Raw genomic sequence first — 57,671 nt, 5'->3', positions numbered from 1 at the left:
TGCTGTTGTTAATAACTTTGGTCATCCGAGTATTCCAGTTGATTCACATAAAAAAGAGAGATAACAATGAAAAATAAAAACATGCACGCCACGCTAATTCCCCTTTTAATCGGGGCAGCCAGTCAAACCGCGCTGGCACAAGAACCCGCTCAAGTACAAGAAAGTGAAATAGAGAAAATAGCGATTATTGGTAGTCGAGTTGCTGGCCGTTCTGCTGAAGAATTACCAGTACCAGTAGATATTTTATCCGCAGAAGCATTAGCCAATACCGGCCAAACAGAAGTGGGTCGTATGCTTCAAGCTATTGCGCCATCATTTAACTTCTCTAGCTCTTCCATCAGTGATGGTAGCGATGCATTACGTCCAGCGACACTACGAGGCCTAGGACCAGATCAAACCTTAGTATTGATCAATGGTCGTCGTCGTCACCAAGCCAGTTTAATTCATATAAATACCTCTGTTGGCCGCGGTACTGCAGGAACAGATATGAATGCTATCCCGGCGGCATCGATTAAGCGCATTGAAGTATTGCGAGATGGGGCTGCCGCTCAATATGGCTCTGACGCTATAGCGGGCGTGATTAATATTGTACTTAACGATGCCAGTGAAGGCGGTAAAGTTGCAGTATCTTATGGTGAATACTCAGAAGGTGATGGTGAAACAACCAATGTAGACCTTACTAAGGGCTTTAACTTAGGAGACAACGGTTACTTAAATACCACCTTAAACTTTAGAGACCGTGGCCTTACTAACCGCGCGGGTTTACATGGTTCATGCCAATTCTCCGGATGTACCGAGTTAGCTAATGGTCATTTATTATTAAGCGACCCAAGAGAAGCAACAGCTAGCAGATCCACTTTTAGAATTGGTGATGCAGACTCTAGCCAGTTTGGTTTAACCATTAATACTGGTTATGAATTAGGTGATGGTGAATTATACGGCTTCCTTACTTACTCAAATCGCGATAATGAATCTGCCGCATTTTTTCGCCACAACAATAATACCGGCGGTAATGCCCTGCTGCAAGATGGTGATGCGACTATTCCTAACGGATTTTTACCTAAAATTAATACTGAAATAAAAGATTTTTCTTATAATATCGGCTATCAAACAGGGTTTTCTGATGGCTCATCTTTAGACTTTTCTTATACCTATGGTCAAAACAATATAGATTATGTTACCAGTGATACCATCAACTCTTCTTATGCTAACTCATTACGCTATAGCTCAAGTTTAACGGCGGATGAAATTCGATCTTCTATTCCGCGCGAAGCTTCAGCATACGGATTAGAGTTATCACTGCAAACCTTAAACCTTGACTATACCCAAGACTATGAGTTGTTTTCATTAGCTATGGGAGCAGAAATTAGAACTGATCAGTTTATAGTCACGGCGGGAGATGAATATTCCTATCGCGATTATGACACTGATAATAAAGGCAACAGCTTATACATAGATGACCGTTCTGCCGGTACGCAAGGGTTTGGTGGTACCGCGCCGATGCAAGCGGTAGATGAAACTCGTGATGTTATCTCTTTTTATATCGATGTTGAAACTGAAGTAACGGAAGACTTAATTGTCAGTGCTGCAGCCCGTTATGATGATTACCAAGGTTTTGGTGATAGTACTAATTTTAAATTAGCCGCAAATTGGTCAATAACTGAGACTATCGCCATTCGAGGTGCGATGAGTACGGGTTTCCGAGCTCCGTCAATGCAGCAACTTTATACCGACAATATTAGTACCCAGTTTCAAAACGATCCAAATAACCCCGATGGCGATCAAATTGCTGTACAGGTTGGTACTTTTCGTAATGACTCAAACCTTGCCAAAGCGATCGGTATTCCTGAGTTAAAAGAAGAAGAAGCAACCAATTTTAGTTTAGGTACGGTAATTAATCTTAGCGATGAAATTAACTTAACTGTTGATTGGTACTCAATTGATATTGATGATCGTATTGTGCTGAGTAATTCATTAGGTCAAGGTTTATCACCAGCTCTAGATGCAGCATTAATTGCCTCTGGCGCGGGTGCTGGACAGTTTTTCCTTAATGGTGCTGACACTGAAACCAAAGGTATTGATATCATTGCTACTTGGAATACTGAGCTCTTAGGTGGTGACTTTAACTTAACCGCAGCCGCTAACTTTACTGAGACTGATGTAGTCAGTATCTATACGCCAAAAAACAGTGCGCTAGGAGGGGTAAACCCAGGTAATGTTTTTTCAGAACAAGATATTTCTATTATTGAAGAGTGGCAACCACAAGACCGTATTAGCTTAAGTAGTTTATATACTGTCGATAATGTCAGTATCAATTTGTCCTTTAACCGTTATGGCGAATACACAGTGACCGATGGCGGTAGTCAAACCTACGGCGCTGAAGTATTAACTGATTTACGCATCAACTATCATGTCACTGATGACTTGTCATTTAACATTGGTGGTAATAATTTGTTTGATGTTTATCCAGATAAAAATACCATAGGTAATTCACGCTCAGGCACCATAGAAGATGCAAGTGGTAATATTGTCGTCAGTAGCCCAGGAGTATTTACTTATTCACGTCGCTCAGCACCTTTTGGATTTAACGGCGCATTTTATTATGCGGGCGCTGAATTTAAATTCTAAGCTTATTGACTAGAAGGTAAAGCCAAGCGCAGAATCATCTGCGCTTTTTATTGCCGTCTTTTTAAATCAACTTGGTATTACCTTCATCATTAGACCTGAAAGAATAAAACCATTGCAATGTCGGTCTATTGCTAAACCCATAACTCATCTTTGGCATAAAGCTGATAAAGACCTTCCGCTTTATTCACTAGCAGTTTTGCATATTCAACTTGTTCCTCAACATCACTTTTTAACAAACTATCAGCTTGTACTTGCCATTTAAAAGTAAAGTGGCGTAATACGTTACGAGCCGGCTCATTTTGTTCCAAAACTAAATGGTCTGTGGGTAAATCGCCACTGATCACCCAGACCTTGGTTTTATCTAACAAGTTAATTTTCCATACCGCCATTAAAGGGATCAAATAACGACTTTCAGTGTCGGCAACACTTTCTGTTACTAAGCCTTTCTCTGCAAGATATTTAGTTGCTTTTAAGTACTGCTCTCGGATCCAAGCTTGTTGTTGTTCTTGAGTCATTGCTAATTTATCTGTCATGTTTAGGTTCTTTTTATTAATAAGTTAATAACGGGAAGTTTGTATGGATTAATTCACAGCAAAGTTCAAATTCATTTATAGCTTCACTAGCGAAGCATTTACCTAAATGGTATTGTGCGCAGCGAATTATTACAACCCTAGTTGAAGTAAAATTAATACTTGAACTATTTCTAAGATCAATGGAGATTTCGATAGTGGCCGTTTTTGATTTGGTAGATTTTGATAACCATGAACAAGTCGTTTATTGCAGTGACGAAGCATCAGGGCTAAAAGCCATTATAGCCGTTCATAGCACAGCCTTAGGGCCAGCAGCTGGCGGTTGTCGTTTTTGGGATTATGCAAGTGATGAAGCCGCACTTAAAGATGTATTACGTTTATCTAAAGGCATGACTTATAAAAATGCCATGGCCGGTTTAAAACTAGGCGGTGGCAAAGGCGTTATTATTGGTGACGCTAAAACATTAAAATCAACCGCGTTGTTTAAGGCCTATGGCCAAGCGGTTAATAATTTAAATGGTCGCTACTATACCGCTGAAGATATTAATATCACTACCGGCGACATGGCAATCGTTAACCAAAGCACCGCTTTTGTTTCTGGTCTTGAAGGTAAAAGCGGCAACCCTGCACCATTCACCGCATTAGGTACTTTTTTAGGCATTAAAGCCGCCGTTAAATTTAAGTTAGATAAAGATGACTTAACCGGTATCAAAGTGGCAGTACAAGGCTTAGGCAGTGTGGGTTATTCACTTTGTGAAAAATTACATGCCGCTGGCGCTGAGTTAATTGTCACTGATATTAATCAGCTTGCACTCGATAAAGCGGTTGCAAAACTAAATGCAACTGTTGTGGGTTTAGACGAGATTTATAGTCAAGATGTTGATGTATACTCGCCCTGTGCACTAGGTGCTTCGATTAATGATGACACGATAAAGCAATTAAAAGCTACGATAGTGGCCGGTTGTGCTAATAATCAATTAGCCGAGTCTCGCCATGATCAAATGCTATCAGAAAAAGGCATTTTGTATGTCCCTGATTATGTCATTAACGCTGGTGGTATTATTAATGTTGCTTTAGAAATTTATCCAGAACCTTATTGTGCTGACAGTGCGACAAGGTTAGTAGAAAATATTTACCACACCTTGATGACTGTTTTCGAAACAGCGGCGGCGAATAACATGCCAACGGGCTTTATTGCCGATGAAATGGCACGTAATATTATCGCTAATGGTGCGAAATAGCTTTAACATTAATCGGCTAGATTGCTAAATTAATAGCTATTAGTACTTAAGCTATTAGCTTTCAGTCTTCAGCTATCAGCATAAAGTTAGTCTAGACAATAAAAGCACCGAGAGGTGCTTTTATTGTCTATAAAGTATAGCGATATTTAAGTTGATTTTGTCAACACTTAGCCAAATAGGTTAGGTGTTTATGCTAAAAATAAGCTACAAGGTGTTTAATAAAGCCTGCACTGGATGCAAGGTTAGCTTGTTATCTAAACGCTTTATTTGACTACGACAAGAGTAGCCAGTAACCAATATTTGCTCAGTAGCCAAGTCTGCTACTTTATTATGCCAGCTCATTTTATAAAGTGTTTTAGAATTATCTAAATTAACTTTTTCATGGCCGTAGGTACCTGCCATACCACAACAGCCCACCGACACACTGGATAATGACAAACCAAAATGTTGGAATATATGCTGCCACTGCCCTTCACTACCTGCTAACGCGGTTTTTTCGGTACAATGAGCAAAGAGCTTATAATCTACAGAATTTTCGCTCTTAAGCACTTTATCAATCACCCTGCTACTTGGTGACTTGATAATCGCTATTAGCCATTCGTGCGCTAATTTGACCTCAAAATCACCACGATTATTACCTAACACTTGGTTATATTCGTCTCTAAAGCATAAGGCTAGTGATGCGTCTAAACCCACCATGGGTATGTCAAGTTGATGAATTTGATTTAGAAAATCTGCTGTTGATTTAGCCGTTTTGGCAAACTTAGCTAAAAAACCTTTTACGTGTTGCGGCTTACCATTAGGTTTAAATGGTAATAATATCGGTTCAAAACCAAGCTTTTTCACCAACAACATAAAGTCTTCAACCACTTTGGCATCATAAAACGACGTAAATGGGTCTTGAACAATTAACAATGTCTTCGCACGTTTATCAGCAGACAGGCTTTTAAGTGCTGATAAATCAAAGCTGGTAAATTTATGCTTCGCAATTCTTTGCGCTAATGTCGGAGTCGACAATAGTGGCGTGTCAACATAGCCGATAGTCACTTGCGAGAATTTATCATAAATATTAGACGCTAAAACACTGTTAATTATTTTTGGTGCTTTAGCCATTATTGGCGTCATAGATTCTACATTCGCCACTAAGTGATCTTTTAGCGGTCTAAAATATCGTGAGTGGTAAAGATTAATAAATCGTGCTCTAAAATCAGGTACGTCAACTTTGATCGGACACTGACTCGCGCAAGCTTTACAGGCTAAACACCCCTGCATAGCTTCCATTACTTCATGAGAAAAGTCATCGTTCTCAACGCCTTTAAACTGACTATTAAAACGGTTTTTTACCTTGTCTAATAATCTTTTTACTGACCAATGTTGTATATTTTGCTCTAACGCTAACACATCAACACCTTTAGATTCGACTAAACGCAACCACTCACGCATTAAGCCAGCTCTACCTTTTGGCGAATGCCTACGATCTCGTGTGACCTTGCTTGAAGGACACATCGGGCTGTCTACATCATAATTAAAGCATAAGCCATTACCATTACAGTCAAGCGCAGAACTGAAGGAGTCTTTTACCGTAATAGGTATTTGTCTATCGTAAAAGCCACGCTTGGTGTCATCAACGGACACTAGCTTTTCAGTGGAAAGGTAAGGCGTACAAATTTTACCTGGATTCATCTTATTTAACGGGTCAAAAGCCGCTTTAATCTTTCTTAATTCGGTAAATAAAGTCTCACCAAAAAATTCAGGGCCATATTCGCTGCGATAACCTTTACCATGCTCGCCCCACATTAAACCGCCATATTTAGCGGTTAATGCCACCACTTGATCTGAAATTTCTCTCAGTAAAAGTTCTTGCTCTGGGTCGCACATATCCAATGCCGGCCGAACATGTAAAACGCCTGCATCAACATGACCAAACATACCGTAGTGCAAACCATGGCTATCAAGTAGCTGTCTAAACTCAACAATATAATCAGCTAAATTTTCTGGTGGTACAGCGGTGTCCTCGGCAAAGGCTAGCGGCTTTTGGCTACCTTTAGTATTACCCAATAAGCCAACCGCTTTTTTACGCATAGCGTATAACTTGCCAATACTGGCTAGATTGGAGGTCACTTGATAACCAATAACACCGGTTTTATTAGCTATATCTTTATCAAGCTCGAGACATAACGCGCTAACTTGCTCGGCAAGGCCTTCAACACTCTCGCCGTTATATTCCACCATATTGATGCCATCCATTACGGCGCCATCAACATCTTGCAACATATCACTTACCAGTTGCCAAACAATATCTTGTTTAGCTAGATTCAATACTTTACTGTCAATGGTTTCCACTGACGTCGCTTTAGCTTGCACTAATCGCGGTGAATGGCGCAGCGCCGAGTCAAAACTGTCATATTTAATGTTAATGAGTGTTTTAGCTTTAGCGATCGGTGTTAAATTTAGTTTGGCTTCACAAACAAAAGCTAACGAGCCTTCAGAGCCAGTAATAATACGGCTTAAATCCACTACTGATAAGTCGTCATTAAAAACGTGTTCTAAATCATAACCAGTGAGGAATCGGTTCAAACGGGGAAATTTTTCTAAAATTAAGGCGCGATTTTCACCACAAGACTTAAGGACTTGTTGCATTAGTTTTGCTTCACTGCTGTCTTGCTGAGCTAATGCCTGTGCTTGAGCAATGGTTTGAGGTTTTGTGTTTAAAAATTCGCCATTAACTAATACGCTTTCAAGTGCTAAAACGTGATTAGAGGTTTTACCATAAACCAGTGAGCCTTGACCTGAAGCATCGGTGTTAATCATACCACCAATAGTGGCTCTGCTGCTGGTGGATAAATCAGGAGAAAAGAAAAAACCATAGGGTTTAAGATAATCATTTAATTGGTCTTTAATCACTCCAGCTTCGACTCGAACCCAATTCTCTTCGACATTGATCTCTAAAATACGATTCATATATTTTGATAAATCAAGCACGATACCTGGCGTTAAACTTTGGCCATTAGTACCAGTGCCGCCGCCGCGAGCACTAAACTTTATCGCGTTAAATTGCTCTTCACTGCCTAGTAGCGTTACTATTTGAATATCTTGCTTACAGCGTGGATGCAGCACTAATTGTGGCAATTGTTGATAAATACTATTGTCGGTTGCGTGCGCTAAACGTGCGCTATATTGAAAGTGTATATCACCGGTAAAATGTTTAGTCGCCAAGATTTTGGCAAACTCTTGATATAAAGGAGAAACTAACTCTTGAGGACTTAAGCGAGGTAACATAGGTGAAAAGTCTATTAACAATATTATGTGGCTGATATTATATCACGCCATATTGTCAATTTGATCAGTTAACAAAAAAAGCCTAAGAACTTTTTTATCATCGTCATGATAAAAAGCACCTAGGCGTGGTTTAATGAAAAAGTAATGTATAATTAATGTAAACCCGCGCCACTTCAACTTAACTTTAACTTAACTTCAAGTAGCAGATTTGTGCGGGATTAAACCGTTATTTACTTTTTATTGTGCTGTTCCGCTAAATATAACCAAGTGGGTAATACCGTATCAGGGTTCAGTGATAAACTTTCAATGCCCTTTTCGACTAACCATGCCGCAAAATCAGGATGATCTGACGGTCCTTGACCGCAAATACCGACATATTTCCCACGCGCCTTACAGGCTTTAATCGCCATTTCTAACAAAATTTTAATCGCAGGATCTCGCTCATCAAATAGGTGAGCAACTAAACCAGAGTCACGATCCAAGCCTAAGGTTAATTGCGTTAAATCATTAGAGCCAATAGAGAAACCATCAAAGTAGTCTAAAAACTGATCGGCTAATAAAGCATTAGAGGGTAATTCACACATCATAATAATACGCAGTCCATTTTCACCACGTTTTAAACCATGCTCTGCTAGAATATCAATAACCGCTGCAGCTTCGCCAAGGGTGCGAATAAATGGGATCATAATCTCAACATGGGTCATGTCCATGTCGTTACGTACGCGTTTAATCGCCTCACATTCCAGCGCAAAACAATCTCTAAAATCTTTCGAGATATAACGTGAAGCACCCCGGTAACCTATCATTGGGTTTTCTTCTTCCGGCTCAAAGCCTTCACCACCGACTAAGTTTGCATATTCGTTTGATTTAAAATCAGACATACGCACAATCACTTTTTCTGGTGCGTAGGCGGCAGCTAAGGTAGAAATACCTTCAGTTAACTTAGCAATATAAAACTCAACGGGGTTGTCATAACCAGCAATAATCTCGCGAATTTCCTCTTGAAGTTCTGCTGATTGCTCATCAAAATTCAATAACGCTTTCGGATGCACACCAATCATTTTGTTAATAATAAACTCCAAACGCGCCAAACCAATGCCAGCATGTGGCAAACGAGCAAAAGCAAAAGCACGATCGGGGTTGCCGACATTCATCATTATTTTCAATGGTAAATCTGGCATTGAATCAACTTCTGAAGTGGTAACGGTAAAGTCTAATTGGCCTTGATAAATAAAGCCCGTATCACCTTCAGCACAAGAAACTGTTACTTCATCACCTGTCGATATTTTACTAGTCGCGTTACCACAACCAACAACCGCTGGAATCCCCATTTCACGAGCAATAATCGCGGCATGACAGGTTCTGCCGCCACGATTAGTGACAATAGCAGAAGCACGTTTCATGATAGGCTCCCAATCTGGATCCGTCATATCGGTAACTAACACATCACCCGGTAAAATTTTATCCATTTCAGCCAGTGAAGATAATACCTTAGCTTTACCACTACCTATTTTATGACCAATCGAGCGACCTTCACAAATAATGTTGGCGGTGGCTTGTAATTGAAATTGCTCCATCACATTAGCATTTTCACGGCTTTTAACCGTTTCTGGTCGCGCTTGTACAATGTACAACTTACCGTCTAGACCGTCTTTAGCCCATTCAATGTCCATGGCACGACCGTAATGTTTTTCAATTACTACCGCTTGTTTGGCTAATTCTTCAACTTCTTGATCGGTAAGAGAGAAAGTATCTGATTGTGCTTGGTCAATACCAACAATTTCAACTTGTTTACCGTGCTCTGGATTATCAGCATAAATCATTTTAATGGCTTTACTACCAATATTGCGGCGTACAACCGCAGGTTTACCTTTTGCTAATGTTGGCTTATGAACATAAAATTCATCTGGATTAACCGCACCTTGCACCACCATTTCGCCTAAACCATAGCTTGAAGTAATAAAAACGACATCTTCAAAACCTGATTCAGTATCAATTGAAAACATCACGCCACTAGCAGAAATATCACTGCGTACCATGCGCTGAATGCCGGCAGAAAGCGCAACACCACGATGATCATAACCTTGATGTACACGGTAAGAAATAGCGCGGTCATTAAAAAGTGAAGCAAATACGTGTTTAATCGCGATCATTACCGCGTCTAAACCGCGAACATTGAGGAAAGTTTCTTGTTGGCCGGCAAACGAAGCGTCGGGCATATCTTCGGCGGTTGCTGACGAACGTACGGCAAATGAAGCGTCATCGGCAAAGCCACCGGCAAGTTTTGCGTAAGCTTTTTCAATATCTTGCTGCATGTCGGGTAAAAAAGGCGTGTCGATAACCCATTGACGAATTTTAGCACCACACTCGGCTAAGGCATTAATATCACCGACATCTAAATCATCTAACAGCTGATAAATTTTATCGTTCAGACCGCTTTGTTCTAGAAATTCATTAAAAGCAAATGAGGTGGTGGCAAAGCCCCCTGGCACTTGTACACCAACATTTGAAAGATTTGAAATCATTTCACCCAATGATGCATTTTTACCGCCTACGCGATCAACATCATTCATTCCTAAATTTTCATACCAAAGCACATATTCTTGCACGACAACATCTCCACTGAAAATAATAAAATTTAAGAAAGCTATTTTAAAAGAATCTATTAACCGATAAACAGAAAATAGCCCAAAAATAGCTTTCTTAACGCCTTTATCAAAGTATGTTTGATTAAATGGTGTATTTCACGCTACAGACATTTTACACTGCTAACCTTGAAACTAAAGCACTATTTGTAAGTTTTCACCAGGGACTATTGCATTATCCCCTATTCATCACGGCATAATATATAGGATTAACTATGCGAGCAGCTTTTTATATTTCTGACGGTACAGCGATCACTTCTGAAGTTTTTGGTCATGCCTTATTATCACTTTTTCCTATGGAATTTGAGCACGACACCATTCCTTTTGTCGAAACAAAAGAAAAAGCACTTGAGGCTTGTAAGCGGATAAATAAAGCAGCGAAGCGAACTGGCTTACCGCCACTGGTCTTTCATACCTTCGTCAATCCAGACATTAGAGAAATTATCGACGCTTGTGACGGCGTTATTTATAATTTTCTTGAACACTTTGTTGCGCCTCTTGAGCAAGAGCTTGGTATTGAAGCTAAGCCTAAAGCCCATAGAACACATAGTATTCATGAGAATAGTTATGACTATCGCATCGAAGCGGTTAATTACTCTATGGCAAACGATGACGGTTCAAATGTCACTAACTATGAGCATGCTGACGTAATACTGGTCGGTGTTTCTCGCTCAGGTAAAACACCAACAGCACTTTACTTAGCCCTGCAATATGGTATTAAAGCGGCAAACTACCCATTTACTGATGATGATATGGAAGAACTACAAATACCTACTTTTTTAAAAATGCATAAAAAGAAAATATTTGGTTTAACCATAGATGCAGAACGTTTAGTTGATATTCGCGATGGCAGAATGGCCAATACTAAATACTCATCAGCACGCCAGTGTCGCATGGAAGTACGAGAAGTAGAAAAATTATATAAACAAGAAAAAATTCCGTTCCTCAATACCACTAAGCTTTCTATTGAAGAAATAACGGCGAAAATATTGTCAGAAACAGGTCTTCAGCGCTACAAATATTAGCTTAAGAGCATTTAGTTATATAATAAAGTTAGAAAGCGGTTCACTTAACCAACTATTTTCGTTATGTTAGCGCGATATTATTATTGCGCTGCATATCTATATGCAGGCTAACAAGTATTTGATAGCCCATGACCATAAAAACTGATGAATTTAGAACCACATTAATTGACAATTTAGTTTCTCCTGCTGAACTTGCTCAGCAGATCCCACTTGACGATGAAACCGCGAATTTTATTATCAATAGCCGCAAGGATATTGAGGCCATTATTAAGGGTGATGATAAACGCCTACTGGTCATTATTGGCCCTTGTTCTATTCATGATACTGATGCCGCAATAGACTACGCTAAAAAATTAAAAGTCTTGCAAGAAAAATATGCTGATGAATTATTGATTGTCATGCGAGTGTATTTTGAAAAACCTCGCACAACCGTAGGTTGGAAAGGTTTAATTAGTGACCCTGATTTAGATAAATCATTTCAGGTCGCTAAAGGACTCAACCTAGCGCGTAATTTGCTACTGCAAATCAATAAATTAGGCTTAGCTGCCGGCACTGAATTTTTAGATATGGTCACTGGTCAATATATTTCTGATTTGATCAGTTGGGGCGCTATTGGCGCACGTACCACAGAGAGCCAAGTACATAGAGAACTGGCTTCTGCACTTTCTTGCCCGGTTGGTTTTAAAAACGGTACCGATGGCAATATTCAAATTGCGGTTGACGCCATTAAAGCGGCCAGTGTGCCACATGTACTTTATTCGCCAAATAAAAGTGGTCAAATGTGTATTTATCAAACCCATGGCAACCCTTTTGCTCACGTTATTTTACGCGGTGGTAAAACACCGAACTATCAACAAGAGTATATCAAGGCTACTGGTGAAACATTGACTAAATCTGCATTAGCAGAGAAAGTAATGATCGATTGTAGTCATGGGAACAGCTATAAAGATCATAATAAACAAATGGATGTAGCACAATCACTAGCTGAGCAAATACAAGCTGGCAACCAATCTATCTTTGGTATTATGATTGAAAGTTTTATTGTGGCAGGTAATCAAAAAGTAGTCGCCGAGCAGCCTTTGGTTTATGGACAAAGTATTACTGATGCTTGTATTGACTTAGATACTAGTGAAGAGATTCTCAGTGTTTTAGCAAATGCGATTAAAATAAGAATGTTATAAGTAATCTGTTATCAGGTAACTGAATTTAGAAAATAATACAGCCTGGGGTGCATCGACGTACAAGGGTGCACTAATGCCATGGAGCCATGGATGGTTAGGAACAGCCATGCACCCGCGATATTGCCGACATGGATCTTGGTACTAGTTTTTGTCTGGAACTAAAAAACTGACCGTACATCCTGTACATAAAAAAGCCAGTGATCAAAATGATCACTGGCTTTTTTTATACTAACTTTCTAAACTATTTCTGAACTATTTTTAAAGCTACTCTGCTGATTAAAAGAAGTTAGCTTTAAATTCAACACCCCAAAAGCGCGGTTCATTAACATAGCCGGTTAAATTGTTGAAATCGATAGCACCGGTAAGTTTTTCTTCATCGGTAATATTACGACCAAAAACTGCCACTTCGTATTCTGCATTATCTGTATACCATTCGTAACCAACACGAACACCACCTTCTAATAACGCATCACCAGTAAACTCTGTTGACTCGTATAAGAAGAAGTTAACTTCGCTACGGTAAGACCAATCAGTGTAAACATAAAGTTGACCTTCACCCATTTCTTTCGTCCAACGGGCCGCTAAGTTTGAAATCCACTCAGGCGATTGTGGTAATGAGTTACCATCAATCAAGGCTAAACCGTCACTATTTAATGGTGACGTTACCGTACAACCACCGCCACAACCCGGCACAGCAACATTGCTATCTTGCAATTCTGTGTGGTTATAACTTAGGCTCGCTGTTAATGCTAGGTTGGGGGTAACAAAGTATTCTGAGTCAAGCTCAAAACCATAACCCACTGATTTATCTGCGTTGAGTAGGCTTGCTACGTTACCCGAACCACCAACAGCCGTTAGCTGCTGATCATTAACAACGTAGTAATATACTGAGCCATCAACACGCGCGGTGTTTTCTAAAAATACCGATTTAAAACCTGTTTCTACAGAATCTACTGTTTCAGAATCTGCTGTTGTTGAATTTGCCGAGAATAATAAACTACGACCTTGAATACTTGGCGCACGGTAACCGCGAGCTAAACGTGCATAAACGTTAGTTTCATCGTTTAATACATAAGTAGCACTTAAATCACCGCTCACTTGTGAGTCTTGCACATTATTACTTTCAGAAAAACTTGGCGCACCAAATGGTGACTGAACTAATTCTCCATCCCAGTCACGTTTATCATCTGAATAGCGTAAACCACCGTTAATGCTTAACTTATTAGAGACTTCATAATCGAGTGACGCAAAAACTGCCCAGGCTGAAGTTTTCATTTGTTGTATCGCAATACCGTCTTGTACTCCGCCGCCTAAGGTATTAAAACTTAAATTATTAATCGTTAAGTCTTCATCAAATAAGAAATAACCGAATTGATAATCTAACTTACCTAAGTCGTTACTCGCGATACGTATTTCTTGAGTAAGTTGCTTATGATCTGGCATTCTAGCGCCAGTTTCAGAAGGGAAAGGAATAAAACCAGGTCCCATGTAATCATCTAAGAATGCAGCACCGTAACCACCATCAATATCGCCTACTGAAAACATTTCAGCTGACTCATAACCGGTTACAGATGTTAAGGTATGATTACCCATATTGTATTCGATTTTTAAACTAGCGCCTTTCATATCAACCGTTTGGTTATTACGAACAGCAGCATCTTGAAATACAGTTTCGCGGTCAAAGTTATCAATTAAGTCATTGGTGCCAGGTTTAATGATATTGGCTCTGAAAACGCGTGAATCGGCTTGGGCATCGCGATAATGGTAATTAAACAACGCAGAAAAATCGTCACTTGGTTCCCACAATAGTTGCAAACGGCCTGCGGTTTCAGCGTAACCGCCTAATTGATCTTTTTGCTCAAAGCCAGGTGCTTTGTTGTCAATCCAATCGTCACGGTCTTGTTGTAATAATGCGATGCGTGCTGACAAAGTGTCTGTTAAGCCACCACCAACAGCAACACGAAAATCAGTGCTACCAAAACTACCATACGAGCCAGAAATATTGGCGTCAAAGTCTTGTGTTGGCTTTTTCGATTCTACTTTAACAATGCCCGCTGGCGTATTACGGCCAAATAATGTGCCTTGAGGACCACGCAAAACTTCTACACGTTCAATGTCAAACATTGGCATACCTTTAGTTAAGGCATTTTCTAACACAACATCATCATAAATCAATGAAACGGGTTGTGATGCTAGCAAGTCAAAATCTGTATTACCTAAACCACGAATGTAAAAACGTGGAAACGTTCGACCAAAAGAAGACTCGATTAATAAACTTGGTACTTTTGCAGACAGTGATCTAACATCCATACCTGAAGAACCTAATACTTCAAGTTTTTTAGCCGTAAGTGCTGATACTGAAATAGGCACATCTTTTATATTTTCAGTACGCTTACGCGCAGTTACTTCAATAACTTCAACGCCGACAACATCGGTTTTATTAGCATTTTCTTGTGCTAAAGCAGCTGTAGATACACCTGCACCACACGCAAAAATAGCCGCATTGACGCAAAGCGCGAGCGACGTTTTTTGAAAAACATTCATTAAGTACTCTCCCAAGAACTGTTTATGTTTTGTTTAAATTTTTTTATTAGCCTTGCATTTTATGCGAGTGCCAAGTTATTAGTGTTGTTTCATAGCTCAAGATCAGACAAAAAGCTTGTACCATAGGGCATTTTATCTAATTTAAATAATTCTGCGATAGTTTGACCAATATCGGCAAAAGTACTACGTTCGCCAATATTAACAGATCGTATCTGTTTGTGGAATGCAATAACAGGTACATATTCTCGCGTATGGTCGTTACCATGCCAAGTTGGGTCACAACCATGATCGGCGGTTAAAAAAAGCACATCATCTTCATTCATAGCCGCCATCACTTCGGGTAAACGCTGATCAAAATTTTCTAATGCCAAAGCGTAGCCTATCGGATCACGGCGATGACCGTAGTCTTGGTCAAAATTGACTAAATTAGTAAATATCAGACTATTATCTTGTGCTGTATTGATATGCGAAATAGTTGCATCTAATAAGGCATCAATACCCGTGGCTTTAGTTTTTTCGCTGATACCTTGATGCGCATAAATGTCAGCAATTTTACCGACACTGATGACATAACCACCGGCTTGAGTGAAAGTGTCTAACACCGTGGGTGCTGGCGGTAAAATAGAATAGTCGCGTCGATTACCCGTACGGGTAAAATCTTCAGGGCTACTGCCAACAAAAGGTCTGGCGATAACACGGCCAACATTTCTGTCAGCAAGTAACTCACGCACTGTTTCACAATATTTATAGAGGTTATCCAAGCCAAAGTGTTCTTCATGAGCCGCCACCTGAAACACACTATCAGCAGAGGTATAGCAAATAGGCAATCCAGTTTTAATATGCGTTTGCCCAAGTTGGTTAATAATATCGGTACCTGATGCGTGGCAATCGCCTAAAATACCTTCAAAGCCAGTTGCTTGGTTGATTTTTTCAATCAAATCAGCGGGGAAAGCGTTACCTTCTTTTGGAAAGTAGTCCCAATCAAATAATACCGGTACCCCCATCATTTCCCAATGGCCACTTGGCGTATCTTTACCTGTGCTGATCTCAGCCGCATAACCATAGGCACCTTGCACAGGCGCTTGCTTTGCCACAGGAAAACTAGCTTTTCCAGCTTCAAAAGCGGCTTGAACCAAGCCCATTTTTGCTAAATTAGTTAATTTGATTTCACGTTTTTCGTGCTGATTGAAATATCGTGCTAAATTAGCAAAAGTATTGGCACTGATATCACCAAAGTCTGCCGCATCGGGTGCATGCCCAATACCAAAACCGTCGATTACTAAAACTATTGCTCTTGCCATTTTAATTTCCCGTTATTAGATTGTTGCATTTTAAAAATTTTAAAAATTCATCCTTGTTTATAGCGATAAATTTCATGACCAAATGGTCAACATGTGATACTTTACCAAGCAATAAATTATAGACAATAGATATTTTATAAATATTTAAGGCACGAAGTCCCCTTTTGCCTAAATTTTAATGAATCTCAGCATAATTAGTTCATAATACGAGTGCGTTGACTTGTCGACAACAACATCGTTATAAATAATAACTTAACCCTTTTTTAACCCTATTTTTAAGGCTCTCTGTTTTGCAAACTAATAAACCGACGATTATTGCGGTAACCGGTGCTTCGGCATCTGGAAAGTCACTTTTTGCTCAAACTATTTACGATGAACTGTTACCTGAGCTAGGGTCGAGCGGTATTGCTATTATCAAAGAAGATTCTTACTACAAGTCTCAATCTCATCTCTCGATGGCAGAACGTATAAAAACAAATTATGATCACCCTAACGCCTTTGAACATAGTTTGCTATCGCAACATTTAAGTCAGTTAAGTGCAAATAAAAGTGTCGATATACCCACCTATTGTTATAAAACACATACCCGATTAGATGAAACTCAACATTTAGCACCGACACCGATAATTTTAATTGAAGGTATTCTTTTATTTGCCGATGAAGAATTGCGAGACAAATTTAATATTAAAATATATATTGATACCCCGCTCGATATTTGTCTAGTGCGCAGAATAAAGCGAGATACGCTTGAACGTTCTCGCAGCATAGCGTCAATCACCGAACAATACTTAACCACTGTTCGTCCTATGTACCACCAGCATATACAGCCAAATAAACCCTTTGCCGATGTTGTGGTGACTCGTGGCGGTAAAAATAGAATGGCAATAGAAATGCTAAAAGCAAAAATTCGTCAACTGATGCAGAGACGTCTTTAATTTTTACCAACAATAGAATTAAAAATTGATGTAATTAAAGTAAATATAATAATGATAACAAAACAATTTATGAGGTAATTATGGAATTAGGTGCACTTAGAGGCGTCATTGGCATTTTCGCGTTATTGGCAGTGGCGGTTTTTTTCTCTAAAGATCGCAGCGCAATTAACTGGCGAACCGTAGGTTTTGCCTTTGCATTACAGATATTACTCGGTGCATTTGTACTTTATGTGCCTTTTGGTAAAGATATTTTGGGTTCAATAACCAATGGTGTTCAACAGGTTATTAACAGTGCACAGGCCGGCATAAACTTCTTGTTTGGCGGTTTAGGCACTGATGCCATGTATGATAACGGTGTGGGCTTTGTTTTTGCTATTCGTGTGCTGCCCGTTATTATCTTCTTTTCATCACTTATCGCGGTACTTTACTACCTTAATATTATGCAATGGGTAGTAAAAATTATTGGCGGTAGTTTACAAAAGCTATTAAAAACCTCAAAACCTGAGTCACTGTCTGCCACGGCTAATATTTTTGTTGGCCAAACAGAAGCTCCTTTAGTTATTCGCCCCTATATCGCGAAAATGAGTCAATCAGAGCTTTTCGCCATTATGGTTGGTGGTTTAGCCTCGGTCGCAGGTTCAATATTAGCCGGCTATGCTGGCTTAGGCGTTAAACTTGAATACTTAATTGCCGCATCATTTATGGCAGCACCTGGTGGCTTGCTGATGGCAAAACTACTGATGCCTGAAACAGAAGTCATTGATAATGATTATAGCGATGTTGAATTGGCCGAAGCAGACGCTAAACCCGTTAATGTTATCGATGCCGCAGCCACAGGTGCCGCCTCAGGCTTGAAGCTTGCGGTTAACGTAGGCGCAATGTTGTTGGCCTTTATTGCCATTATCGCCTTACTTAATGCTATGGTCTCAGGCTTTGGCAACTTATTAGGCTTTGAAGGCATAACCATTGAATGGTTACTGGGCTATATTTTTGCCCCATTTGCCTACCTTATTGGTGTGCCATTTGAAGAGATGCTGCAAGCAGGTAGTTTTATTGGCCAAAAAATTGTCGTCAATGAATTCTTTGCCTACGTAAATTTTATTGAAATTAAAGATACGCTATCTCCAGCAACTCAAGCGATAGTGACCTTTGCTTTATGTGGCTTTGCTAACTTATCTTCTATTGCCATTTTATTAGGTGGCATTGGGTCAATGGCACCTAATCGTCGCCCTGACATTGCACGATTAGGTATGAAAGCCATGCTAGCAGCGACCATGGCTAACTTAATGAGTGCCGCGATTGCTGGGGTTTTTGTTAGCTTATAACGGTTAGGGATTAGAGATTAGCTCTCACTTTTAAGCTCTCAGTTATTTAAGATTAATTGTCGATTATTAGTGATAAATTTTGCTTTTGAGGTGAATATGAGTACTATTGAAGCATACGCACAGCGTGCACTTAACATGATGGATCTAACCAGTTTAACTGACGCTGAAAGTGCTGATGATATTATTCAGCTCTGCCAAAAGGCTAAATCACCTTGTGGTAACACCGCTGCTATCTGTATCTTTCCGCGTTTTGTGCCATTAGCAAAGAAAACCTTAGCGGCACAAGGTACGCCTGAGATAAAAGTTGCCACGGTAACTAATTTTCCTCACGGTAACGATGACATTGATATTGCCGTAGCTGAAACTAGAGCCGCTGTTGCCTATGGCGCAGATGAAGTCGATGTTGTCTTTCCCTACAAAGCCTTAATAAACGGTAATGACAGCCTGGGGTTCGAGCTTGTAAAAGCCTGTAAACAAGCTTGTGGCAATAACACTAAACTGAAAGTTATAATTGAAACCGGTGAGCTTAAAACTGACCAGCTTATTACTCAAGCGAGTGAAATTTGTATTGCTGCAGGTGCTGACTTTATTAAAACCTCAACCGGTAAAGTTGCGGTAAATGCCACGCCTAGGTCAGCTGAGCTGATGCTAAACGTCATTAAAGCTAAAAATACTCAGATAGGTTTTAAACCTGCTGGCGGCGTAAAAAACGCTGAAGATGCCGCAATTTATCTTGATTTAGCTGAAAATATTTTAGGCGCAGATTGGGCGACTAAAGCGCACTTTAGATTTGGCGCCAGCAGCCTATTAACCAATTTACTTAATACCTTAGGGGCGAGTAAACAAACGGCTGAGCCAACAAGCTATTAATCACATTGCACCTGACCGATTAAATACCCCCCAACAACCATAATTAGGATCTCAATATAGCGATGGCGCAATTATATTTTTATTATTCAACCATGAATGCCGGTAAGTCGACCCATTTATTGCAGTCTTCGTATAATTATCGTGAACGTGGTTTAGCAACATTGCTGTTCACCGCAAAAATTGACGATAGGTTTGCCAAGGGCAAAGTATCATCAAGATTAGGTATCGATGCCGATGCTTTATTATTTGATGATAAATCAGACATCTTCGAGCAAGTGAAGCGCCAAATGAATAGTGGTAACGTTGCTTGTATATTAATTGATGAAGCCCAGTTTTTAACTACTTCGCAAGTAAGGCAATTAACCGATATTGTCGATGAATTAAAAGTTCCTGTTTTAGCCTATGGTATTCGCACTGATTTTCTTGGTGAAACCTTTGTTGGTAGTGCCGCACTTCTTGCTTGGGCTGATAAATTAGTCGAATTAAAAACCATTTGTCATTGTGGTAAAAAAGCGAATTTTGTCATGCGCTGTGATGAACATGGCAATGCAGTTAAAGGTGGCAAACAGATAGAAGTGGGGGGTAATGAGCGTTACGAGTCTTTATGTCGTCGGCATTTTAAAGCCCTCGTTTGGCATTAACTAAGCGACTACCCTATTTAATATTTAACATAACTAATAACAAGGAATGCCATGGCATTCCTTGTTATTTTACTTATTTCAATAATGCTCATTTATTAACACTAGGTTGATTAACCCTACGTTTATTAACCTTAAGCGGAAATAGTTTGATAAATAACCGGTTGTTGCTCCGCTTGCTTGTCATCAATAACTAAAGCCCCTTGATACTGTAAACTGGCTAATAGTGCAGAGCTTTCATCTCTAGCATGTACTCGGGCCACCACATCGCCACGGTTAACTAAGGTACCAATGGGCAATACTCGGTCAAAACCAACACTATGATCAATTTTCTGACCATTTGCTGTCCGTCCACCTTTTAAGCCCACTACAGCCAAGCCAATATCACGGGTTTGCATACCATTAATGTAACCATGATCTAATGCAATAACATCTTTAATACATGCGGCGCGTTGCATTGAACGCCAAGGATCTTCCATAAAGTCACTTGGGCCACCTAAGGCGTGAATCATTTTACTAAATACTTCAGCTGCAGCGCCAGAAGCTAACACACTATTAATTTTTGCCAATGCGGCCTCTTCAGTGTCTACAACTTTTGCACTCACTAACATCGCTTTAGCTAATGCTACGACCACGGCATGTAAGCGAGGTTCACGCAGCGTGCCAGTTAAATATTTAACCGTTTCGGCCATTTCCAAGCTATTACCTGCTGTTGCACCTAATACTTGGTTCATATCTGTGATAATAGCTTGCGTCGGTACACCAGCACCATTAGCCACATTAACAATACTTTGCGCTAGCGCTTTAGCATCATCAATATTTGACATCATTGCACCGTTACCAACTTTAACGTCCATAACCAAAGTATCAAGCCCTGCCGCCAATTTTTTCGACAATATAGACGCCGTAATCAACGGAATAGATTCCACCGTGGCAGTAATATCACGGATACCATATAAGCGTTTATCGGCAGGCGCTAAATTATCAGTTTGAGAGATAATCGCCATACCTAAATCTTTTACAATAGTTTTAAATTCGGCGATACTAGGTTGGACATTAAAGCCAGCAATGCTTTCTAGTTTATCTGCTGTTCCACCGGTGTGGCCCAAGCCACGGCCTGCAATCATCGGGACATAAGCACCACAGGCTGCGACAATAGCGGCCAACATAAAGCTGACCTTATCGCCAACACCACCGGTTGAATGTTTATCAACTACTGGGCCGTCTAATTCTGGCCATGACAATACGTCACCTGAATTTTTCATCGCCATGGTAAAATCGATAATTTCACGGGTTTGCATGCCTTTTTGAAAAATCGCCATTGCCATTGAGCCGGCTTGAGCATCATTAAAATCTGATGTGACTAGGCCATCAACAAAGCTTTGAATTTGTGCTTGGGAGAGTGAACCACCATCACGTTTGGTACGAATTATTTCTTGCGGTAATAACATGAACTAAAATCCTTATTTTTCAAGTAAATCTTTGGGCGTAAAAGCATCCGGTAATAATTCATTAACTGTCCATTGCTTTTTATCATTGTTGTGATTAACCGCCATAACAAGTGCGTCGGGCGCTAAAAATTCAACAATGACTTGTCGACAAGCACCACAAGGTGGCGTTAATTTTTCCTGATTGGTATAAATAACCATGGCTGAAAATGCTTGTTCACCTGAAATAACCCCTTGTGCTAAACAATTACGCTCAGCACAAACCGTTAGCCCATAAGAGGCATTCTCTACGTTACAGCCTTTAACTATTTTACCGCTAGCCGTTAACGCTGCGGCACCAACATGAAAGTTACTATAAGGTGCATAGGCGTTTTCAAAGCCTACTTTTGCTGCATTAACCAGCGTTGATATTACATTATCTTCAATATTTGACATTATAGGAGCCTTTATCTGACCATGTGGTCAACTTATACTCTATCCTAGTAAATCAGGAATAGAAAAGCAACAGAAAAAAAACGTTAAATAAAATCTATTAAAGTGTATTGCCATTAGCTTATTTTTAGATCGTTATTTAATGATAAATTTAAAGATAAAAAAAAAGCCAACATTACTGCTGGCTTTGTTAACAAGGTTTAAAAATGATTAGAAAGTATATTTAACACCAATCTTCATAGACCACGTAGACTCACGGTCTTTAAATCGAGCAGGAGTCTCTCCTTCAGAAATGTTTGCACTTTCATAGACGTATTGACCGGCATCGTTAATGCTGTAATCGAGTAATTCTGTTGCCGATTGACCAAATGGCAATTGGTAAACACGTGCAGCACCTTCATCAAAAATAGCTAATGCGTTTTTAATATCAACATAGAACAAACCTTTATGGCCTGCTAAGAAACCTGGGATTTCTTGTTCAAAGCGTAAATCCATAGTCGTTGTCCAAGGTGCTGTATAAGCATTCTTGTCAAGATAACCACCATCAGAGCTAATACCAGCAGTTGCTAGCTCGGCCATAATATCGTCGTAGCTTAAGCCATTATCGAAATCAACCGCACCATCACTGGCACTGGTTGGAATATAAGGTAAATTAGCGGTAGTAAGATCTAAGTTTCCTGATAAACCGTCGCGGTTGTTATAGCCTAACAAGTAACTAAATGGTCTACCTGATTTACGTTCCCAAAACATATGCATACCGGTGTTATAACCTTCAAACATTTCAGTATTGTATGAAAGGTTAAACGTTAAACGATGTTTAACTTGATATGCCGATGTACCTACACCAGGGTTTTCAGGGTCAACTACTGGATTATAGTTATATGCAGTGTTTGACGAAGTGCCCGTAGCATCTACACGGTTACGAATAGTTGAATGGGTATATGAAAAGTTAGCTTTAACACCACTCTGCCAATTTTTTGCGATGCTCAGTGTTTCAATTAACGTATGGCCACCAGAGGTATTAGTTAATGATACATCACGATCATCTCTATTAGGATTGGCAAAAGTATAAATTGGACGACCTTCAACGGTTAAACCATTATTACCCTTTGAGGTATCTAATGTACGCGAAAGATCAGACCAAGCCATATCTTTTTGAATGTCTTTGTAAAGCACTTCACCACTGATGCGCCAATCGTCTCCTAAACCTATGTTACTTAGGTTAGCAACATAATCTGCAGCTAAACTATATTGCCACGTGGTAGGTATTTCAAAGTTTGGATCGATTGCATCTATGTTAGAGTTTGGTCCACCTAACTCAGACTGAGCAATTTGATCTTGTGCGTGCTGAGGAATACCGCTTGGGTCTGCATCTTGTAAAAATGTATTCGCTGCGATGTCATCACCAAAACTACGATATGACGCAATTCTAGAGCCGTCATTACTGAACGCATTTGAGATAAATACATTTGGACGGCCACCACTAAATAAACCAGCACCACCACGGATAGTTAACTCATCAGTTGCGCTCCAAGTAAAGCCAAAGCGTGGTAAAATGATATCTAAACCGTCAAGATTTTCATTATTTGCATAAGCATAGCGGTCGAAGAAGCTTTCATTAAAGTTTGGTGCATCATCATTAACTGTTGATTCATAACGTAAACCATAAGTTACGTTAAGTGAGTCGTTTATATCCCAACTATCTTCAATATAAAAAGCGTGGTTTTCAAGCGCAAATGCAGCGGCAGCATCATCACGGTTTAAACTCGGATTGTTTTGGTATTCAAACGAGTCAGCTTTACCCGTTTCAAAATCATCAATACTATCAAAATACCAAGACCCTAGAAAGTGTTGCATAAAGAGGTTATAAACATCTACTTTTTCGTATTCCCAACCAAATGAAATCGCATGATCTTCATACAAGTAATCACCACTAATACGCACTTGTAGGGTTTCATTGGTTAACTGGTTTGCGTGGCGACTATCATCAGCGCCCAACATAATTTCGCCACCATTAACGGTGTCAATTTTAACTTCACCAAATTCATAACCACCTAGTGATACTTGACCGTTAATAGATTCCTTTTTCGATACCTTAACTTCTGTTGAAAACTCTTGATTCCAGTTTGAAAATACTTGAGCAACGTAAGTGTCAAACTCGTTAGAGCGATTATACCAATGAGAAGATAGGTACAAGTCATCAGATCTACCACCACCCTGATTACCGGCGCTATTACTAGAACCATGAGCATAAGTAAAAGTCGCACGATGGTCTTCATTAATATTCCAATCTAACTTCAATGAATATTTTTCATCTTCTAGTGGAATAGAGTTGTCCCAACTACCGGCATCATAGCCATATTTATCTTTAGCAATATTGACCACGCGATCAACTTCTGCTTGCGACACTTGGCTAACTTTATTGGCTACATTTGAATCTGATGGGCCTTTATCTACCGCACTTGGTGATTCAAAAGTTTCGTATGACGCAAAGAAGAATAATTTGTCTTTAATAATGGGGCCACCGAAAGTTGCGCCCCAAGTCTCTTCATCAAATTTTAAATCAATTGTATCGCCGTCATCTGTTTCAGGTGTTCCTGCCCAAGCATCTTTAGCTTGCTCGATAAACATAGAACCATGAAATTCGTTAGTACCCGATTTAGTCACTACACTAACTTTACCACCAGAAAAACCACCTTCTTTGGCGGTAAATGGTGCGATAGCGACACTGATTTGAGCAATTGAATCAAAGGCAATCGGAGAACGTTCTGTTGGGTAACCGTTACCGGCTAAACCAAAGTCATCGTTAAGGTTGACACCATCAACCGCCAAACTGTTATATTTAGGGTTACTGCCTGCTAAAGATAAGGAATTGCCGTCATTACTAACAACGGCCATTGGGTTTTGTCGAACAATGTCTTTTAAATCACGGTTAAATGCTGCTGATTTAGTCAAATCATCACCACTAAAAACACTTGATGAACCTTTTGACGGGTCAAAAAATGCTGAAGAACCTGTCACAGCAATACGTTCAATATTAGTATCTTGTAATACTTCATTAATTCGAAATACATCACCTAAAGTAATGTAAATACCTTTAAGGGTTTTATCTGCATAGACATCAGAATCAATAGTGATGGTATATGGACCGCCAACACGTAAACCTTGAGCAGAAAAATTACCGGTGTCATTAACCTTTAAAGTTTTACGTGTACCTGAAGGTTCGTGAACAATAGTAATTGTTGCATCAGTAACGACACTGCCATTGTTGGTTAGAATGTTGCCGCGAATTGACGATGACGTATCATCAGCCATGGCCGATGTTGACAATCCAAGCGCAAGTACGATTGCGCCCGTAATACTTGAGAGACGATGAGTTTTCATCATGTTATTCCTTGATATAAGTTAAGTTTTTATTTATTAAGTGTTTTATGTAAGTTTTACTGAGTTAATTTTAATGCTATTTATTATTTTTTTAAGTCTATCTACCGTGAAATTAAAACAGAGTTTTCTTACATTTTCATTACAAAATTTTACAGGTCACTTGCTGTGAATTTATATTTTTTAACTTTACGAAACAGCAAAACAAAGCGAAGGCACTTAAAGCTATATATAACAATAGCCTAGTCTTGTTTTTAAAACATGCCTAAAAACACCTTATAACTATAATCAGATTAAATTCAATTAACTATAACAAAACATGATAAAAACAAACCATTTGGTCAAGATAAAATAAAGTATGATTTTAGCCAAGTTAATAAAGGCCTGTATTAACTAATATAAATTAACCATAGGTAAACTATTTTTTAAAAAACATCAAAAAAATACTTATGAAGTAAGACAAAACTTATTAAAACAGTGTCTTAACACTATATTTAGTTAAACTAACCAGCTTTTAACCCATGGGCATTAGTTCATCGGTGTATGTAGCACATTAAATCCGTAAAATTTCTAACCATGCTAACAGTTAAAGTTTTAATTTTTTATCGGCTTAGATCAGCCAGCAACTGTAATATTAACCTACTACAATAGCGTTAATGAATATAAAAATATAAAAAGAAAGGTTATTCACGTGAGCAACAATACCAGCAATGAAAAGCAAGGAAGTATTCGGGCCCGCAGTGAAACTGTAATTTTAGCTGCGGCTCAAAAAGAGTTTATTCTTCAAGGCTTTAAAGGCGCTACTGTTCAGTCTATCGCTGACAGTGCAAATCTGCCAAAAGCCAACGTATTATATTATTTCAAAAATAAAGAAAATATCTATCATGCGGTGTTGCAGTTAACTTTGGATACCTGGGATCAAGGCATTGGTGAGCTTGATATTAACGACGGTCCTGTTGTGGCAATTGAAAAGTTTATTGCTTCGAAAGTAAAAATGTCTTTTGAACACCCTCAGGCATCTAAAATTTATGCTATGGAAATTATACAAGGGGCATTACACTTGAAAGAGTTTTCTCGCACCTATTTACGCCAATGGGTAAGGGAGAAAGCTAAAGTATTTCAAGTGTGGATCGATAGCGGTGAAATGAAAAATGTTGACCCGGTAAAGCTTATCTTCTTAATTTGGTCTTCAACTCAACATTATGCTGATTTTGAACAACAAATATTAACCATTATGAATCGTGCCGACTACGAAGAAGACGATATAACCCAAGTTACCGAGTTTTTAACTGATTTTATATTACGTGGTTGCGGTTTAAAATAGGAATTTATATGCGAGTATTAACCCATTTAGTGGCAACTACCTTGCTAGTCTACTCAGGTGTTGCTATGTCACAAACATCAAACAATTCAACGTCAAGCTTACGCATTGCCACTTTTAATGTCAGCATGGAAGCATTAAATTACTTACCTTCAGAATTAGGCAAAGAACCAAAGCCTACAGGAGATGAGTTGGCCACAGCGTTAGTAGAAAATCATCAACAAATTAAAAATATTGCTGAAATTATTCAACGAGTAAATCCTGATATTATTTTATTGAATGAATTTGATGGTAATGATCCTAAACATCAATCACTAAAACGCTTTTTAAGCGATTATTTAGCAAGAAGTCAGCAAAGTAATGCGGCTGTTGATTACCCTTATTTTTATCAAGGCCCAGTTAATACCGGTGTTGCTTCTGGTGATGACTTAAACAATGATAACAAAATAGGTGAATTACCCAATGATGCCTATGGTTATGGGCTTTTTTCGGGGCATTTCGCCATGGCATTGTTATCGAAATATCCTATTGTTGAAGAAAAAATCAGAACCTTTCAACTGTTTAAATGGCGCGATATGCCCAATGCCTTAATACCAGTAAATCCTGATTCAAAAACGCCTTGGTATAATGAGCAAGCGTGGAATAACTTTAGACTATCGTCTAAATCTCACTGGGATATTCCGGTCAACGTCAATGGTCATGAATTGCACATTTTGGCAAGCCATCCTACCCCACCGGTATTTGATGGACCAGAAGACAGAAACGGCAAACGAAACTTTGATGAAATACGTTTCTGGAGTGATTACCTAACCCCTTCGTTATCCAATTACATTTATGACGATAATCAGCATTTTGGTGGTTTAGCTCAAGATAAAGCTTTTGTTATATTGGGTGATTTAAATGCCGATGCAATAGAGGGTAGTGCAATAAAGTCGGGCATTGAGCGTTTAATAAATCATCCCCGAGTTGTTGATGCTAAACCAAGTAGCGAAGGAGGAAAGCTACACCGAAAAAACAATCCAAATGCAAAAAATCACACCGCATTTTGGGGCATGCGAGCCGACTATGTTTTACCTGCAAAAGCACAATTTGATGTGCTTGGCTCAGGTATATTTTGGCCAAAAGCAAATGCAGCTGAGTTTCGTTTAATAAAAGACCGTGCTGCCTCGTCAGATCACCGACTGGTTTGGGTGGACGTAAAGTTTAAAAAGCCAATTAATAAATAACTGTTTTAAATTAGCCAAGTTAAATTCAACTGAGTTAAATTCAACCGAGTTAAGCAGTTATATCTACCAATAATATTTAGCGGAAATAAATATGAAAAAATTCATTCCAACCTTATTAACCAGCTTGATGATCATGTCTTGTGGTCAACTACAAGCATCTGATCATGCTAAAACAAACACTATTGCAGCAAGTACACCAAAAAATATCATTATGGTTATTGGTGATGGTATGGGCCCAGCCTATACCAGCGCCTATCGCTATTTTAATGACGACCCTAATACCCCAGAAATAGAGCAAACAGTGTTTGACCGTAACTTTGTTGGCAATAGCAGTACCTATCCAGCAGCTGAGTCAGGCTACATTACCGACTCAGCTGCCAGTGCTACCGCATTATCAACCGGTGTTAAAAGCTATAATGGCGCTATTGGTGTCGACGTTAACAAACAAGCCGTTGAAACCGTTTTGGAATATGCCAAACAAAGTGGTAAGAAAACCGGTGTCGTCGTTACCTTGCAAATTAATCATGCCACCCCTGCTGCTTATTTAGCTCATAATGTTCATCGCTATAACTATAATGCTATTGCCGATAGTTACATCGATGATGGTATTAAAGCCGACTTATATTTTGGTGGCGGCTGGAAATATTTTATCCGTGAAGATAGAAATCTTGTTGATGAGTTTATACAATCAGGTTTTCACTATATTGATAAATATAGTGAAATAAGCACTATTCCAGCAAATAAACCTGTACTAGGTTTATTTGATAAAACCGGCTTATCTTGGGCATTAGATGATACCAATAAGCACCGCCTATCAACAATGACGCAAGCAGCAACAAAGCAGTTAGAAAATAGTAAAGGCTTTTTCATGTTAATTGAAGGCAGTCAAATTGATTACGGCGGACATGCTCGAGATGTTGCCGCCGCTATGCATGAAATGGACGATTTAGCCAAAACCTTAGAATACCTTGAAACTTATGTGGAAGAACATCCAGATACATTAGTCGTAGTCACCGCAGATCATAGTACTGGTGGTTTAAGTATCGGTAAAAAAACTGAGCGTTCTAACGCTGATATCAACAGTAAATATTTATGGAAGCCCGAATTTTTACGTAGCATGACCATATCGCCAACAACAGTGGCAAAGCGATTTACCACTAAGGAGTTATCACTTGCACAAGTGGGTGAATTACTGTCCTTTGAAATAACAGCCACAGACATGGGAAATTTACAACAAGCTAAACTTGCTGACCACGGCATTATTAAGCAATTTAAGTTATTGGCTACTGATGTTAAAAAAGGTAAAAGGGAACCTAGACCCTACCAATCTGTGCTTAACGTTATAACCAAAATTATTGATGTAAAAACCAATACAGGTTGGGGATCAATTAGTCCTTCAGGTACACATACTGGTATCGATGTACCTGTATTTGCCTTCGGTAAAGGCAGCGAAATATTTTCAGGTTTTCAAGATAATACTGACATTGCCAAGAAAATTTTCACTCTATTAGGTAAAAAATAAAACAGCGCTATACCTACAAAAAAGTAAAACAAAGTAAAAATACCGAGTGGTTTATAAATCATCTATAACTTGCTCGGTATTTCTTTTACCCTATCCCGTCCTGAAGTGTGTTTACCTGCAAAGCTAAGTTATACCAATCCCATTAAGTTATTACTCACTTGTACTAGTTAAAATAGCTCAAGGCTGTGTTGCTCTCACTCCCAATAGCCAGCTATTGCTCAATCGAGCGCCTTACCTTGAATTATTTTTCCTGCGCACAACAAGATCACAAACTTAATGGAACTGGTATTAGAGCTTGCCATCGTTAACAGTAGAACGAAGGGGTTTATGGTCAACCACCTAAAATATAAGGGATTTTTTACTTTTACTGCAACTTGGCTGAGCATTAAAGTAACCTAAATATAGCTTCTTATATATCTTCAAAGCTTATTTATTCACTTGTTTCATTGTTTAACAGTTAACTTTTTTATAAAAATATTTATAGTATTCTTTGACTTATATTAGATATGACGTTTATATTCTATTAAGCTGAGTGGCCGAATCTTAAGCTCAAAAAGACATCCAGCCTATCTTTTTACATAATGATAATTATTACTAAATTATAAGGTGATTTACCATGCTTCAATCAGTTGATTTACGCGATTATATGATCACTAACCCGATCAAGGTCAAAGGTGATGATAATTTGTTAGATACGATGAAAATCATCATAGATAATAAAGTTTCAGGGGTTTGCGTAATAGATGAAAAGAAAGTCCTCATAGGCGTACTTTCCGAAATGGATTGTTTAGCCGCCATACTCGAAAGCACTTACAATAATGTTGGTGTGGGTTTGGTCAGTGAATATATGACTAAAGAAAATATAGTTGTGGCTCATCCTAGTGATGACATTATCAATGTCGCTCAGGATATGCTATTAAAAAAACACCGTCGTCGACCCGTTATTGAAGATGGTAAGTTAGTTGGGCAGGTATCTTGTCGGCAATTGCTCACCGCGGTTAATAAATTTAATAAGTAAATTTTAAGCCTGTAACAAATTTTTATCACGGTACCGGCTAATAAAGTCGATGACTTTGAGCGCATTGATTTTATTAGCTAACCGCGTACCCTATTTTTAGCTTCATTAGCAATAAGCTTTATAGCATTATGCTCTAGCCATAATTAATTATGTGTCTTTAGCCTCTATTTTTGATTATTTTGGCTATCTAATTAGTTAAATTAAAAGTATTTTCTATAGTGTTGTTAACTGAATTTGATCGCTTTATCGGCGATTGAATAGGTAAAACCTTTAGCTATTAAATGCCGCAGCGCTTTTTGCTTTAATTTTATATCTTCAATAGGTTCTTCACCAAACTTTCTTATCTTTAATGAAAGCGCCTTGGCAAAATATTCATCATCAGACGTTTCTAGCGCCTCGACACAATCATTAATTATTTTAGATGCAAACCCCTTTATATACAGTTTTTCTTTGATTTTATTAACACCAATATTTTTTTCTGAAAAGCTGGTAGTTAAGCGTGTTGCATAGCGAAAATCATTAATAATGTCATGTTCTATCAGATAACTAAGTGCTGGCTCATTAAATTGAGTATCATCTTTAAATAACATATTGGCTTTTTGAAGTAACGCTTTTGCTGAGTAATCACCATACCTCTCAATCATCCAAATCATATAGGATTTGACCCGATCATAAGAAATCACTTGCGGCTTTGTATCTTTTTTATTTGTTTTTTTATACATGTGAGTGCTTTGCTACTTTAAAAGTCGTGTTTATCATAAAATTAATCCAAACCAGAACACTTACTCATTAAATGTCTATCTAATTTTTCATTTAGAGCCGGTAAAATACCTTCTGATGATTATTAGTTTTGATTACTACATTGCCATGCATTTAAATAAGATGAGTTAACAATAACTCCATCAAAGCCCTGCTCTTTTATCTTAATCAAGTCTTTAAATGCTTGACGATAACCTTGATAAGCACCTGTCATCAACGCCACCATTTGCCAATCAGAGGAATAACATAAATGATAATAATCGCTTAACAATTTATTTTCTGTAGCAAATCTTATAACAGAACGTTTATGTCGATATACGCCGTACTGAATATAGATTTGATTATTTTCTGTCTGTAATTGATGATTCAAATTAATATTATATTCACTTAGCCAGTCACTAGGTGATAATTTAAAGTACCAGTGGGGGGGGTCTGCTTTTACAATGTGCTCTACAACTTGCTTATTGTGCATTTTATCGTTGTTTTTTTCACTTATATTATTTGTTTCGTCTGTATTACTTGCTAGTGTTATAGCGAGGTTTTGCCTGTTTTCTTTAAATTCTATACCCTCGTTAAGTGTTAGGAAGTTTGATTGTTTAAGTATTTCTTTTTGGCTATTATTATCATCCACATCGTCAAAGGCAGGCTCTGCCACTATTGCTTTTGGCGTTAGTTTATCTATTTCTATATTACTGACTAAATTTACTGTTGGCTGTGCTGAACTATTATAAATATTTGAAAAATTCTCTAGCAAAGGTTTTATTTGTGGGCCTAAAAGTAATCCCCCTATCAAGGCAATGAACAGCTTAAAGTTAATTGATTTGAAGTTAAACAAGGCGATTTTGGACTTAAGATTGAGGTTTTCATCAAGATTAATAGGATAAATTTTACTTTGATAATATTGACTAATTTCCCCTGAGCTATATGACTTCTCTAGTAATGTATGACCCCATAATTCAATAGTCAATAATGAGCTACCATAGCGTTGCCATGCCAGTAGTTGTCCTAAGAGATAATGTATATCACTTGAAATCAAATCAGCATTTTCAAATGCCCAAATAGTGATAACTTCCTTATCTTTGTTTTCAATTAAATATTGCTTAGCATTTTCAAGGAATTGTTCGTTATTTTCTATTGAGGAAAACTGAGCGATACCTGCTGTTACTAAAACACAAGTTAAATCATCAAGGTGCTCAATTTTTCCTGGTAAAAAAACAACTTGATGATGTTCAGGGATATTTTCAATATAGGTTTTTTTTAAACTCGCTAACAGCTTTGAAGATTTGCTAGTAATAACTCGGCAAACACCTATTTCTATCACAGAATATAAAAGTTGAAATAAACCTTTTCTTATGGGCGAAACATTATTCATTCAACTCTCTTTTATCAAATACTATACGTAGAAGACGGATCACAAGCCACTTTATCATAATGCTGACTACAATTATGATTTCTCACATATTACAACAAGGCGAAGGATGAAAACAAGTAACTATCGGGGTCAGAACAAAGTTAAATAATGCATAGGCTAAGTAACTATCGGGGTCAGAACAAAGTTAAATAATGCATAGGCTATACTTGTTACTTGCTTAACTCAATGACAAGGACATCCTAATGAGTCGTTTACCTCGTATCTGCCCAGTTGGTATTGCACAACATATTATTCAACGGGGTAATAACCGTCAAATTTGTTTTGGCAGTGAACAAGATTTTTTTGCTTATATTGCTTGGTTAAAAGAGTTTTCTGTTAAGTTTGGAGTTGCTATTCACGCTTGGGTATTGATGACTAACCACGTCCATTTATTGTGTACGCCGCGCGAAGAAGATGGCGTTAGTCAAATGATGCAGGCTTTGGGTAGGCAATATGTCAGATACTTTAATCATAGCTATAAAAGAACGGGGACATTGTGGGAAGGACGCTTTAAGTCCTGCTTAGTGGAAGATGAAGTGTACCTACTTCATCTTTATCGTTATATTGAGCTAAACCCAGTTAGGGCCTCGATGGTGGCAGAGCCTTCTGAATATGTTTGGTCTAGCTATCAGATTAATGCATTAGGTAAGGTTTCAAATTTATGCACTCCACATCTTTTATACACCGCGTTAGGTCTTAATGATACTGAGCGCCAAGCCACCTATCGTAGTTTATTTACTTGTCATGTCGATGGGGAATTGTTAGAAGACATTAGAGCAGCCACTAAGTCAGGTATGGCCTTAGGTAATGATAGATTTAAAAGCGAACTGACATCACTAACAGGTAGACGCTTACATCCTTTACCGCCAGGCAGGAAACTTGGATGGCGAAAAAAGTTAATTTAACTTTGTTCTGACCCCGATAGTTTAGTTCTTTGTTCTGACCCCGAGATATGATGATAGATTTAAAAGCGAACTGACATCACTAACAGGTAGACGCTTACATCCTTTGCCGCCAGGCAGGAAACTTGGATGGCGCAAAAAGTTAATTCAACTTTGTTCTGACCCCGATAGTTATTTAAAAGTTAATTTAACTTTGTTCTGACCCCGATAGTTAATATTCTGACCCCGATAGTTAATACTGAGCGCCAAGCCACCTATCGTAGTTTATTTACTTGTCATGTCGATGGGGAATTGTTAGAAGACATTAGAGCAGCCACTAAGTCAGGTATGGCCTTGGTATGGCCTTAGGTAATGATAGATTTAAAAGCGAACTGACATCACTAACAGGTAGACGCTTACATCCTTTGCCGCCAGGCAGGAAACTTAGATGGCGCAAAAGTTAATTTAACTTTGTTCTGACCCCGATAGTTTCTAAAAGCGAACTGACATCACTAACAGGTAGACGCTTACATCCTTTACCGCCAGGCAGGAAACTTGGATGGCGAAAAAAGTTAATTTAACTTTGTTCTGACCCCGATAGTTGTTCGATAGTTCGAACATCAGCCATTACACAAAGTTTGTTACTGGCTCTTAGTAATCACTTGCTATGCTTAAGTTCGCGATTACAATGCTAACTTGATATTAGTTACCTTGTTGCTCAAGCACCTGATTAAAACGCGCAAAGCCTTGTTCCAAATCATCAATTAAATCATCAACATTTTCCAGACCTACGTGCAAACGAATCAAAGGGAATTGATATGGCCAAGTAGTGGCAGTACGCATATTGTTAACGTTTGAAATACCTAAAATAAGACTTTCGAAACCGCCCCACGAATAGCCCATTTTAAAATGATCCAAGCCATCTAAAAATGCGGTTAATGCCGCTTGATTACCCTTGTTCAATACAAACGAAAACAAACCATTTGAGCCAGTAAAATCACGTTTGAACGCTTCATGGCCTGGGCAGGATGGCAGTGCTGGGTGCAAAATAGTGTCAACTTCTGGGCGTGTTGACAACCAATGCGCAATTTTAAGCGCACTAGTTTGATGCTGCTGCAAACGCACGCTTAATGTTCTAATGCCGCGCATGGCTAAATATAAATCATCCGGTGACGTACATTGCCCCATAATATAGCTACTTTCACGCAATTGTGGCCAATACTCAGCGTTTGCCGTTGCAGTGCCTAACATGACATCTGAATGGCCAACAATATATTTTGTCGCCGCTTGAATTGAAACATCAACACCGTAATCGAAGGGTTGAAAATTTACCCCCGCTGACCAAGTGTTATCTAGCATCACGATACAGTTGTGCCGATGAGCCACTTCAGCTATGGCGGGAACATCTTGCACCTCCATAGTCACTGAGCCTGGTGATTCTAAAAACACAATTCGGGTATTTGCTTGAATTAACGCTTCAATATCTTTTCCAATCAGTGGATCATAATAAGTTGTTTCAATACCTAACTTAGCTAATACTTTATCGCAATAATCACGGGTGGGTTCGTAGGTGCTATCAACCATTAAAATATGATCACCGGTTTTAACAAACGCTAATATCGCATTAGTGATTGCTGCAGTACCCGACGGGTATATTGCACAACCTGCTCCCCCTTCTAAGTCGGTCATCGCATCGCAAAAAGCGAACGACGTTGACGTACCGCGCCGGCCATAAAACAACACCTGATTAGCTTTATTTGCTGTCGCATGCTTCATTTCTTTAACCGAGTTAAATACCACCGTAGAGGCACGCTCTACTGGCGGGTTAACAACACCACGTGTCCACTGGCTTTTACGGCCAGCATTAATAAGTTTTGTTTCTTTTTTCATCTCTAGGTTACATTCCATGGTTGCATTTTTTGGATATCGCTCGATAAGGTACGGATCCTTTTGACATCAAGCAAGGCTGACAATTCAAAAATTTGCTAACTAATTTTAAACTTCAGCTTTCTAAGGTTTAGACTTTTTAAAGTTATTATAGCTGTCTAACCATCTATAGATATTTGTATCGCGAATCAGGCAAAGAAGCACACTTTATTTTGTCATAACATAGTCGTGAATAGCATTATGGGAATAAAATAGTATCATATGAGTAAGACTCATTGGGTTAATTAAGTGATCTACTTTTCTAATGGGAAATAAATACCGGATATAACCTGCAGTGAGGAGTTGTTGACCTTATAAATTTTAGCCCTTAAGAGCAAAGCCTTTATTAAAAGGCTATAACTCTAACCGTTAGCTCAAGTATCAGCTTTAGCGCTAAAACAAATTCATTTGGCTATTGGTAATTTCATCAAAACTGGTATTAATAAAGGGTAAAATAGCATCGGCTACCGCCAGTAATTGTCGGTCAATGTAAAATTGATAGTCCAAGGCTGCACTCTGGCAACCTTTCGCTTGTGGGCCGTTGATGGTCATTAGATATTCAATCCAGCCTTTATTTTGATACTTAAGCGCTTTGCCCTGTTGTTTATAAATTTCATCGGCTAGCCTTGCTGCTCTAACATGTGGCGGCACATTTTTAACGTAAAGCTCAAGTTTTCTGCGCAAGCGTTTACGATAATAAAGTAAATCATCATGCTTACCAGCTAAGGTGTCGGCGACCATTTGCTTGATGTAATCGACAACCGGTTCGTCATTAAAAATTTTCAAATACAAAGTGCGTTGAAATTGCTTGGCTAACTCGGTCCAGTCGGTACGAACACTCTCTAAACCTTTAAAAATAAGTTGTTGTTCATCACCTTTTTGCACTAAACCTGCGTAGCGTTTTTTTGTCCCTATGTCTTGGCCACGAATGGTGGGCATTAAAAATTGACTAAAATGGGTTTCAAATTCAATATCAAGTTCACTAACAATATTAAACTGTTCTTTAAGTAACTTTTGCCACTTTTGGTTAATGTAGTCTTGTAAATTTTTACCAAGCGCCCTGCTGTGCTCCGCGCTTTGATTATTACCAGCATGAACAAATATTGAGTCAGTGTCGCCGTAAATAACTTGATAACCTTTTGCTTCAATCCATGATTTAGTGGTTTTTAATATACTATGGCTGCGTTTAGTGATGGAGCCAGATAGACGAGGATCAAAAAATCGGCAGCCGGTTGAGCCTAAAACACCATAAAATGAATTCATAATAATTTTTATCGCTTGCGACAAAGCGGCGTTATTATCTTTTTTGGCGATATCACGCTCTTGCCAAAGCTCAGTGATAATACCGGGTAAAAAATGCTGTTCTCTTGAAAAATAGGCACCATCAAAGCCTGCTATCGCTGTTTCTGGCGACTTTAAACCTTCAATTAAGCCCATAGGGTCAATATTAAAACTGCGGATAATACTGGGATATAAGCTTTTAAAATCTAGCACCAACACGTTTTGATAAAGTCCAGGGGTAGAGTCCATGACAAAGCCACCCGGTGATTCAAAGCCTTGATCGCCATCACCCATATTGGGCGCAATATAACCACTACGGTGTAATTTAGGCAGATATAAGTTGGTAAACGTGGCGACCGAGCCACCAACTCTGTCTATGGCTAACCCCGTTAATTGCGCCCTGAGCATGGCAAATTCTAATAACTGCGTATGTTGAAAAATTAACAGCACTAAGCGACAATCTTCTAAATTATAAATCGCCAGCGCTGTTTTATCATGATGAAAGTTTTCAGTTATTTCCTGAATTCGGTGCTCAACATCGTCAACTTTCTTACCAATACCTAATAAGGTATTCGCGACATTATCAAGTGAAAAACTGGGAAAGTTATAAGTAGCACTTTTTAATAAATCGATACCATCGAGCACTACCCGGCCACTAATTTCAATAAATTTTTGCTCACTGGCTTGATTTTTACGCCAATGAGGCGCTTTACCGTCTCGGCCAATGCTAAATTTAAGTCCATGTAAATCATAACGCTTTTGCAATAAAGCAAAATCGAAATTGATCACGTTCCAACCCATCACAATATCCGGGTCATGTTGGGAGAACCAAGCTAATAAGCTGACTAATAACTCTTGTTCATTAGCCTGCCAGACAATATCAATAACACTGGTAGCTTGTTGCTCGCGGGCTATTTCGTCTGCATTGGCAATCATCAACACCTGCTGACAATGCTCGCTATATAGGCCGATAGAATACAAGTCACCCGACATGGAACATTCAATATCAAGCGATACACTCGAAAGCTCAAGCTCTGTTTGTTGCGCTTTATCAATACCTTTACATTTAACCTGCTCAAAGCGCTGGTAAGCTTGATTGTTGGCTAAAGTTAAATTTACCGCTTGTCCAACAAAGGTGATATCTGCGGTAATAAAGCGCTCCATTAAAAAGCGGTCATCCGGGCGAATGTCATCTTCATAACATTTAATACCCTTTTGCTTTAGCACGGCGCGGGCTTGGTAAAAATCACGCAAAGTTAAAAAATACACTGCTGCTACTGCGGCTTGATTAAAGGCTTTCAGCGCAAGCGCTTTTATCTCATCAGGGTTAAGACCTTGTTTAGCTAAAACTTCTCTAGCATGTTCTACATCACTGACTTCAACAAAAAAAACAGCACGCTCGTTATCAATAATCAATTGCACCGGCCCTTGTGGCGTTTTCAGCCACAGGGTAATTTCAATATGATTGTTTCTATCTGCTGCATTTCGGGTTAACAGAAAACCACGGCTGCTAGCGGACGATTGTGCTGATTGAGCAAATTTTTCAGGAGAAAGTTGCATTAATGGTTCTAATTGTTAATGACAAACTGTTAATATATACAGCAGTGTAAATCATCTTTTGTCGATAGGAAACTACAGCCGCGATGTTAAGCGATAAAATTAAACAAGTTATTAGAACCTCCTATAAAAGCATAGGTGAAAACCTAACTAACTTTAATCCGCGTAAACAGCAAACCTTTTTAATTGCTGAAATTGCCAAAACGCTAGCGGGTGATTACGACAAAGTACGTAAAATTATTACTATTGAAGCGGGCACAGGTACGGGTAAGTCTTTAGCTTACGCACTTGGTTCGATTCCGTTAGCGTTAAGTCGCAACAAAAAAGTCTGTATCGCAACCGCGACCGTAGCATTGCAAGAGCAACTGGTTGATAAGGATCTGCCTTTTTTGAAAAAACACAGTGGTTTAGACTTTAAATTTACTTTGGCAAAAGGACGCCAACGTTATGTTTGTCGGCAGAAACTCGCCCTAGCGGTAGCGAATGACGACAGTCCACAAGCCGGTTTTACCTTCGCAGAAAAGCCTCAAGCAAGTGATATTCGCACTTTAAATAAGATGCACCAAGCGCTCAATGACAACGCTTGGCCTGGTGATATTGACGCTTGGCCAGAGTCAGTTAATCATCATATTTGGCAACAAATACAAGCCGATAAACATAGTTGCTTAAAGCATGTCTCAGAGCATAGTCATTGTCCATTTCATCAAGCCAGAGAGACCATGGACGCTGCTGATGTCTTAGTAGTTAATCATAGTTTACTGCTGGCTGATTTAGAACTTGGTGGTGGTAAAATATTACCAGCTCCTGAAGATACTTTTTATATTATTGATGAAGCGCACCACTTGCCAAAAGTGACCAGAGATCACTCCAGTGCAAACCTCACACTTAAGGGCGCAATCGACTGGCTTAGTAAACTGCAAGAAACCGGTGATAAAATCGCAAAATTGATCAATTCAAATAGTGCCATTTCTCCTTCAATAAAAATGGCTGACGATTGCCAAGATATATTAGCTGACATGCAAAAAGTGTTGAGCTTTATCGATAATAATCGCAGCCTTTATTTTCACCAACCGGTAACAAATAGTAAGCAGATGCAAAACCAACCACTGCAATTTCGTTTTGAAAACGGCATTATTCCGCAAACATTAAAAGATTGGGCAGAAGATTTAACTCAGAGCTCTAAAAAATGTTTGACGCATTTAAACAAGCTTTATAACCTGCTAATGGAATCGGTGAAAGACGGCGATACGCAAATGTATTTAGCTGAGCCATTGTTGGCCGAGTCTGGCTTTATGATCCAACGCTTAGAAAATTTTAATGCCTTATGGCAAATGTATGCCAAAACTGATAGCGACAAAGGTGCCCCTATGGCGCGTTGGTTGGAGCAAATTGAAGGCAAACGTAGCGACTATTTAATTAGCGGTTCGCCTATTGAAGTGGGTTTCACCTTAGAAAATATGCTGTGGTCTAAATGTGAGGGCGCAGTGTTGTGCTCTGCCACTATTCTCGCTTTGAACTCATTCGATCATTTTCGCCGACAAGCAGGTTTAAGAACTGATGACGGTAGCCAATATCAAAAAGTTGACTCACCTTTTGATTATCAAAACAACGCGCAGCTGATTGTGCCTAAAATGCAATATGAGCCGAGTGCGGATCAGTTCACTGACGAATTAATTGCCAAATTGCCCGCACAAATCAAACGCGGTAAAGCGAGCTTAGTGTTATTTTCCTCCTATTGGCAAATGGACAAAGTTGTTACCGCCCTGCGAGAAAAAACCAAACTCAGTATTTTGGTGCAAGGTGAGCAGTCTCGACAAAAAATTATTGAAACTCATAAAGCGCTTTGTGACAAAAAAGAAGACAGCATTATTTTTGGCACACAAAGCTTTTCTGAAGGCTTGGACTTACCCGGCGACTATCTCACTAATGTAATTATTACCAAGCTACCGTTTTCAGTGCCATCATCGCCAGTAGAAGAAGCACAAGCTGAATACATTACCGCTAAAGGTGGTAATCCGTTTATGTCTATCTCAGTGCCTGAAACCTCAAAAAAACTGATTCAAGCTACCGGACGACTACTGAGAAACGAAAAAGATTATGGTGTTGTTACGCTAATGGACCGGCGTGTGGTCAATAAACGTTACGGTAAAGACTTATTAAACTCTTTACCGCCATTTAAGCGAGTTATTGAATAGTAGATGACTAATACCAATCCCATTAAGTTATTGCTCACTTGTACTAGTTAAAATAGCTCAAGGCTGTGTTGCTCTCACTCCCAATAGCCAGCTATTGCTCAATCGAGCGCCTTACCTTGAATTATTTTTCCTGCGCACAACAAGATCACAAACTTAATGGAACTGGTATAATGCGATGGTTGCAGATAATGAGGCTAATCCCTTATTATTTGCTCCATCAATCTGAGCTAGATAAAAATTAGCATAACAACACCTCATGGTGTTTCCATTTATCTACCGGTTGTAAACAATATCTAGACAATTATCATGGTGTTTCAAATACCTTTAAGCCATTAAAAAAGCATGACATTGAAATTTAAGCTTGATTACTCGGTCTTTAACATTGTTATCAACACTTTTATTTAATTGAGGAATTTATATGTCGACAGCTGATCCCCTAACCAACAAAAACTTACAAAGCAACTTGCAATGGTCATTACTATTTTTACGGCTCGGTGTGTTTATCGTGATGTTTGTTTGGACGCTAGATAAGTTTGTTAACCCTGCTCATAGTATTAAAATTTTCGAACATTTTTATAAAATCAGCGGCTTTAATGACATCATTGCTTATTGCTTAGGTGCGCTACAATTAATATTGGTTATCGCATTTTTATTTGGCATTAAAAAACGCCTCAGTTACGGTTTGATTTTTCTGATGCATGCGGGTTCAACGTTATCAGCTTACGCGCTGTATATTGATGCCTTTAATAATTTATTGTTTTTCGCCGCATGGCCTATGTTAGCGGCTTGTGCAGCGCTATATTTACTTCGAGATGCTGATACTAAATTTACTTTAGGAAAGTAACCTATTTATAACGAATGCCTAGTAACTATTCATTATAAAGCCTGCCAAAAGCTCTTGTTCTGTTCACTTTATAGCGTAAATATTAAGTTAAAATTTAAGTTAAAACCAAACCAAAAGCCAAGACAAGACGTCTTGGCTTTTATTTTTATTTCAACCAATTTTATCAAAAAATTTAATGCTTGGGGTTGGTTAACTTTTGTTATTGCAGCTAGTTTTAATTATTTTTAAACTATATTTTTCTTAGCTTCTTATACAGAATTAAAATATAAAGTTTACACCTTAAAATTTACACCTTAAAATATGTAGCATTAAAAGTTCTGCGCCGTTTGTGAGTTTTTTTGCTTAATGGCATCATTTGCTAACGCAGTATTTTTTAACTTGATAACCACACGGCGATCATAAAAACTCACCTCTTTATCTAATGATGCCACCACAGATTGCTGTTCACCAAAAGCAAATAAGCTAATGCGCTCAGCCTTAACACCTTGCTCAATCAGTGCATTTTTAACCGCATTAATACGCGCTAATGAAAGCGCTTGGTTTAGTTCATCACTGCCTTGTTTATCGGTATAACCAGAAAGATCTAAGCTCAAATTAGGTGATTGTTGAACAATGCGCGCTAAACTTTCTATTTGTGCTTGATAATGTGACTTAATTTCACTTGAGCCAGTAGAGAACTGTAAGCTCATTAATAAGTTTTGTGCTTGTAACTGACTCGCCGCTTGATAGTTTTGCTCTAGCGCTAATAACTCAGTTTGATAGCCTTGCTCTGCTTGCTCAATTTGGCTTTGGTAGCGAGCTAACGATACTGCACTACTGTGTTTCTCTGCACTATAGGCAGTTGATAAACTTTCAATTTTATCGGTGGCATTGATGTTTTTTGCAATCATATTACCGGCGACTCCAGTGATAAATGCGCCAATAGGCCCACCTAAAATAGCACCAATAACCATACCTGTGCCAAAGCCAATTTCTTCCTTCAATTGTGCTGAATTATCTTGCTGCACTTTATCTTGCGCTGTTTTTTCATATGAACTTGCAAAGACGGGGCTGACCGTTAAGGCGGAAATTAAAGCAACATTAAGCAATGTTTTGGCTCGAGAAGTTTTGCTTACACTGCGGTTATTTGCTGTAGTTAATTGTCTTGTCATAATCGTGTCTCTCATTAATAGTGTTGGTATAAATAGTTGATGGATAGTCGCGAACTAAACCCTTAATTCGCTTGTTTGTTTTTGATGGTGTTATTAAAGCTTAAAAAAACGACGACTAAAGGCCACAAACATGGCAATTCAGTGAGCAAATGTGGCAACATTATGGCAATGACAACAATTAGCAGCATCGGTGGCGTTTATTCGATATTATTTGAGCCAGATTTTACCCACAACTAGATAAAGGATAAGCAACAGCCATGTCGAAACGGATCGCTATTGTTGAAGATGATGCCGCCATCAGAGAAAACTATGCTGATGTACTGCGCCTACAAGGTTATCAAGTACAAACCTACGCTAATAAGGCAAGTGCTATGCAAGCGTTTAATCTACGCTTACCTCATTTAGCGATTTTAGATATTGGCCTTGAACACGAATATGATGCTGGCTTTGAGTTATGCCAATGGTTGCGATCCAAGTCGACAAGCTTGCCTATTATCTTTTTAACCGCGCGTGATAGTGACGTTGATACGGTATCGGGCTTACGTATTGGCGCTGATGATTATCTCACCAAAGATATTAGCTTACCGCACTTGTCTGCCCGTATTGCCGCACTATTTCGTCGCCAAGACGCCTTAGGTAAACCGCAACAAGCCGACTATATGTTAACTATTGGGCCGTTAACCGTGGATAGTCAGCGCATGAGTATTCAATGGCAAGAGCACAATGTAGATTTAACTATTACTGAGTTTTGGATGTTATACGCCTTAGCTAAACATCCCGGCCATGTAAAAAATCGTAGCCAGTTAATGCAAGACTCAAACATCTATGTTGATGACTCAACCATTACTTCGCATATCAAGCGTATGCGCAAAAAATTCACTCATATCGATAGCGACTTTAATTGTATTGAAACGGTTTATGGTATGGGTTATCGCTGGAACCAAAGCGCCAAAGAAAACTCAGGTAACTAAGCACAATGACAATGAGATGGCGTTTTGGTTTAAGAAGTAAGCTGCTGTTACTCTCGAGCTTTCTATTCACCATTCCATGGTTTGGTTATCAATATGTTTGGGAAATGGAAAAATACCTACGTTATGGCCAAGAGCAAACCATTATCGGCACAGCCAGAGCGCTTGCTACCGCGCTGCATGAGCGAGCAAACTTGTTTAATAATCAAGCCAGTTTTTTACCTAGCGTTGAGAAAGGTAAAGACCTATATAGCTACGGCTTATCAGCACCGATTCAACTCGACGGTTTAAATCAAGACTGGCCCGACTTTGCTAACAAAGCGCACTTTTACCAGCAAAAAAACCAACTTTATAGCCAACTAACACCTGAACAATTATCAATAAATTTTACCGCAGCGGTTGGCACTTATGGTCAGTATTTGTATTTATACTTTGGGGTGATTGACGACAAAGTCATATATCGTGACAGCAATGCCCGCAGCATTATTAATAATGACCACTTAGAGCTGGCTTTTATTAATCCACAAGGTGTTTTTAGTCGCTTTATTATCAGCAATAAAACTACGGGCTGGATAGATGCTTATCGTATTACCGATATTAAGGCAGATATTCCTGAGCCTGCTAGGCAAATTCAAGGACATTGGCGAAATACCGCGCAAGGTTATAATGTTGAAGTGCGTGTGCCATTAACTGAGTTTAACGACAATATCGCTTTTGCGGTGCACGACGTTGATAGCCCCTTAGGTAGCATTCAAGCCTCGCTAGGCTCAGCAGACCCGAGTTCTGCCAACACTTTAGGTACTATTTTAGTACCCTCGCCCGAAATTGAGCGCATTGTTAAAGGCATGAGTTATACCAATTCTAGCATTTGGGTGGTCGACCAACATCATCGTGTATTGGCCACCACAGGTAATATAAAAAAAGCCAGCGGTGTGTGGAATAAGCGCGTTAACATTAATAACAAACGTGTTGATAATACCAATGATAATTTTATATTAGCCACCTGGCATCACCTTGAAAATAAACTACTGAAACCGTTATATGAAAGGATACTAACGCAACCGCCCAGTAATTTTATCGACCAACTTTATGACTCAGAAAACCTCACGGGCAAACATATCAAAAGTGCTTTAGCCGGTGAGCCTATGTCACAGTGGCGTTTAAGCACAGATCAACAGGCGGTGGTGCTATCAGCCGCTTACCCAATATTTATTGATGAACAGGTTAAAGGTGCTGTTATTGTTGAGGAAACCACCAATGGCATTCGCACCTTAAGAAACCAAGCGCTTGAAAAGCTTTTTAGTTCTATTCTGGCCATTATGTTATTGGGCGCGTTGGCATTCTTTTTGTTTGCCTCGCGCATTTCAAATCGGATCAGAACCTTAAGTAATCAAGCTGAAATGGCGATTGACGAACACGGTCGCATCAGTGGCAATGTTGATACCTCAAATACCAATGACGAAATTGGTGATTTGTCGCGTAGTTTCTCCACCGCCGTTAATCGCCTGAGTCAATATAATCACTATTTAGAAAATATGTCGTCACGTTTATCGCACGAATTGCGCACGCCCATTGCCGTAGTGCGAACCTCGTTAGAAACCTTAGCCATGCAACAACAAAGTATCAGCGCAGCAACACAAGCTAATAGCGATAAAAGCCAAGAAATCGCCATTGAAAACCCTTATTTAGTGCGTGCTCAACATGGTATTGAACGTTTAAGCTTAATTTTAACCAATATGAATGAAGCGACCCGAATAGAGCAAATGTTACAAAATACTGACAAAAGTGTCTTCGACTTAGGTCAGGTTTTCAACGGATGCATGCAAGGTTATCGCTTGATTTACCCTAAGATAGATTTTTCATTTAGCGATATGCCAGCAGGAAAACATCAAGTTTTCGGTTCACCAGAACATATAGCGCAGTTATTAGATAAAGTGATTGCCAATGCGGTAGAGTTTTCTGACGATAAAAAAATTACCGCTAGCGTCGCCAGTAATAATCACCAGATCACTTTAACCATAAGTAACAACGGTGAGTTATTGCCTGAACAAATGAGTGAACAGCTGTTTGACTCTATGGTATCAATCAGGAAAAAACACAATAATGAACAGCCCCATTTGGGCTTAGGCTTGTATATTGCGCGCTTAATTTGTCAATTTCATAGCGGCACGATAAAAGCAGTGAACCAGCAAACTCAACAAGGCGTTGAGGTTATTATTACCTTGCCATTAACAAAATAATGTTAACGGCTTAAGCTCTGATGTTTGTCTGACAATTAAACCCGCGCTTTGACGGGTATTGTTGCTACGGCTATTGTTGCTACGGCTATTGCAAATTTGATCATGGCAACTCAGATTATTGAAACTAAGACAAAGGCTATTCAATACCAATATATTTGTGTACTTGCACCGATAAGCGCCAGTTATTTTTAATACAAGCGGCAATAGCAAGCTCGGTCGCACGTTGTTTTTGGCTAATCGGTTGTAAATAAATTTGCTTGTTTTCTACTTGATGTGTTGCCAATAACGCTTTTAAATCGTCAATATGTTGCTCAGTAGCTACCGGATGTTTAATTTCATTTGCCCTTTGCATAGCACTGGCTAAAATTTTGTAACCGCCACGCATATTCACTTTTGGCGACACAGTAACCCAACATTGTGTAGAAACTCTAATTTCAAAGGTGCCTGAGGTTTCTACCTGACAGCTATAACCTTGTGCTTCAAAATATAAACACAAGGTGGTTAAGTCTTCCATGCAAGGTTCGCCACCGGTAATAACAATATGTTTAGCGTTAAAGCCCTGTTTAACAAAAATTGCGGCAATATCATCTAATGATAAATTTGACCATTGTTCGGTCTCTTCTATCTTACTTAACAGTTGCTTACTGGTGATTTCCAATTCAGGATGAATGTCCCAGGTATGTTTAGTATCACACCAAGAACAACCGACAGGACAGCCCTGTAAACGAAGGAAAATTGACGGTTGGCCGGTAAATGAGCCTTCGCCTTGCAGAGTTTCAAACAATTCATTTATTTTATAACGTGTGGTCATTTCTTTAATGCTTAGATAATTTCTAGTAGAATGCGCAAGTTTATTATACCCCAAGAGACCTGCAAATATGAGTAATAAAGTCGTAGTAATTTTTTCTGGTGGCATGGATTCATTCACCGTACTGCACCGCGCTTTAAAAGACGGCAAAGAAGTCTATGCATTAACCTTTGATTATGGCCAAAAACACGTGAAAGAAATTGCCTGTGCCAGTAAAGTTTGTCAACAACTGGGGGTTGCTCATAAGGTTATTGATATTTCATCAATTAATCAGTTATTAGCGGGATCGTCTTTAACTGATGATATTGACATTCCTGAAGGTCATTACGAAGCCGAAAGTATGAAGTCAACGGTTGTACCTAATCGCAATATGATTTTACTCTCGTTAGCGGTGGGTTATGCGGTATCGGTAGCAGCGGCGCAAGTTTATTATGGTGCCCATTCGGGTGATCATGCGATTTATCCTGATTGTCGACCTGAATTTGTTATGAAAATGAATGAGGTTTGTCAAATCGCCAACTATCAAGCGGTTGAGATCTTTAGCCCTTATTTAGCCAATAGTAAATCTGATATTTTAACTGATGGTTTGAAAATGGGCTTACGCTACGATGACACTTGGACTTGTTACAATGGCCGAGAAAAAGCCTGCGGTAAGTGTGGCGCATGTCAAGAACGCCTAGCAGCCTTTGCTGACAATAATGTCACCGACCCGTTAGCTTACGAATAAGCTTATTTGATAAAAGCTATTGATTAAACTGATTTTCTGCACTAGCTGACTCAAGCTAGTTAAGTAAAATGTAAAAAGGGACAATAAAATGTCCCTTTTTTGTGTCTATGTTTCAGTGCTTAGCTTTGCACTAATTATTTTTCATGGCTTAAACAATATACCCATCTACTGACCGTAAACTTAGTCGGTAAATAACGTACTGTGTAAACGCTCAACCACTTGGTTAGCATCTGCTTCTGGCACAAGAAAACAAAGATTATGATTGCTCGCGCCGTGACATATCATGCGAATATTAAAATCATTCACTTTGTCAAAAATACTACTGCCGACACCTTTAGTGCCGTGAATTTTATTACCGATCACCGCTATTAAACTTAAACCATGTTCTACACTGACTTCACAAAGTTGTTCTAACTCTTCTACCACCGCTTGAGTTAACAAAGCTTGTGTTGAGCCATAAGGGTTGTCAAAGGTTAGCGCGACACTGATTTCACTGGTGGTAATTAAATCAACACTTAATTGGTGTTTTGCTAATACGGTAAAAACTTTCGCTAAGAAACCACTGGCATGGAGCATTTCTGGGCTTTTGACTGTCACTAAGGTTTGCTCGCGTCGCAGCGCAATGGAACGATAGGTAGGGTTAGACTCAACTTGGCGCTGTATTTTGGTGCCTCCCACATTAGGCTCTTTACTTGAACCGACAAAAACAGGAATATCTTGTCGCATAGCGGGGATTAGTGTTGCTGGATGGAGAATTTTCGCGCCAAAGGTTGCCATTTCTGCCGCTTCACCAAAACTAATTTCATTGATCGAACGTGCTTGATCTGTTATCCGTGGATCGGTAGTAAAAATACCCACCACGTCAGTCCAAATGCTTAAATTACTGGCTTGAACCGCTTCAGCTAACAACGCTGCGCTGTAATCAGAGCCACCGCGGCCTAAGGTTGTAGTATTGCCTTGCTGATCACAGCCAATAAAACCTTGCGTAACGATAACTTGTTCATTAAGTAAGGGGTAAAGTAGTGTTTTAGTATTAGCCGCCAATTGAGTTAAATCAACTTGCGCTTTGCCATATAAGCTATCAGTTTTCATCACTTGGCGAACATCAAAATAATGACCATTAACATCGACGAGTTGTAGCACTTGGGCAAAAATTCGTGAGCTAAATTGTTCACCAAAACTAAGGATTTCATCACTGGTTTTTGTGCTGTATTGCTTGGCTTGTTGCTCAGCACAAGCGCGTAAAGCATTTAACAAGCCAGATATTTCTTGATCAATGGCTTGATGGTGATCAAAATGTTGAGTTATGGCAAATTGAATATCAGCAATATGGGTAATAATTTGTTGTTGTTCGCTTAATGAAACGTCTGCTTGGCTTAAACGTACTAAATGATTAGTAACACCGGCACTGGCTGACACCACCACTAAGCGGTTAGTGCTATTGTTTTTAATAATGTCCGCGCAGCGTAACATCGCATGAAAATCAGCAACACTGGTGCCACCAAACTTTGCAACGGTAATATTTTCAGTATTGGTATGATCAATGATTACAGACATACAAATTCTCCATGAGTTCGAGCTTGAATGGTTAAACATTCGAGTTTATCGCAAGATGTATATTTGGATAATAATGTGCTAACGCTAAGACGATTAAGGCTGGTAAGATGGGATATTAACATAAAAATTCTTCCTAAACGCCTGCATTGCTGATGGTATTTTATTAAATATAGCAAATCTAACAGGCAAATAACTAACAGGAAGAGCATGACTGAGCGTAGAGCGAATTAGGTTAAAACCAGTTATTCAGTCGGTACTATTCAGCCAGAAGCTCTCCACCCTATGCTAAAAAAACTTGTGTTTTTTTAGCGGTGACAGCCCTAAGGATTCAGCCCTAGCGACCGAATATGATATGCCCCCATATCAATATTCTCGGCAAATGTCCCCTTCAGTAACAGTCAAAGGATTGGGTCCTCATGTTACCTGCCTGGCAATTGCGCCTCTTCTGGTGCGAAAGTTTGTCTATTTCTGCACTACTTCATTAACAACATCATCATACCTGATTGATAAAGGCATTATAAAAGTGGAATAAAAATTCTAACTTTCAACACAGTCATTAAACCCTATCTAAAATTAAATATCAACAGACTTTTAGACGTCCAAATAAAATAGTTTGTCACAATTAGCTACTGCTTCAAGGTCTTATAATTGTTATGCTTGAATATATTGCAACTTATTATCCTATTTTTATACCCTATTTTGGACTGAGTAACATGGATCTATTTCTACTAAAAAAAATTATCAGCTTAATGATCATGCCACTGAGCATAATTATATTACTGTTAATTATCGCCATTATTTTTTATCGTTTAAAACCAAAGTTGAGTTTTTGGGCGCTATTTAGCGCAACCACTTTTTTGTTTTTGAGTACCTTCCCGCCTTTATCCGATAACATCATGGCGTCATTAGAGGATAATTATCCCGCGTTTACCCGCAGCAATAAACCGGTTGATTATATTATTATTTTAGGCGGTGTTCACACCAGCGTTCAGGGTTTGCCTGCAACCAGTGAGTTAAAGTCTAGTTCACTAGAAAGGTTAGTTGAAGCTGTTCGTATTTACCGATTGCACCCTGAAGCACAAATAATTACCTCAGGTTTTTCGGGTGGCGATGTTAGTTCAAATGCGGAAAAAGTTAAGCAAGCAGCGATATTATTAGGTGTGCCAAAAAATAAAATATTAACCGAAAATTTTCCACAAGATACTGAAGAAGAAGCGCAACTTATCGCACCACGGGTGTTAAATAAAAATGTTGTACTCGTCACTAGTGCAAATCATTTACCCAGAGCCATGGCCTATTTTCAACGATATGGCGTCAATGCAATACCGGCACCGGCAAGCCCATGGGTTAAAAGCAATGGACTTACCCCATGGTCTTATTACTTACCGCATGCTAAAAAGTTACAACAAACCACTACGGCTTGGTACGAAACGCTTGGGCGGATTGTGCAATGGTTTAAAGGCTAACGGCTGACAAATCAAGCAATAGCGGCAATTTGCACAGCGCTACTTAATGACAAAGACACCATAGTGCAGCGACAAATTTTCATAACGCTAGCTAAATACAAAACACAATAGTGCTGCATGATCAGCAGTATTCATCTTACAGCTATATTGCTATTGATAATCGCCGCTTATGCCGGATTATCAATATCAATAAACTTAGCTTCGAGTGGCAAGTGTTGATTAAAATGTTCAGCTAAAGCTTTAGCTCCATAGCGCTCGGTGGCATGATGGCCAGCACAATAAAAGTGAATGTCCATTTCTCGCGCCACATGAGTGGTTTGCTCAGAAACTTCACCACTGATAAAAGCGTCTATGCCCTGCTCAGCTGCTAACTCAATATAGCCTTGCCCGCCACCGCTGCACCAAGCAACCGTTTTAATGGCTTTATTTGATGGTGGTGCTATGTGCAAGCAAGTTCGGTTAAGCTTTTCATTAATACGTTGCTCAAGTGCTTGTGGGCTAAGTGCACTGTTAAAGTCTCCACGCACAGCAACACTCAAAGCGTTACCCTCTTCCAATGGCGCAACATTATTGATTGAAAATAACGTCGCTAACTGAGCGTTATTACCTAAGCTTGGGTGAATATCTAAAGGTAAGTGATAAGCAAATAAACTGATGTCATTTGCCAATAACGCCTTAATGCGTTTATGCTTCATGCCGCGAATGACATAACTTTCATTCTTCCAAAAAAAGCCATGGTGCACCACTAAGGCATCGGCTTTTTCAGCAATCGCTTGTTCGATTAACGCTTGTGTCGCGGTAACACCCGTAATAACCTTACTGACTTTGTCTCGCCCCTGAATTTGTAGGCCATTTGGACAAAAATCTTTAATTTGTTCAGGCTTTAATAAGCTGTTTAAATAGTTTTCAAATTCATGAAGTTGCATTAATTAATTCTGACCTTAAATATTGAGTTGTTATATCTAGTATTGTTTTTAGTTATTATATTCAGTACTGCTTTACCATTACTGATTGGATTTTTTACTTATTTTTCTTGATGAGTTCATCGTTGGTACCTTTACCGGTTCAAAGTGAGGCCTAAGTTGCCATTTGGGTTTGATCGGCGTTAAAGGTAATACGCGCTTTTTCGCCACAATGACATAAACAGAGCCTAAACTTGGAAAATAACGTGTGGCTATATTCTGCCAATGGTTGCAAAAAACACCTTGAGTAAGTTGCCCAGATAATGACGAATGTAAAAACCGTTTATCTAATTGGATTTCAAAGCCCATCAAGTGTAGCCAATCTTTCACTCGCATGGGTGAGAAAAATCTTTCATTCCAAGGTGTTTGCTTGCGCCTATAAGGAATAAATTGATTAAGGCCAGCTAAGCTAAAAGGATTAAATCCAGTGATCACTAAATAGCCATTAGGAATTAATACTCGGTTCGCTTCACGCACCACATGATGAGGGTCTAACGAAAACTCCAAAGCATGCGCTAACACGCAGACATCAACACTGTGCTTTAATAACGGTAAATCATCAATTTCAGCAATAATATCACTTCCCCCCACCTGGTTAGTTAAGGTTAATTGATGCTTAATGGGGCTATCTACACTCGCTATTTCACCGCTTAAAGCGCCAATTTTCAGCATATGATAGCCAAAAAACTTTGGCCACCATGGGGCTAGTACTTGATTAATATTGGCAACTATCAAGTCACCATTGGGTATCTTCTGCCAAGATTTTGGATAATTAGGGGGCCTAAACGCGAGTGCTGGCTTCATTATATTAAACAGTCGAAAAAGTAAGTATAATCATATCTTCAGTATACTCAGGAGCTACACATGCAGCAAACCCAAAGCAGCACTAATATGAAAGTTTCCATGATAAAGGCCTTTTCAGATAATTATATCTGGGCTATTTCATCCGACTTAAGTCACAACATGGCTTTAGTTGACCCCGGTGACGCCGATGTTTGTATCGAATTTATTGAACAACAAAAACTGCAACTGTCGAGTATTTTGATCACTCACCATCACCCAGATCACGTTGGCGGCATAGACAAACTCGTTGAGTATTGTAAAAACAAGCACTGGCCATTGACCATTTATGGTCCTGAAAGTGAAAAAATTCCACATTGTGACGTCGCGCTCAACGAGAACTCTAAGGTAAGCCTGACTGATCTAGCCCTTGAATTTGACATTATTGATCTTCCGGGTCACACCAGCGGCCATATAGCCTATTTATCACAAGATAATTTATTTTGTGGTGACACCTTGTTTTCAGGCGGCTGTGGCAGACTTTTTGAAGGTACGCCGAGCCAAATGTTATCATCATTAGAAAAGCTTAGCGCATTACCTGAGCGCACCCATGTATATTGCGCACATGAATATACCCAAGCGAACCTTAACTTTGCTCTAACCGTTGAACCCTGTAATAGTGAGTTGGTCCATTATTATAATCAAGTACTACAAAAGCGTGAACAAGACATTGCTACTATCCCAACATCAATCATGCTTGAAAAGAAAATCAATCCGTTTCTTCGCTGTAACGAGCCTAGTCTGATGACAAGTGCGGCCGAATTCAGTGGTGATAACGTCAATGATAAATTACAAACATTCACCATTATCCGCGCATGGAAAGACAATTTTTAAGGCGTTTTTATTGCGCAAATCTTGAATAACCGCCCTAAATAAGTAACACTAGCGGCTAGTAAATTTAAATAGACTTTGCATGAAGAATATAACCCTATCTATCGCAACCGTACTACTATTGTCCGGTTGCCAATCAATTTCAAACCAAACTAAACCGAATAACCTTGAAACTCATACAGAAAATCAAGTATTTATCGATGTAGCCTCATCAGCAGAAATCAATCAAGCGCTGCTAGTTGATGAAGCTATTGACGTTATTCATCCCGTTGCCGATGGTGATATAGATCTGGGCAATGATTTAAAAGAAAACTATTTGTCAAATGACCTTTGGCAGCGAATTCGCAGCAAGCTTGAATTTTCGATACCCGAGGAGCCTCGTCTTGTGAGCCAACGAAATTGGTTTATTAAGCACCCCGACTACCTAAATCGGGTTGCTAAACGCGCTGAGCCATTTTTGTATTACATCGTTGAAGCGTTAGAAGCGAACGATATGCCAATTGAAATTGCTTTATTACCTATTGTTGAAAGCGCTTTTGACCCTTTTGCTTACTCACATGGTCGTGCATCAGGTATGTGGCAATTTATTCCCAGCACAGGCAAACGCTTTGGCATGAAACAAAATTGGTGGTTTGACGGACGACGTGACATTGTTGCCTCAACCCAAGGTGCTATTAAATATTTAAAATACTTAAACGAGTTCTTTGATGGTGATTGGATGCTAGCGCTCGCCGCTTACAACTCAGGTGAAGGGCGAGTAAGACGTGCGGTTAGAAAGAATAAAAAGAAAAACCTACCTACAGATTTTTGGTCTTTAGATTTACCCAAGGAAACTCGTGCTTATGTGCCTAAATTATTAGCGTTAGCTGATATTGTAAAGCGTAGCGACGAATTTAAAATTAAACTGCACGAAATTGATAATAGCTCAGTGATCAGTCAAGTCAATATTGGCTCACAGCTTGATTTAGCCAAAGCAGCGCAATTAGCTGACTTGTCATTAACAGAGCTGCAGCGACTCAATCCAGGTTTTAATCGTTGGGCAACGGACCCTGACGGCCCGCATTATTTATTGTTGCCCAATCACAAAATAGCGAACTTTAAGCAAGGCCTTGCCAAATTGAGTAAAAAAGAGCGTCTAGCTTGGCAACGCTATAAAATTAAAAATGGCGACAATTTAGGTGAAATAGCGCAAAAATTTAATACCGAAATAGCGTTAATAAAACAAGTGAATAACATTAAAGGTAATCAGATCAGAACTGGGAAATTTTTATTAATTCCTGTTGCTACCGCATCATTAGACAGTTATTTGCTCTCACAAAATCAACGTTTAGCGAAAACACAAAATAAAGTACTGGCCGGTGAAAAGCGCATTCATATGGTGAGGTCTGGTGATACCTTATGGGACATTAGCCACGCCTATGGTGTTCCAACCCGTAGTCTCGCAAAATGGAATGGTATGGCACCAAGAGACCCTATTAAGCCCGGACAAAAACTGGTTATTTGGCAAAAAACAGCGGTTACAACACTAGATTCAAATACCATGACGCCTAGCGAAAAAGCGATAATGCGCAACATTCATTATCGCGTACGCAAAGGTGACTCTTTTGCTCGTATCGCTGATAAGTTTAACGTGAAGATAAAAGATATTGAACGTTGGAATAGCCTTAATCGTGACAAATATTTACAACCGGGACAAATGTTAAAGCTTTCGGTAGATGTCACGAATAATATTTAGCACATTAATATTGATAAACTAGCACTGAAACTTTAGCTGTAAGCAGATAGTTGTTAAGGAGAAAGTTGCTAAGTAAAAAGTGCTAAGGAGAAAGTTAAAAAACGCTAACTGGGTTAGCGTTTTTTTGTGCTGAAATAAAGCATCATTCATTTGTCATATAAACACTTTTATAATATTAAAGTGTTTATAACTAAACGGTTATAACCCGGCAACACCTTGAGTAATAATGTTTTTTGTTTGCTTAACAATATCCATCAATGCTTGTTGATCAAAGGCTTTAATTTTTGGGGTATGAATATGACCTACCGGTAAAGTTAAATAATATTGGTCGCGTAATAAGATACTGCGATAAGATATTTCATTAGAAAGGTAACCGCCACCTGAGCCACTAACCGAGGTTTGCTTAACAATATCTGCCAGTGATTGGCCCTTAAATGTACCACCTGATAAGGTCGATATTTTTCGATTATCGTTGACTTGATATTTACCTGCGCCCTGTAACATTACCGATATAGGTAGGCTAAATTCAACAAATTCAGGGCCCTGCAACGGTGCACTTTTAAGCTTTGGTACTAAGGGCTTATTTTTTGTCGCACCGGTTACTATATTAAGATTATCTGGCGCGTTAGCACTGCGCCTTAATGCTGGATAGCGTTCTAAATCAAAGTTTTCTCTGCCCATGCTGAATGTTAATACCATATCAACCGATTTACCCTGAATATAAGGCGCTAGTAATTCTTCTATCATGCCTTGGTCAAAATCAGCAAAACGTACTGGCACGATTAACACTTCAATTTCTGCGCTTTTCCCTTCAATACTGATCACTAAGTCATCCAAAGATAATGCAACAACGCCTGATGGATTACTTTGGTCGATATGCCTGTCTAGAAAAAAGGGATCAAAACCGGTCAATAAGATTTTCTTATCTGCTTTTTTATCAAATTTAACATCCATTTGCCCACGAGATAATAACTCCAGTGTCCATAGCAGCTTGTGTTGTTGATTAGGAAACAATATCGCAAATGCTTTTGTAGCGCGTAACGCTTTGCTCATTTGTAAGCGCGCCCAATATAACGGTCGGTCGTCATAGTCGTTCAATTGATTAAATGACTTTTTCGCATCCAACCATAGCCCGGTACCGTGACGAATAGTTAACTGGGTCAACACCGTATAGCTAGTTGCTTTATTTAATTGGCTGGCAAACTTTTTGACTCGTGCGCTTAGTCTTGGCACAACATTTGGCATTACTTTAAGTGCTTTTTCAATGCGCAGCTCCTCAACCGTTAATGCAACATAGTTAATTTCTTGGCTACTGGTTGATAAACTTAAGCCAAGCGAAATGGCGACAACAAAGATATTTAAGGTTATTTTACTTACAGTTTGTAACATTTATTGCTCTTACTTATGATTAAAATTCAAATAAAATGGCGAATTTTTCTATTCCTATCATTAATATATTAGGGTATCTACTTTTTTAACACTAGTGATTATTGGCGCGCAAAAACCGATTTTTATACCTTATGGTGTTATTAGAGTAAAAATACTATTGATTTTTTATCAAATACTGTAAGGTGTTACAACAGTAATATTGCTGAGCGATAGTTTCTGTAAACATGATCATGTTTACTTCGAAGTTTACTTTGAAGTTTACTTTGAAACAAAACGCATAATACGTTTCAGTAAACTTGCTGAGGTGTATCCACCACACAATTTGTCATTAATAAATATAAAGGGGTAGCACTTCAATGTGTTCGATATTTTGTATATTAGATATTAAAACCGGTGCAGACGCACTACGTCCAAAAGCTTTAGAATATTCTCGCTTACTTCGTCATCGTGGTCCAGATTGGTCTGGTATCTATAACAATGACCATGCAATTTTAGTGCATGAACGCCTATCAATTGTCGACACTGAACATGGTGCTCAACCATTATATAACGCTGATAAATCGAAGGTTTTAGCGGTTAATGGTGAAATTTATAACCATAAAGCATTAGCCAGCCAATATACGCCTGACTATGATTTTCAAACGGCTTCTGATTGTGAAATTATCATTCCAATGTTTGAGAAATTTGGCACTGATTTTGTTGACAAACTCCAAGGCATGTTTGCTTTTTGTTTATATAACGAGCACGACAATAGCTACCTAATTGCCCGTGATCACATGGGTATTATTCCACTTTATACCGGTTATGACGCTGAAGGTAACTTCTATGTTGCCTCAGAAATGAAAGCGTTAATGCCCATTTGTAAAACGGTAGCAGAGTTTCCTCCAGGTCACATATTAGATAGTCGAGTAGGTAAAGTTGAAAAATATTATCAACGCAACTGGCAAAAATATTCAGCGATAAAAGATAACAATACCAGTAAAGAAAAAATACGTGAAGCATTAGAAGAATCAGTTAAAAGCCATTTAATGACTGACGTACCCTACGGTGTGTTACTTTCTGGCGGTTTAGACTCATCGTTAATTTCAGCTATTACACAAAAATTTGCTGCTCGACGTATCGAAGAAAACGACTTGTCTGAAGCATGGTGGCCTAAAGTTCACTCTTTTGCCTGTGGCTTAGCTGGTTCCCCCGATTTAATTGCAGCTAAAACTGTTGCTGATAGCATAGGTACAATACACCACAGTATTATATTTACCGAACAAGAAGGTATCGACGCACTTAAAGAAGTGATTTATCACTTAGAAACTTACGATGTAACCACTATTCGTGCTTCTACACCTATGTATTTAATGGCGAGAAAAATAAAAGCCATGGGTATTAAAATGGTGCTTTCTGGTGAAGGTGCCGATGAAATATTTGGCGGCTATTTATATTTTCACAAAGCACCTAATGCGGAAGAGTTTCATAACGAATTGTTGCGTAAGCTCGATAAACTGCATATGTTTGATTGTCTACGTGCTAATAAATCTATGTCAGCATGGGGCATTGAAGCACGCGTACCCTTCTTAGATAAAAACTTTATGGACGTTGCTATGCGCATTAATCCAGAAGATAAGATGTGTGGCAATGGCAAAATGGAAAAAGCTATTT

The 57,671-nt window shown here is 39.0% G+C and carries 40 protein-coding genes and 1 riboswitch (1 of these 41 only partly in view); of the genes, 22 read left to right on the top strand and 18 right to left on the bottom strand.

Translation table 11 applies throughout. The features are described from left to right. Positions 1–66: 66 nt before the first annotated feature. A complete protein-coding gene (locus tag ESZ39_RS01405) occupies positions 67–2,628 on the top strand; it encodes a TonB-dependent receptor plug domain-containing protein (protein WP_146878002.1) in 2,562 nt (853 codons plus the stop codon). A 131-nt stretch (positions 2,629–2,759) separates the two neighbouring features. Here the strand turns inward: ESZ39_RS01405 and ESZ39_RS01400 are convergent, their stop codons facing one another. Next, positions 2,760–3,161, bottom strand: coding sequence for a DUF4826 family protein (locus tag ESZ39_RS01400; RefSeq protein WP_223270195.1), 402 nt, complete (start codon positions 3,159–3,161; stop codon positions 2,760–2,762). Positions 3,162–3,355: 194 nt separating this feature from the next. Here ESZ39_RS01400 and ESZ39_RS01395 point away from each other — a divergent pair, with 194 nt between their 5' ends. Continuing rightward, a complete protein-coding gene (locus tag ESZ39_RS01395; protein WP_146878001.1) occupies positions 3,356–4,399 on the top strand; it encodes a Leu/Phe/Val dehydrogenase in 1,044 nt (347 codons plus the stop codon). 204 nt (positions 4,400–4,603) lie between these two features. Here the strand turns inward: ESZ39_RS01395 and ESZ39_RS01390 are convergent, their stop codons facing one another. Beyond that, positions 4,604–7,678: an FAD-binding and (Fe-S)-binding domain-containing protein gene (locus ESZ39_RS01390; RefSeq protein ID WP_146878000.1), complete on the bottom strand. Its 3,075-nt coding sequence runs from the start codon at positions 7,676–7,678 to the stop codon at positions 4,604–4,606. Positions 7,679–7,908: 230 nt separating this feature from the next. Continuing rightward, positions 7,909–10,287: a phosphoenolpyruvate synthase gene (ppsA, locus tag ESZ39_RS01385; protein WP_146877999.1), complete on the bottom strand. Its 2,379-nt coding sequence runs from the start codon at positions 10,285–10,287 to the stop codon at positions 7,909–7,911. A 251-nt stretch (positions 10,288–10,538) separates the two neighbouring features. Here ppsA and ESZ39_RS01380 point away from each other — a divergent pair, with 251 nt between their 5' ends. Beyond that, positions 10,539–11,348: a pyruvate, water dikinase regulatory protein gene (locus ESZ39_RS01380; protein WP_146877998.1), complete on the top strand. Its 810-nt coding sequence runs from the start codon at positions 10,539–10,541 to the stop codon at positions 11,346–11,348. Positions 11,349–11,476: 128 nt separating this feature from the next. Further along, positions 11,477–12,529 (top strand): 3-deoxy-7-phosphoheptulonate synthase, encoded by a 1,053-nt coding sequence (locus ESZ39_RS01375; protein WP_146877997.1) that lies wholly within the window; start codon positions 11,477–11,479, stop codon positions 12,527–12,529. A 276-nt stretch (positions 12,530–12,805) separates the two neighbouring features. Here the strand turns inward: ESZ39_RS01375 and ESZ39_RS01370 are convergent, their stop codons facing one another. Continuing rightward, positions 12,806–15,073, bottom strand: a complete 2,268-nt coding sequence (locus ESZ39_RS01370) for a TonB-dependent receptor (protein WP_146877996.1) — start codon at positions 15,071–15,073, stop codon at positions 12,806–12,808. A gap of 89 nt (positions 15,074–15,162) precedes the next feature. After that, entirely contained in the window at positions 15,163–16,374 is a 1,212-nt protein-coding gene (locus ESZ39_RS01365; protein WP_146877995.1) for a phosphopentomutase, read from the bottom strand. A gap of 290 nt (positions 16,375–16,664) precedes the next feature. Here ESZ39_RS01365 and udk point away from each other — a divergent pair, with 290 nt between their 5' ends. From udk to ESZ39_RS01345, 4 genes are all read left to right on the top strand, one after another. Further along, positions 16,665–17,309 (top strand): uridine kinase, encoded by a 645-nt coding sequence (gene udk / locus ESZ39_RS01360; protein ID WP_146877994.1) that lies wholly within the window; start codon positions 16,665–16,667, stop codon positions 17,307–17,309. Between the two features lie 80 nt (positions 17,310–17,389). Then, positions 17,390–18,634 (top strand): NupC/NupG family nucleoside CNT transporter, encoded by a 1,245-nt coding sequence (locus ESZ39_RS01355; RefSeq protein ID WP_146877993.1) that lies wholly within the window; start codon positions 17,390–17,392, stop codon positions 18,632–18,634. A gap of 96 nt (positions 18,635–18,730) precedes the next feature. Next, the gene (gene deoC, locus ESZ39_RS01350; RefSeq protein ID WP_146877992.1) at positions 18,731–19,504 is read left to right on the top strand and encodes a deoxyribose-phosphate aldolase; all 774 of its coding nucleotides are present in this window, start codon (positions 18,731–18,733) and stop codon (positions 19,502–19,504) included. A gap of 62 nt (positions 19,505–19,566) precedes the next feature. Then, complete coding sequence (locus ESZ39_RS01345) at positions 19,567–20,145, top strand: thymidine kinase (RefSeq protein WP_146877991.1); 579 nt, start codon at positions 19,567–19,569, stop codon at positions 20,143–20,145. Positions 20,146–20,276: 131 nt separating this feature from the next. Here the strand turns inward: ESZ39_RS01345 and deoA are convergent, their stop codons facing one another. The 3 genes from deoA to ESZ39_RS01330 form a co-directional block, all read right to left on the bottom strand. Continuing rightward, complete coding sequence (gene deoA, locus ESZ39_RS01340; RefSeq protein ID WP_146877990.1) at positions 20,277–21,593, bottom strand: thymidine phosphorylase; 1,317 nt, start codon at positions 21,591–21,593, stop codon at positions 20,277–20,279. Positions 21,594–21,605: 12 nt separating this feature from the next. Further along, positions 21,606–22,025 carry a cytidine deaminase gene (locus ESZ39_RS01335; RefSeq protein ID WP_146877989.1) on the bottom strand — a complete coding sequence of 140 codons (420 nt, stop codon included), beginning with the start codon at positions 22,023–22,025 and terminating at the stop codon, positions 21,606–21,608. Positions 22,026–22,232: 207 nt separating this feature from the next. Then, positions 22,233–25,409, bottom strand: a complete 3,177-nt coding sequence (locus ESZ39_RS01330; protein WP_146877988.1) for a TonB-dependent receptor — start codon at positions 25,407–25,409, stop codon at positions 22,233–22,235. 685 nt (positions 25,410–26,094) lie between these two features. Between ESZ39_RS01330 and ESZ39_RS01325 the strand changes: the two genes are divergently transcribed. The 4 genes from ESZ39_RS01325 to ESZ39_RS01310 all read left to right on the top strand — a co-directional run bounded on the left by ESZ39_RS01325 (position 26,095) and on the right by ESZ39_RS01310 (position 30,490). Continuing rightward, positions 26,095–26,727 carry a TetR/AcrR family transcriptional regulator gene (locus ESZ39_RS01325; protein ID WP_146877987.1) on the top strand — a complete coding sequence of 211 codons (633 nt, stop codon included), beginning with the start codon at positions 26,095–26,097 and terminating at the stop codon, positions 26,725–26,727. A gap of 8 nt (positions 26,728–26,735) precedes the next feature. Beyond that, on the top strand, positions 26,736–27,950 hold the full coding sequence (locus ESZ39_RS01320; protein ID WP_146877986.1) for an endonuclease/exonuclease/phosphatase family protein: 1,215 nt from the start codon (positions 26,736–26,738) through the stop codon (positions 27,948–27,950). Between the two features lie 91 nt (positions 27,951–28,041). Continuing rightward, the gene (locus ESZ39_RS01315) at positions 28,042–29,472 is read left to right on the top strand and encodes an alkaline phosphatase (RefSeq protein ID WP_146877985.1); all 1,431 of its coding nucleotides are present in this window, start codon (positions 28,042–28,044) and stop codon (positions 29,470–29,472) included. Between the two features lie 616 nt (positions 29,473–30,088). Next, entirely contained in the window at positions 30,089–30,490 is a 402-nt protein-coding gene (locus ESZ39_RS01310; RefSeq protein WP_223270194.1) for a CBS domain-containing protein, read from the top strand. A 224-nt stretch (positions 30,491–30,714) separates the two neighbouring features. Here the strand turns inward: ESZ39_RS01310 and ESZ39_RS01305 are convergent, their stop codons facing one another. Together ESZ39_RS01305 and ESZ39_RS01300 are read right to left on the bottom strand one after the other, a co-directional pair. Beyond that, entirely contained in the window at positions 30,715–31,212 is a 498-nt protein-coding gene (locus ESZ39_RS01305) for a regulatory protein RecX (protein ID WP_146877984.1), read from the bottom strand. A gap of 122 nt (positions 31,213–31,334) precedes the next feature. Then, on the bottom strand, positions 31,335–32,621 hold the full coding sequence (locus tag ESZ39_RS01300) for a hypothetical protein (protein ID WP_146877983.1): 1,287 nt from the start codon (positions 32,619–32,621) through the stop codon (positions 31,335–31,337). 242 nt (positions 32,622–32,863) lie between these two features. Here ESZ39_RS01300 and ESZ39_RS01295 point away from each other — a divergent pair, with 242 nt between their 5' ends. Then, positions 32,864–33,565 carry a transposase gene (locus ESZ39_RS01295; RefSeq protein WP_146877982.1) on the top strand — a complete coding sequence of 234 codons (702 nt, stop codon included), beginning with the start codon at positions 32,864–32,866 and terminating at the stop codon, positions 33,563–33,565. 678 nt (positions 33,566–34,243) lie between these two features. Here ESZ39_RS01295 and ESZ39_RS01290 read toward each other — a convergent pair. Further along, complete coding sequence (locus ESZ39_RS01290; RefSeq protein WP_146877981.1) at positions 34,244–35,431, bottom strand: cystathionine beta-lyase; 1,188 nt, start codon at positions 35,429–35,431, stop codon at positions 34,244–34,246. A gap of 429 nt (positions 35,432–35,860) precedes the next feature. Continuing rightward, on the bottom strand, positions 35,861–38,308 hold the full coding sequence (locus tag ESZ39_RS01285; RefSeq protein ID WP_146877980.1) for a DNA polymerase II: 2,448 nt from the start codon (positions 38,306–38,308) through the stop codon (positions 35,861–35,863). Positions 38,309–38,391: 83 nt separating this feature from the next. Here ESZ39_RS01285 and dinG point away from each other — a divergent pair, with 83 nt between their 5' ends. Both dinG and ESZ39_RS01275 read left to right on the top strand, forming a co-directional pair. Next, entirely contained in the window at positions 38,392–40,500 is a 2,109-nt protein-coding gene (gene dinG / locus ESZ39_RS01280; protein WP_146877979.1) for an ATP-dependent DNA helicase DinG, read from the top strand. A gap of 418 nt (positions 40,501–40,918) precedes the next feature. Further along, a complete protein-coding gene (locus ESZ39_RS01275) occupies positions 40,919–41,344 on the top strand; it encodes a DoxX family membrane protein (RefSeq protein WP_146877978.1) in 426 nt (141 codons plus the stop codon). Positions 41,345–41,652: 308 nt separating this feature from the next. On the opposite strand, the gene pdsO is transcribed toward ESZ39_RS01275, so the two are convergent. After that, positions 41,653–42,495 carry a sortase-associated OmpA-like protein PdsO gene (gene pdsO / locus ESZ39_RS01270; RefSeq protein WP_191321676.1) on the bottom strand — a complete coding sequence of 281 codons (843 nt, stop codon included), beginning with the start codon at positions 42,493–42,495 and terminating at the stop codon, positions 41,653–41,655. A gap of 257 nt (positions 42,496–42,752) precedes the next feature. Between pdsO and pdsR the strand changes: the two genes are divergently transcribed. Together pdsR and pdsS are read left to right on the top strand one after the other, a co-directional pair. Then, the gene (gene pdsR / locus ESZ39_RS01265) at positions 42,753–43,466 is read left to right on the top strand and encodes a proteobacterial dedicated sortase system response regulator (RefSeq protein ID WP_146877976.1); all 714 of its coding nucleotides are present in this window, start codon (positions 42,753–42,755) and stop codon (positions 43,464–43,466) included. 5 nt (positions 43,467–43,471) lie between these two features. Next, a complete protein-coding gene (pdsS, locus tag ESZ39_RS01260) occupies positions 43,472–45,703 on the top strand; it encodes a proteobacterial dedicated sortase system histidine kinase (protein ID WP_146877975.1) in 2,232 nt (743 codons plus the stop codon). Between the two features lie 136 nt (positions 45,704–45,839). Here the strand turns inward: pdsS and queE are convergent, their stop codons facing one another. Next, on the bottom strand, positions 45,840–46,514 hold the full coding sequence (gene queE, locus ESZ39_RS01255) for a 7-carboxy-7-deazaguanine synthase QueE (protein ID WP_146877974.1): 675 nt from the start codon (positions 46,512–46,514) through the stop codon (positions 45,840–45,842). A 67-nt stretch (positions 46,515–46,581) separates the two neighbouring features. Between queE and queC the strand changes: the two genes are divergently transcribed. After that, positions 46,582–47,238, top strand: a complete 657-nt coding sequence (gene queC, locus ESZ39_RS01250; protein WP_146877973.1) for a 7-cyano-7-deazaguanine synthase QueC — start codon at positions 46,582–46,584, stop codon at positions 47,236–47,238. 180 nt (positions 47,239–47,418) lie between these two features. Here the strand turns inward: queC and lysC are convergent, their stop codons facing one another. Next, entirely contained in the window at positions 47,419–48,795 is a 1,377-nt protein-coding gene (gene lysC, locus ESZ39_RS01245; protein WP_146877972.1) for a lysine-sensitive aspartokinase 3, read from the bottom strand. Positions 48,796–49,055: 260 nt separating this feature from the next. Beyond that, positions 49,056–49,248, bottom strand: a riboswitch (Lysine riboswitch). A gap of 260 nt (positions 49,249–49,508) precedes the next feature. Between lysC and ESZ39_RS01240 the strand changes: the two genes are divergently transcribed. Next, the gene (locus tag ESZ39_RS01240; RefSeq protein WP_146877971.1) at positions 49,509–50,261 is read left to right on the top strand and encodes an ElyC/SanA/YdcF family protein; all 753 of its coding nucleotides are present in this window, start codon (positions 49,509–49,511) and stop codon (positions 50,259–50,261) included. 167 nt (positions 50,262–50,428) lie between these two features. Here ESZ39_RS01240 and ESZ39_RS01235 read toward each other — a convergent pair whose 3' ends face one another. Both ESZ39_RS01235 and ESZ39_RS01230 read right to left on the bottom strand, forming a co-directional pair. Beyond that, entirely contained in the window at positions 50,429–51,187 is a 759-nt protein-coding gene (locus tag ESZ39_RS01235; protein ID WP_146877970.1) for a Nif3-like dinuclear metal center hexameric protein, read from the bottom strand. A gap of 78 nt (positions 51,188–51,265) precedes the next feature. Next, positions 51,266–52,027: a class I SAM-dependent methyltransferase gene (locus ESZ39_RS01230; RefSeq protein ID WP_146877969.1), complete on the bottom strand. Its 762-nt coding sequence runs from the start codon at positions 52,025–52,027 to the stop codon at positions 51,266–51,268. Positions 52,028–52,087: 60 nt separating this feature from the next. Between ESZ39_RS01230 and gloB the strand changes: the two genes are divergently transcribed. Both gloB and ESZ39_RS01220 read left to right on the top strand, forming a co-directional pair. Then, the gene (gene gloB / locus ESZ39_RS01225; RefSeq protein WP_223270193.1) at positions 52,088–52,897 is read left to right on the top strand and encodes a hydroxyacylglutathione hydrolase; all 810 of its coding nucleotides are present in this window, start codon (positions 52,088–52,090) and stop codon (positions 52,895–52,897) included. 79 nt (positions 52,898–52,976) lie between these two features. Next, positions 52,977–54,629 carry a LysM peptidoglycan-binding domain-containing protein gene (locus tag ESZ39_RS01220; protein WP_146877968.1) on the top strand — a complete coding sequence of 551 codons (1,653 nt, stop codon included), beginning with the start codon at positions 52,977–52,979 and terminating at the stop codon, positions 54,627–54,629. A 198-nt stretch (positions 54,630–54,827) separates the two neighbouring features. On the opposite strand, the gene ESZ39_RS01215 is transcribed toward ESZ39_RS01220, so the two are convergent. Next, a complete protein-coding gene (locus ESZ39_RS01215) occupies positions 54,828–56,018 on the bottom strand; it encodes a hypothetical protein (RefSeq protein WP_146877967.1) in 1,191 nt (396 codons plus the stop codon). Positions 56,019–56,374: 356 nt separating this feature from the next. Between ESZ39_RS01215 and asnB the strand changes: the two genes are divergently transcribed. After that, positions 56,375–57,671 carry the 5' portion of an asparagine synthase B gene (gene asnB / locus ESZ39_RS01210; protein ID WP_146877966.1) on the top strand. Its footprint extends 368 nt past the window's final position, so 1,297 of the gene's 1,665 nt are visible here — the first part of the coding sequence; its start codon is at positions 56,375–56,377; its stop codon lies beyond the right edge, outside the window.

This window comes from Colwellia sp. C1TZA3, assembly GCF_007954265.1.
In the GTDB taxonomy this organism is placed as follows: Bacteria; Pseudomonadota; Gammaproteobacteria; order Enterobacterales; family Alteromonadaceae; genus Cognaticolwellia.
The sequence above is the reverse complement of the archived record's forward strand: the minus strand, read 5'-3'. Positions and strand labels throughout refer to the sequence as shown.

What these genes read in the sequence shown, in the direction of transcription:
- ESZ39_RS01390 (WP_146878000.1), bottom strand. Translation starts at nt 7,678, where the DNA reads ATGTTACCTCGCTTAAGTCCTCAAGAGTTAGTTTCTCCTTTATATCAA.
- ESZ39_RS01240 (WP_146877971.1), top strand. Translation starts at nt 49,509, where the DNA reads ATGGATCTATTTCTACTAAAAAAAATTATCAGCTTAATGATCATGCCA.
- ESZ39_RS01345 (WP_146877991.1), top strand. Translation starts at nt 19,567, where the DNA reads ATGGCGCAATTATATTTTTATTATTCAACCATGAATGCCGGTAAGTCG.
- dinG (WP_146877979.1), top strand. Translation starts at nt 38,392, where the DNA reads ATGTTAAGCGATAAAATTAAACAAGTTATTAGAACCTCCTATAAAAGC.
- ESZ39_RS01310 (WP_223270194.1), top strand. Translation starts at nt 30,089, where the DNA reads ATGCTTCAATCAGTTGATTTACGCGATTATATGATCACTAACCCGATC.
- pdsO (WP_191321676.1), bottom strand. Translation starts at nt 42,495, where the DNA reads ATGACAAGACAATTAACTACAGCAAATAACCGCAGTGTAAGCAAAACT.
- ESZ39_RS01290 (WP_146877981.1), bottom strand. Translation starts at nt 35,431, where the DNA reads ATGAAAAAAGAAACAAAACTTATTAATGCTGGCCGTAAAAGCCAGTGG.
- ESZ39_RS01370 (WP_146877996.1), bottom strand. Translation starts at nt 15,073, where the DNA reads ATGAATGTTTTTCAAAAAACGTCGCTCGCGCTTTGCGTCAATGCGGCT.
- ESZ39_RS01315 (WP_146877985.1), top strand. Translation starts at nt 28,042, where the DNA reads ATGAAAAAATTCATTCCAACCTTATTAACCAGCTTGATGATCATGTCT.
- deoA (WP_146877990.1), bottom strand. Translation starts at nt 21,593, where the DNA reads ATGTTATTACCGCAAGAAATAATTCGTACCAAACGTGATGGTGGTTCA.
- ESZ39_RS01375 (WP_146877997.1), top strand. Translation starts at nt 11,477, where the DNA reads ATGACCATAAAAACTGATGAATTTAGAACCACATTAATTGACAATTTA.
- deoC (WP_146877992.1), top strand. Translation starts at nt 18,731, where the DNA reads ATGAGTACTATTGAAGCATACGCACAGCGTGCACTTAACATGATGGAT.
- ESZ39_RS01400 (WP_223270195.1), bottom strand. Translation starts at nt 3,161, where the DNA reads ATGACAGATAAATTAGCAATGACTCAAGAACAACAACAAGCTTGGATC.
- ESZ39_RS01405 (WP_146878002.1), top strand. Translation starts at nt 67, where the DNA reads ATGAAAAATAAAAACATGCACGCCACGCTAATTCCCCTTTTAATCGGG.
- ESZ39_RS01295 (WP_146877982.1), top strand. Translation starts at nt 32,864, where the DNA reads ATGAGTCGTTTACCTCGTATCTGCCCAGTTGGTATTGCACAACATATT.
- pdsR (WP_146877976.1), top strand. Translation starts at nt 42,753, where the DNA reads ATGTCGAAACGGATCGCTATTGTTGAAGATGATGCCGCCATCAGAGAA.
- ESZ39_RS01300 (WP_146877983.1), bottom strand. Translation starts at nt 32,621, where the DNA reads ATGAATAATGTTTCGCCCATAAGAAAAGGTTTATTTCAACTTTTATAT.
- lysC (WP_146877972.1), bottom strand. Translation starts at nt 48,795, where the DNA reads ATGTCTGTAATCATTGATCATACCAATACTGAAAATATTACCGTTGCA.
- gloB (WP_223270193.1), top strand. Translation starts at nt 52,088, where the DNA reads ATGCAGCAAACCCAAAGCAGCACTAATATGAAAGTTTCCATGATAAAG.
- ESZ39_RS01220 (WP_146877968.1), top strand. Translation starts at nt 52,977, where the DNA reads ATGAAGAATATAACCCTATCTATCGCAACCGTACTACTATTGTCCGGT.
- ESZ39_RS01380 (WP_146877998.1), top strand. Translation starts at nt 10,539, where the DNA reads ATGCGAGCAGCTTTTTATATTTCTGACGGTACAGCGATCACTTCTGAA.
- ESZ39_RS01320 (WP_146877986.1), top strand. Translation starts at nt 26,736, where the DNA reads ATGCGAGTATTAACCCATTTAGTGGCAACTACCTTGCTAGTCTACTCA.
- ESZ39_RS01215 (WP_146877967.1), bottom strand. Translation starts at nt 56,018, where the DNA reads ATGTTACAAACTGTAAGTAAAATAACCTTAAATATCTTTGTTGTCGCC.
- ESZ39_RS01305 (WP_146877984.1), bottom strand. Translation starts at nt 31,212, where the DNA reads ATGTATAAAAAAACAAATAAAAAAGATACAAAGCCGCAAGTGATTTCT.
- ESZ39_RS01355 (WP_146877993.1), top strand. Translation starts at nt 17,390, where the DNA reads ATGGAATTAGGTGCACTTAGAGGCGTCATTGGCATTTTCGCGTTATTG.
- ESZ39_RS01365 (WP_146877995.1), bottom strand. Translation starts at nt 16,374, where the DNA reads ATGGCAAGAGCAATAGTTTTAGTAATCGACGGTTTTGGTATTGGGCAT.
- queC (WP_146877973.1), top strand. Translation starts at nt 46,582, where the DNA reads ATGAGTAATAAAGTCGTAGTAATTTTTTCTGGTGGCATGGATTCATTC.
- ESZ39_RS01275 (WP_146877978.1), top strand. Translation starts at nt 40,919, where the DNA reads ATGTCGACAGCTGATCCCCTAACCAACAAAAACTTACAAAGCAACTTG.
- ESZ39_RS01330 (WP_146877988.1), bottom strand. Translation starts at nt 25,409, where the DNA reads ATGATGAAAACTCATCGTCTCTCAAGTATTACGGGCGCAATCGTACTT.
- ESZ39_RS01235 (WP_146877970.1), bottom strand. Translation starts at nt 51,187, where the DNA reads ATGCAACTTCATGAATTTGAAAACTATTTAAACAGCTTATTAAAGCCT.
- ESZ39_RS01285 (WP_146877980.1), bottom strand. Translation starts at nt 38,308, where the DNA reads ATGCAACTTTCTCCTGAAAAATTTGCTCAATCAGCACAATCGTCCGCT.
- ESZ39_RS01335 (WP_146877989.1), bottom strand. Translation starts at nt 22,025, where the DNA reads ATGTCAAATATTGAAGATAATGTAATATCAACGCTGGTTAATGCAGCA.
- queE (WP_146877974.1), bottom strand. Translation starts at nt 46,514, where the DNA reads ATGACCACACGTTATAAAATAAATGAATTGTTTGAAACTCTGCAAGGC.
- pdsS (WP_146877975.1), top strand. Translation starts at nt 43,472, where the DNA reads ATGACAATGAGATGGCGTTTTGGTTTAAGAAGTAAGCTGCTGTTACTC.
- ESZ39_RS01230 (WP_146877969.1), bottom strand. Translation starts at nt 52,027, where the DNA reads ATGAAGCCAGCACTCGCGTTTAGGCCCCCTAATTATCCAAAATCTTGG.